The following is a 46,329-nucleotide window of genomic DNA, read 5'->3' on the forward strand; positions in this document are numbered from 1 at the left end:
CTGCCGACCGTTGAGGTTTCCACCATGCCCCAGACGTGCACGACGTCGACGCCGTAATGCTCCTCCCACATCTTGATAAGCTGCGGCGGCACAGGGGAGCCGCCGGCGAAAATTTCCGTCAGCGTCATGCGCTCTGGCGGATTGTGCATGTAGTGCACGAAGAGCTGGATCCAGATGGTGGGCACGCCGTGGGCCACGCGCGGCGACGTGGCTGCAATGACCTTGGCGAGGGTGGGGGCGGAGACATCGGCATCGGGAAGCACGAGCGGGGTGCCCGTCATGAAACACGTAAAGGGAACGCCCCAGCTCAGCACGTGGTAGATGGGAATGCAGCACAGGAAGGTCTCGCCGTGGGTAATGCACAGCGAATCCGAGGAACGCAGCTGCATGGCCTCGAGGTAAAGCGAGCGATGGGAATATAAAACACCCTTCGGTGCGCCGGTGGTGCCGGTGGAATAACACAATGCGGCGGCGGTGCGCTCATCGAGCTCGGGCCAATCGTAGATGGTAGAGCGGCCATCCAGCAGCGCCTCGTAGGAATAAAACTCGATGCCGCGCGGAAAATGGTGGGCAAAGCGCTGCGGCGATTGGGAACCGGTAAAAATCACCGAATGCACAGATCGCGCGCCGTTTAAAACCGTGCCCAACTGCGGGGCGAGCCGGGGATCGCACACGATGACGGAGACCTCGGCGTGGCTGATGATGTGGCGAATCTGGTCATTCATTAGCTGCTTATTCAGCGGGGTGAAAACCGCGCCCTTGCAGGCAGAGCCAAACATGACCTCGAGGTGCTCAGCGCAATTCCACATGAAGCTACCCACGCGCTGATCGCCGGTGATGCCAAGGTCATCGTGTAAAACATGGGCAAAGGCTGCTGCGCGTGCAGCGATATCGCGGAAGGTAACCTTTTCTGCGGGGCCAAACTCGGACCCGGTTCCCTCGCCGTGCCAAGTGGTAACAGTGGTATTGCCGTGCACTGACGCGCCGTATTCCAAAATACGGGTTAAAGACAGGGGAATATCCATCATCGTGGAAAGCATGCTTCCACTGTAGCGGTGTCCAAGTACTCACCGCGAAGCGAATGCGCTATAATTGCCTTCGACTGATAGGAAAGCGGGAAAATCTTCCCAATCCTATGCAATCGGGCCCAGTGACAGGTCCCATCGTTATACATTGCCCACAGTCGTTTCTTGAATTCTTCCGCCCCCGCGTACTGGCTACAAGGGGGATTTCCCTTAAGGTAACCGGAAGAGGCCTCATGCTTATTGCCCCGGCAAGGCGCGTTAGCGCCTTGGCACGAGGGCGAAAAGATAAGAAAAATACACATCGGCTTCCAGTGCACCCGCCCAAGCTTCCCTGAAGTGGGGGAGGGCGGATCCCAACTATGGACCTGGTCAAGCAACGAAAGGATATCCGTGAGCGATACGGACAACACCGCGGCACAGGATCTCGCATCCCTGAAGCTGCCGGAATTGCGCAAAATGGCCGCCGAGCGCGGTCTTCGCGGCGTTTCAGCCCTGCGCAAAGGGGATCTCATCACCGCCATTAAGACCGGTCAGGTTCCCGCAAAGGCGAAGGCAAAAATAGAGCAGGCAGAAAAGGCAGAAAAGGCCGAGAAATCCGCGAAGGATGCGGCGCCTGCCAAGCAGAAAGATAAGCCGTCCAAGAAGGATGACCGCGGCGACAGCGATAACGGCAAGTCCGGCGAACACCAGGACAACCGCGGCAAAGACCGCAAGGACAACGGCGACGACCAGCGCTATGAGTCGCGGTCGCAGGCCCGCCGCGCGCGCCGCAATCGCGCCCGCCGCCAGGAGCGCCAAGAGCAGGGCGACAATAACCGGGGTGATGCGCAGGAGCAGAACCAGAATCGCCACCAGGACCGCCGCGAGGACTCCCAGGATGGCTCCGATAACCAGGGGGACAAGCAGGGCGAGAAGAACGGCGAAAATAATCACCGCAATAATCGCAATGACGATAATAATTTTGACCGCGGTAACCGCCGCGGCCGTCGCAACCGCCGGAATCGCCGGGGTGGCCGGGGCAATAATGATAACCACGGCGGCGGCAATGACCTGCAGGTACGCGAGGGCGATGAGCTGCAGGCTGTCGGCGGCATCTTGGATGTCGTAGACAATAACGTCTCATTCCTGCGCACCACTGGGTACCGCGCGGGCGATGCGGATGTCTTTGTTAATAAGAACATCGTGCGCCGTTTGGGTCTGCGCTCTGGCGATGCCATTACCGGTCAGGTCAAGGTGGCTGGGCCTACCCACACGCACGGCAATGGCCGCAACCGCCGCAAGTACAACCAGTTGGTGCAGGTCGACACCGTCAATGGGATCGATCCCGAAGAGGCAAAGCAGCGCCCGCACTTTAATAAGCTCACGCCGCTGTATCCCAATCAGCGCCTGCGCTTGGAAACGGACCCGAAGATCCTGACCACCCGCGTCATCGACCTGATTATGCCGATTGGTAAGGGTCAACGCGCGCTCATCGTCTCGCCGCCGAAGGCCGGTAAGACCACGATCTTGCAAAACATCGCGAATGCGATTGCTACCAATAACCCCGAGTGCTACCTCATGGTGGTGCTGGTGGATGAGCGCCCTGAAGAGGTCACGGACATGCAGCGCTCCGTGAAGGGTGAGGTCATTTCTTCTACCTTTGATCGCCCGCCATCAGAGCACACCTCCGTCTCCGAGCTGGCCATCGAGCGCGCAAAGCGCCTGGTGGAGCAGGGCAAGGATGTCGTGGTGCTGCTGGATTCCATCACCCGCTTGGGCCGCGCGTACAACAACTCCTCCCCGGCATCGGGCCGCATCCTGTCTGGTGGTGTGGATTCCAATGCGCTCTACCCACCAAAGCGCTTCTTGGGCGCTGCCCGCAATATTGAAGAGGGCGGTTCGCTGACCATCATCGCCACCGCGATGGTGGAGACCGGTTCTACCGGCGATACCGTCATCTTCGAAGAATTCAAGGGGACGGGTAACGCAGAGCTGAAGCTGGACCGCGGGATCTCGGAGCGCCGCGTATTCCCGGCTGTGGACGTCAACCCCTCCGGTACCCGCAAGGACGAGCTCCTGCTAGTGCCTGAAGAGGCGCGCATCATGACCAAACTGCGCCGCATCTTGTCGGCTCTGGATTCCCACCAGGCAATTGACCTGTTGATCAAGCAGCTTAAGAAGACCCGCTCGAATGGCGAGTTCCTCATGCAGGTAGCTTCTTCTGCACCGATGGCTGCGGATAAGGACGAGGAAGACTATGTCTAATCAAGTTTCCATGGTTGATGACATTGTGTCGGAATACCAGGGCATTGAAATGCAGATGGGCGACCCAGAAATCGCCGGCGATCAGCAGGCTTTTCGCAAGCTGTCCAAGCGGTACGCGGAGTTACGCCCCATCATCATGGTCAACGACGAGCTGACCCAGGCGCGCGAGGATCTCGCGGACGCCAAGGAGATGGCTTATGAAGACCACGACTTCCAGGAAGAAGCGGACCGCCTAGCCGAGTCTGTGGAAGAGCTGGAAGAAAAGTTGGCTGACCTGCTCGCCCCGCGCGATGAGCAGGACTCGGAAGACATCATCATGGAGATCAAGGCCGGTGCCGGCGGCGAAGAGGCCGCGCTCTTTGCCGGCGACTTAGCCCGCATGTACGAGCGTTTTGCCGATAAGATCGACTTTAAGTGGGAGGTCTTGGGCCTTAACGAATCCGACTTGGGCGGCGTGAAGGACATGACTATCTCCTTCCGCGCTAAGTCTCCGACGCGCGATGGCGCGTGGTCCGTCTTCAAATTCGAAGGCGGCGTGCACCGCGTGCAGCGCGTGCCGGTTACGGAGTCGCAGGGGCGCATTCAGACTTCTGCCGCCGGTGTGCTGGTGTACCCGGAGCCCGAAGAGGTCGAATCGGTCAATATCGATGACAAGGATATCCGCGTCGACGTGTATCGTTCCTCCGGTAAGGGCGGTCAGGGCGTGAACACCACCGACTCGGCGGTGCGCATTACCCACCTGCCCACGGGGTTGATTGTTACCTGCCAAAAGGAACGCTCGCAGATCCAGAACAAGGCACGTGCCCTGCAGGTGCTGCAGGCACGCCTGGACCAGATGGAACGCGATGCCCGCGAGGCCGAGGCTGGCGAGCAGCGCGCCTCCCAGGTGCGCACCATGGACCGCTCCGAGCGCGTGCGCACCTATAACTGGCCGGAAAACCGCATTACGGATCACCGCATTGGCTACAAGGCCAATAACCTGGATTCCGTATTGAACGGCGATATGCAGGATCTCATCAAGGCTCTGCAGGACCAGGAGCGCGCCGAGCGCCTTGAGGCCGAGGGATAATAGCGGTCGATGGATTCGTACGGTGAGGCGCTGCGCCAAGGGGTGCAGCGCCTTCGCGTTGCTGGAGTAGGAAGCCCCGAATGGGATGCGCGCATCCTCATCTCACACCTCATTCACTGCGGGCATTTGAATATTCCGCTGCATGAGCCACCCATGCCCGGCTTTGACGTGGCCTTTGAAGCGCTTTTGCGTAGACGGGAACAGCGCGAGCCGCTGCAATACGTGCTGGGCACGGCGTGGTTTGGGCCCCTAGACCTAAAGGTGGGGCCAGGCGTGTTCATTCCACGCCCGGAAACGGAGGTGATGGCGGATTGGGCGGTCCACCACGCACCCGGCCCGCGCATGGTGGATTTGTGCTCGGGTTCGGGCGCGCTGGCGCTCTACCTGCAGCATTACGTACCGCAGGCGGAGGTGAGGGCGGTCGAGCTTTCCGATGCCGCCCTCGAGTTCACCCGCGCCAATACCAACGGCACCGGGGTAGAGGTGGTGCAGGCGGACGCGACCGACAGCCAGACTCTGGCGGATTGGAATGGCACGGTCGATCTCGTAGTGACCAACCCGCCTTATGTACCGGAAGATCCGAACCTGCAACCGGAGGTGTATCACGATCCGCACGTGGCTGTCTTCGGTGGCGATGACGGCATGGGAGTAATCCGCGGGTTGACTCCCACCATCGCCAGGCTTTTGCGGCCTGGTGGGGTCATGGCGATTGAACACGACGACACGACTGGCGATGTCGTGCGCGATGCGGTGCGTGACCACGGTGGCTTTTCCCATATCGCGCCGCTTAGGGACTTAACAGGCACGCCGCGCTTTATTACCGCGCAGCGCGCGGTAAACTAAGGCATCACCGTCGGGCAAGAAGGGGATTATTGATGCAAGGAAAAATTTATAATTGCGCCGATGACACCGAGCGTGAGGAAGGCGTGAGTATCGCCACCAAGGCCGCCAAGTCTGGGCGGCTTGTGGTCATGCCCACCGATACGCTTTACGGTTTGGGCTGCGATGCCTTCGATAATGACGCGGTAGCCAATCTGCTTGCCACCAAGCAGCGTGGGCCGGATATGCCGGTTCCCGTGCTCGTCGGCTCCTGGAACACCGTTCGCGGCCTCGTCGCCTCGTACCCCGATTCCACCCGCGACCTCGTCGAAGCCTTTTGGCCAGGCGGACTATCCATCGTCGTGCCTCAGGCCCCGTCCCTGCCGTGGAACTTAGGTGATACCCGCGGTACCGTCATGCTGCGGATGCCCCTTCACCCGATTGCCATCGAGCTTTTGCGCGAGGTGGGGCCGATGGCGGTTTCTTCTGCCAATATTTCTGGCCACCAACCGCCGACGACCGCGCAAATGGCCAAGGCTCAATTGGGCAAGGCCGTCACTGTGTATTTGGACGGGGGAGAAACGGACATCGGCAAGCCCTCGACCATCATCGACCTCTCCGGTGACCATCCATTCCTACTGCGCGAGGGTGCATTATCCGCGGAGGAAATCGGTGAGGTCTTGGGCGTCTCCGCTGACTCGTTGCGTACCCGGCCCCAAGGATAGAAGGAGCATTCCGCGTGAGCGGCACTGGCGTACCGCTGCGCGAGTTGGCCTTGGTCATCCTCGTAGCAGCGACATTTACCTACCTGACCACCGGAGTGGTGCGGTCCTTTTTGGTCCGCACGGGCCGGGTGGCAGAAATTCGCCTGCGCGATTCCCACTCCCAGCCGACGCCCCGCATGGGCGGGCTCGCCATGTTTACCGGCTTTGGGGCGGCGATATTCCTCGCAGCCCAGCTCCCAGCCTTGACTCGCGGGTTTATGCCCGTGACCCCAGAGATGAGTGCGGTGTTGTGGGCGGCGCTGGCCATTGTGCTTTTGGGGATTGCCGATGACTACCTGGAACTCGGGGCCCTCATTAAACTTTTTGGGCAGCTCTTTGCCGCCGCCCTGATGAGTGGTCTGGGCCTAACCTGGACGCTGCTTTTCATTCCCTTCGGCGGCGGCACCACGGTAGTACTCGACCAGATTCAAAGCACCCTCCTTACCGCTTTTTTCACGGTCCTGCTCATCAACGCCATCAACTTCGTTGACGGCCTCGATGGCTTAGCTGCGGGCCTCGGGCTCATCGCGGGCGGCGCCATCTTGGTCTTCTCGCTGACCGTCCTGCATGACCAGGGCGGGGCGGTATCGGCGTATCCACCCGCAATTATTAGCGCCGCTTTGGTGGGGATGTGTGCGGGCTTTTTGCCCCATAACTTTGAGCCCTCCCGAATTTTTATGGGTGATTCCGGCTCCATGCTTATCGGCCTCTTGCTCGCTGCGGCCTCCACCTCCGCCTCCGGCAAGATCAACATGTCCCTCTACGGCACCGTGGACATCGTGGCGCTTTTGTCACCCATCCTCGTGGTGATCGCTGCGGTGTTTATTCCAGTCTTAGACCTTGTCTGGGCGGTAATTCGCCGCCTATCCCAGGGGCGCTCGCCGTTTTCTGCGGATAAGGCACACATCCACCACCGCCTTTTGTCTCTGGGGCATACGCACCGACGCACCGTGCTCGTGTTGTATCTCTGGGTGTCCGCGGTGGCCTTTGGTGCGGTGTCGTTTTCCATGGTGCCAGCGCCAGTTGCAATCGGCCTGTCCATCATGGCGTTGTTGATTGCCTTTGGCGCGACGCTGATTCCACTGCGGCAGGGCAAGATTGGGCTCAGGTCGTCGGATGATTGCGTATTGCGTGACTCGCCGAGTGCGTGAGGTAGGGTGAATGTCCGTGAGTGACACAACGGAAAATCCTAATTTCGATGACCCGCGCCTGCCGCTGCAGCGCGCCGTAAAGAAGGGGTCTACGGCCCTCGGCATCTTTACCATCATTTCTCTCGCCGTCTGGGGTGGGGCACAAGGTGTCGCCGGGCTTTGGGGCGTTCTCGTCGGCGCTGCCCTCGGCGGCGGCTTTGTCCTGTTTACCGCGCTGTCGGTGCTCTTTACCGCCCACTCGACGCCCTCCACCACCATCGCGGTGGTATTGGGCGGTTGGCTTATCAAGTTGATCGTCCTCATCGGAGTTCTGGCCATTATCCGGGACATGGATTTCTATGACACGTGGGCGCTGTTTCTCACCGTCGTCGTAGCACTCATCGTTACCTTAGGCTCTGAGGTCTGGGCCGTGGTCACCTCCAGGATCACCTACGTGTCCTGAGTAGGGCAAAAAGAGTTAAGCCGTCGCGCACCAGGCTTGCGCGGCGGCCTTTTTATGCCTGCATGCTGGCATTAATGGATGCTGGTCACCCCCGAGGAGGTGTGTTGACCTGAGGGTGTGATCAAATGCACGTTTGTGAATTGGGCAGGAATAGCGCGGTTTTGTATGGCAAAAGGTGGAAATGGCGCTATCGGGTGTGGCTTATGGGGCCCCCACGTGCGAAAACTGTTGATCCAGCTGATACGATTTGCAACGGGTTACCGCGGGGTTAAGTGTTGCGCTTGAATCCTGCACGGTAAATCCCTGTCTTGTTCACGCTGATGTGCGACGGAGTCCGTGTTCAAGGCAGAGAGTTTGAGACGTCCATCGCACCACAGAGGCCAGCTATTGGCTGTGTGGCCCGAACACGGGAGAGAACGCTGAGCGTTACAACATTGGCTATGAAAGGGCACTTCCATACGCCCGATCTAGGTGAAGAATTCTTCCCGGGGCAAATTGATGCCGACCATCTGTTTTTCGGCGACTTCGCCGATGGATGGTTCGCGCTTGATCGCCTGATGCTGATTCGCATTTTGATGACGCTAATTGTGGTGATCCTTTTCTGGGCTGCCTTTAAGAACCCTAAGTTGGTTCCTTCTGGCATTCAGAATGTAGGCGAGAATGCGGTCGACTTCGTCCGCGTACATATCGCCGAGGACATTTTGGGTAAGAAGGAGGGAAAGCGATTCCTGCCAATTATCGCTAGCATCTTCTTCGCGGTTCTGTTTATGAACGTCGCGACCGTTATTCCGGGACTTAACGTCTCGCCCAACGGTCGTATTGGTATGCCAATTGTGTTGGCAGCCGTTTCGTACATCGTCATGATTTACGCCGGCGCCAAGCGCTACGGCTTGGGCAAGTTCATTCGCTCCTCCGTAGTGATTCCGAACTTGCCACCGGCACTGCACCTTTTGGTGGTACCGATTGAGTTCTTCTCTACGTTCATTCTGCGACCGGTTACCCTTGCAATTCGTCTCATGGCGAACTTCCTTGCTGGACACATCATCCTGGTTCTTCTCTTCTCTGCTACGAACTTCTTCTTCTGGCAGCTAAATGGTTGGACCGTCCTGTCTGGACTGACCGTGGTCTTGGGCTTGGCTATGAGCCTGTTCGAGATTCTGGTTATCTTCTTGCAGGCGTACATCTTCGCCTTGTTGACGGCGGTGTACATTGAGTTGTCCTTGCACGCTGATTCGCACTAAGGACGAGGTCGACGAGCGCGACCGAGTAATCCACCTAATTACACAACACTGACATTCGGTCCGATACGGACTGAAGATTTTTTACGAAAGGGAACGACTTTCACCATGAACGAAATCATTCTGGCACAGGATGCTGCTACGACGTTCGAAGGCTTCGGCACCATCGGCTACGGCCTGTCTGCTATCGGCCCTGGTATCGGTATCGGCATCGTCGCCGGCAAGACCGTTGAGGCTATGGCTCGCCAGCCGGAGATGGCCGGCCAGCTGCGTACCACCATGTTCCTGGGTATCGCCTTCACCGAGGCCCTGGCCCTTATCGGCCTCGTTGCCGGCTTCCTGTTCTAAAAGTACGAGTTTTCCAAACCGAAACTTTTAAGACGGGAGACCTATGAATAACGTCGTTTATTTCCTTGCAGCAGAGGGCGAGGAGAACCCAGGTTCGGGTAGCTTCTCCGTTCTTCTGCCCAAGAACTATGACATTTTCTGGTCTTTGCTGTGCTTCATCGTAATTCTCTGGTTGTTCTGGAAGTTCGTACTTCCTCGTTACACCAAGTTGCTCGAAGAGCGTGAAGACCGGATTGAGGGCGGCATGAAGCGCGCTGAGGCTCAACAGGCCGAGGCTAAAGCTGCTCTAGAAAAGTACAATGCTCAGCTGGCTGATGCCCGCGCAGAGGCAGCCGAGATCCGCGAGCAGGCGCGCGAGCGCGGCAAGCAGATCGAGGCTGACGCGAAGAGCCAAGCGGAAGAGGAATCCCGCCGCATCGTCGCCAATGGCGAAAAGCAGTTGGAAGCTTCTCGTGCGCAGGTTGTTACTGAGCTGCGTTCCGAAATGGGACAGAACTCCATTAACTTGGCAGAAAAGATTCTGGGCGGCGAGCTTTCTGACGCCTCCAAGAAGTCCTCTACCATCGATGGCTTTTTGTCCGAGCTCGACTCTGTGGCACCGGCCGGAAAGTAGGCAACTATGAAGGCAGCTAGCCGCGAAGCACTCGCGAACTCACAGTCCCGTGTGGATGAAATCCTCGCTGGCGATAAGAACGTCGCTAGTGCAGTCCAAGCGGGCCTAGACATTTTTGAGGTCGTCGACGTTTTGGATGGTGACCGCGAATTGCGCGTGTCCTTCATTGACGTCGCCGCCTCGGCTGAAGCGCGCAAGTCCTTGGCCGAGAATCTCTTTGGCTCCAAGGTTTCTGCCGGTGCCCTGAGCATCCTGCAGGAAGCTGCGGCGAACCAGTGGTCTTCGCCAAAGGACTTCGTCAACGGGCTTGTATCCTTGGGTCGCCGCGCATTGCTGCGCGCCGCCGAGGCGCAGGGCCAGTTGGGCCAGGTCGAAGACGAGCTTTTCCGCTTGGCGCAGATTCTGGACCGCGAGGGCGAGCTTACCCAGCTGCTTTCCGATCGAACTGCTGAATCCGCACGCAAGCGCGGATTGCTGGCAAATGTGCTCTACGGCAAGGTGACGATGTTTACTGAAGCGCTCGCGCTGCAGGCCATCAGCCGCCCAGAGCAGAACCCCATTGATGACGTTGCCGGATTGGCCGATACTGCAGCAGCGCTGCAGGGTCGCACCATCGCGCGCGTAGTCGCTGCGGGTGAATTGAATGAAGGCCAGCAGGCAGTACTCGCTGAGAAGCTGGGCAAAATTTATGGTCGTGCGATGTCCATTCACTCTGAGGTTGACACCAGCCTCCTCGGTGGCATGCGCATCCGCGTCGGCGATGAAATCATTGACGGCTCGACGGCAGGCAAGATTGCCCGCTTCCGTGCCCAGATGGTGTAGCCGAAACGACAGAAACGATTTAAGTAAGTGCTGGAAGATACTACCGAGAGCAGGAAGAACATGGCGGAGCTGACGATCTCCTCCGACGAGATCCGTAGTGCGATTGCGAACTACACCTCGAGCTACTCCGCGGAGGCCTCCCGTGAGGAGGTCGGCGTGGTCATTTCGGCAGCTGACGGTATTGCGCAGGTTTCTGGCCTGCCATCCGTTATGGCGAATGAGCTGCTCGAGTTCCCCGGCGGCGTTATTGGCGTCGCACAGAACCTTGACACTAACTCCATTGGTGTCGTGGTCTTGGGTAACTACGAGTCCCTCAAGGAGGGCGACGAGGTTAAGAGGACCGGTGAGGTCCTTTCCATCCCCGTGGGCGAGGACTTCCTCGGCCGCGTTATTAACCCACTGGGCCAGCCCATCGACGGCTTGGGCCCAATCGAAAGCGAAGAGGAGCGCGTCCTCGAGTTGCAGGCACCTTCCGTGCTGCAGCGCCAGCCGGTTGAAGAGCCAATGCAAACCGGCATCAAGGCTATCGATGCGATGACCCCGATCGGCCGTGGTCAGCGTCAGCTGATCATTGGTGACCGTAAGACCGGTAAGACCGCGGTGACCATCGATACCATTTTGAACCAGAAGGCTAACTGGGAGTCCGGCGACAAGGACAAGCAGGTCCGTTGTATTTACGTCGCCATCGGCCAGAAGGGCTCGACCATCGCCAGCGTGCGCCGCACCCTTGAGGAGCACGGCGCGCTGGATTACACCACCATCGTGGCGGCCCCAGCTTCTGATTCCGCCGGCTACAAGTGGCTGGCACCATTCTCCGGTGCTGCGTTGGGTCAGCAGTGGATGTACCAGGGCAACCACGTCTTGGTCATCTACGATGACTTGACTAAGCAGGCTGAGGCATACCGTGCAATTTCGCTGTTGCTGCGCCGCCCGCCGGGACGCGAGGCCTACCCAGGTGACGTCTTCTACCTGCACTCCCGCTTGCTGGAGCGCGCTGCCAAGCTTTCCGATGACATGGGTGCCGGTTCTATGACCGCACTACCCATCATCGAGACGAAGGCTAATGACGTCAGTGCCTTCATTCCGACCAACGTCATTTCCATTACTGACGGTCAGGTCTTCTTGGAGTCCGACCTCTTCAACCAGGGTGTGCGCCCGGCTATTAACGTCGGTGTGTCCGTCTCCCGTGTTGGTGGTGCGGCACAGACCAAGGGTATGAAGAAGGTTGCCGGTAACCTCCGTCTTGACCTGGCTGCATACCGTGACCTGCAGGCATTCGCTGCTTTCGCATCCGACCTTGACTCTGCGTCCAAGGCGCAGCTGGAGCGCGGTTCCCGCTTGGTTGAGCTGCTGAAGCAGTCCGAGTCCTCGCCACAGCCGGTGGAATACCAGATGGTATCCATTTACCTCGCCGAGGCAGGCGTCTTCGACGTCGTTCCCGTCGAAGACGTTCGCCGCTTCGAGGCCGAGGTGCACGAGTACCTCAACGCCAATACTCCAGAGGTCTTTGAGCAGATCGCCGGCGGCAAGGCGCTTAGCGATGAGTCCAAGGAAGCACTCGAGGCTGCAGCCAAGGAGTTCGCTCCTACGTTCCGCACCTCCGAGGGCACCAACTTGGGCACCGAAGAGCCTGTAGATCCTTTGGACGAAAATGACGTGAAAAGCACCGAGCTCAACGTCTCCCGGAAGACGGCTAAGTAGAGTTCAGCTCTCGTAATTAACCGTCTATATGAAAGAAGGGAGGAGAAACGATGGCTAATCTTCGCGAATTACGCGACCGCATCCGGTCCGTGAACTCGACTAAGAAGATCACTAAAGCCCAGGAGCTCATTGCTACCTCGCGCATTACCAAAGCGCAGGCTCGGGTGGAAGCCTCTCAGCCGTACGCGATTGAGCTGACCAACGTCATGAACAGGTTGGCTGCAGCGTCGACGCTAGAGCACCCTATGCTGCGTGAGCGTGAAGACGGCAATGTCGCCGCGATTCTCGTAATCACCTCTGACCGAGGCATGTGCGGTGGCTACAACAACAACGTCTTCAAGAAGGCAGCCCAGCTCAAGGCCCTCCTCGAAAGCAAGGGCTACGAGGTAGTTCGCTACGTCGCCGGCAGCAAGGGCATCGGCCACTACAACTTCCGTGAGGAAGAGGTAGCGGGCAGCTGGGATGGTTTCTCTCAGGACCCAACCTGGGAGGGCACCCACGATGTGCGTCGCCACATGATCGATGGCTTCGTTGCTGGTTCTAAGGGCACTACCAAGGGCCGCGAGGGCCTGCACGCGGAAGGTGAAGGTGCAGGTGTTACCGGCTTTGACCAGGTGCATGTGGTCTACACCGAGTTTGAGTCCATGCTGACCCAAACCGCGCGTGCACAGCAGCTTTTGCCCGTTGAGCCGGTAGTGCAGGGCGAGGAGTACGAGATGGGTGACTCCGCACTGGAGGATCCGGAGCCAGTGGATAACATTTCCGCGGACTTCGAGTTCGAGCCGGACGCGGATACCCTGATGGACGCGCTGCTTCCGCAGTACGTCTCGCGTATCCTGTTTGCTATGTTCTTGGAGGCTTCGGCTTCCGAGTCCGCTGCACGCCGTACAGCTATGAAATCTGCTACTGACAACGCAACCGAGATGGTCAATGACCTGTCTCGTGTGGCCAACCAGGCCCGTCAGGCGCAGATTACCCAGGAAATTTCAGAGATCGTCGGTGGCGCTGGCGCGCTATCTGACAGCGCAGAAAGTGACTAGATTATGACTACAGCTCTGCAAGAGCAGAATGCACAGTCTTCGGCAGTCGCCGGTCGTGTCGTGCGCGTCATCGGTCCGGTGGTGGACGTGGAATTCCCACGCGAGGCACTTCCGGCCCTGTACAACGCACTCCACGTCGAGATTAAGCTCGAAGCTGTGGCAAAGACCGTCACCCTCGAGGTCGCTCAGCACCTCGGTGACAACCTCGTTCGTACCGTGTCCATGGCACCTACCGACGGCCTTGTCCGTGGCGCCGAGGTAGTCGACTCCGGAGAGCCTATCTCCGTTCCCGTCGGCGACGTCGTCAAGGGCCACGTCTTCAACGCCCTCGGTGACTGCCTCGACGAGCCGGGCCTCGGCCGCGATGGCGAGCAGTGGGGCATCCACCGCGAGCCACCAGCGTTCGACCAGCTCGAGGGCAAGACCGAGATTCTCGAAACCGGTATTAAGGTCATTGACCTGCTGACCCCTTACGTTAAGGGTGGCAAGATTGGCCTCTTCGGTGGTGCAGGTGTGGGTAAGACCGTCCTGATCCAGGAAATGATTACCCGTATTGCCCGCGAGTTCTCCGGTACGTCGGTTTTCGCTGGCGTCGGCGAGCGCACCCGTGAGGGCACCGACCTCTTCCTGGAAATGGAAGAGATGGGCGTTCTGCAAGATACTGCACTTGTCTTCGGCCAGATGGACGAGCCACCAGGAGTCCGTATGCGCGTGGCTCTGTCCGGCCTGACCATGGCGGAGTACTTCCGCGATGTGCAGAACCAGGACGTGCTGCTGTTCATTGACAACATCTTCCGTTTCACCCAGGCCGGCTCCGAGGTATCCACCCTGCTGGGTCGTATGCCTTCCGCCGTGGGTTACCAGCCAACCTTGGCTGATGAGATGGGTGTGTTGCAGGAGCGCATTACCTCCACCAAGGGTCGTTCCATTACCTCTCTGCAGGCCGTTTACGTGCCTGCCGATGACTACACTGACCCGGCCCCAGCTACGACCTTCGCCCACTTGGATGCGACGACCGAGCTGGACCGTGCCATTGCTTCCAAGGGTATTTACCCAGCAGTGAACCCGCTGACCTCTACCTCTCGTATTCTCGAGCCAGGCATTGTGGGCGAGAAGCACTACGAGGTAGCACAGCGCGTCATCGGTATTCTGCAGAAGAACAAGGAACTGCAGGACATCATCGCCATCCTTGGTATGGACGAGCTGTCTGAAGAAGACAAGGTGACCGTGCAGCGTGCCCGCCGTATTGAGCGCTTCTTGGGCCAGAACTTCTTCGTTGCGCAGAAGTTCACTGGCCTGGAGGGTTCTTACGTGCCGCTGCAGGACACCATCGATGCCTTCGAGCGCATCTGCAACGGTGAGTTTGACCACTACCCAGAGCAGGCCTTCAACGGCTTGGGTGGCTTGGACGACGTCGAAGCTGCATACAAGAAGTTGAACGAGAAGTAGGGAGAGGCACATGGCTGACATCACCGCCGAATTGGTTTCCGTCGAGCGCTCATTGTGGTCTGGTCAGGCCTCCATAGTGACGGCTGAGACCACCGAGGGTGAGATCGGCGTGCTTCCCGGTCACGAGCCTGTGATCGGTCAGTTGATCGACAATGGCGTAGTGACCATCCACCCAGTTGATGGCGCGCGGCGCGTTGCCGCCGTCCAGGGTGGCTTCCTCTCCGTTACCCAGGACAAGATTACCGTCCTCGCTGATTGGGCCATCTGGTCCGATGAGGTGGATGAGGCCAAGGCGGAAGAGGATTCCTCTTCGGCTCATGAGCTCACCAAGTCCCGCGGTGAGGCTGCATTGCGTGCACTTCGCCGCGCAGCAAAGGCTGAATAAACCTTGGATTGGTAGGAGAGGGCAGCAATAGCCGCCCTTCCTGCTCTCAGAAAAGCGCACCGGAATTTATCCGGTGCGCTTTTTCACGTTTTCTTTGTCTTTGCCTATTGGCGCAGAAGCGGAATCAGGCGCTACAATCCAAATAAATGTTCTTTCACTAACCAAGGATGGCGTGTGGAGCCCATGAATTCGACGGTTATCTCGGTGGTCCTGTGGGCCTTAGCGTTGGTGGTATTGCTAGTAGTTCTGCTGGCGGCCCTGCGATTTTTTACTCTGCGCTCGCGCGGAACCGCGGTGTTATTGCGCTCAATGCCGGCGAAGGATAGCTTTTCCTGGCGCCATGGCGTGCTGCGCTATACCGGCGAAGTCGTGGAATATTTCAAGCTGCGTTCTGTATTTCCGCGCTATAACTTGTGGTTTAACCGCCTCGACATCACCATTTTGAACTCCCGTTCTTTGGATGATGACGAGGCTTCTTTCATGTCTGATGCCACCGAAGTGGTGCACTTTAGCACCGGGGATGCGGAATACGAGCTGGCTTCCGATTCCCGCGGGATTATGGCTTTCGAAGCTTGGGTCGAGGCGGCGCCGTCCAAGCGGCAACAGCGCTTTGATTACCAGCAGTTGCGAGAGCGAGCCACCCGGCAGTCCAAGCGCCAATAGCGACAGGCTAGGGTAGTAGCCATGCGCTTAGTAATCGCCCGTTGTTCAGTTGATTACGTGGGACGGCTCGACGCCCACCTGCCCTTGGCGGACCGCCTGCTCATTGTCAAGGCAGACGGCTCGGTATCGGTGCATGCCGATGACCGCGCGTACAAGCCCCTGAATTGGATGACGCCGCCGTGTACGGTGCAGGAATCCGTCATTGAGGACGTGGATGGCAATGACACGGGTGAGGTCTTGTGGCTAGTGGAAAACCCTAAGGGTGAACAATTGCGCATTACGATTGCGGAAATCCACGAGGACATCTCCTATGACATGGGCGAAGATCCAGGCCTAGTAAAAGACGGTGTGGAGGCGCACCTGCAGGAGCTATTGGCCGAAAAGATCGACACGCTGGGCTCCAATTTCACCCTCGTGCGCCGCGAGTATCCCACGGCCATTGGCCCAGTAGACATCATGGCTAAAGATGCCGATAACCGGAATGTCGCCGTGGAGGTCAAGCGCCGCGGTGGGATTGACGGGGTCGAGCAATTAACCCGCTATCTGGAACTGCTCAACCGCGATGAGTTAATCGCCCCGGTATCTGGTATCTTTGCGGCGCAAGAAATTAAGCCGCAGGCCCGAACGCTGGCTGAAGACCGCGGGATCCGGTGCGTGGTTCTGGACTATCAGGAGCTGCGCGGACTCGAGTCGAAAGAATTGCGGTTGTTTTAATGCCACGGCGAAATAGGCGAAAACCACAGGAATTCCGGCCACTGCCCAAGGATGGCTCCACCTTCTTTGGTTCGCAGACGGTCGAGGGGCCGAGCTGGACCCACGGGGAGCCTTATATGATGCGGCATATTGGCTCCGCGCGGGCGCAAAAATTCTATATTTGCCCGGGGTGTAATCAAAATATTCCGCCTGGGGTTGCCCACATCGTCGCCTGGCCGCGCGATACCGGCAGGCAGGGCGATGACCGCCGTCATTGGCACCGGCACTGCTGGGAGCGAAGGTAGACTTGCGGGCATGATTGTTGCATTTTCAGTAGCACCCGCAGTGGTGGATAATGATTCCGGCGAGATGGCCGATGCCGTGGCGGAGGCAGTCCGCGTGGTGCGGGAATCAGGTCTGCCTAATGAAACCAACGCCATGTTCACCCTTTTAGAAGGCGAGTGGGACGAGGTTTTCGGCACGATTAAAAAGGCCACCGAAGCGGTGCGTGCGGTATCGCCGCGTACCTCATTGGTTATTAAGGCTGATATCCGCGAAGGCGTGAAGAATCAACTGACAGATAAAGTAGACGCCGTGAATCGGCGTTTAGCTAAGGAGGATTAATGACTTCTGCGAATAATGCTTATGTAGGCGGTGCCCTCGATCTCAGCCAGGTCAAGGCGCGTGCGGAAGCTCGCCAGCAGGCACAAGAGCAGCCGGCGGCTGGGCAGTCTAGTGGAGTCCAGCCATTTTTTACCGTCACCGAGGCGAATTTTGAGACCGAGGTGGTGCGCCGCTCCACTGAGGTACCGGTCGTCGTCCTCATCGGCACCTCGCGCTCTACGCAGTCCGACCAGCTGAAGCAGGACCTGCAGGAACTAGCTACGGCTGGCAACCTTAGCTTCCTCGTAGGCTATGTGGATGCGGATGCTACTCCACAGGTGGCGCAGGCTTTCGGCGTGAAGAACCTACCTACCGTGGTTGCCATTGGCGCCGGTCAACCGCTGACCAATTTCGAGGGAGCCCAGCCAAAGGATGCTCTCAAGCAGTGGCTGGATAGCTTGGTAGAAAACGTCGGACCGCAGCTCAAGGGACTTGAGTCTGCACCGGCCGCAGCGGAAGAGGAAGAAGAGGACGACCCTCGCTTGCAGGAGGCAGAATCCTTCCTGAACTCCGGCGATTTCGATGGTGCGATTAAGGTTTATGAGTCCATCTTGGAAGCGGAACCGGATAATACGCAGATTAAGCAGGCCCGAGACACCACCAAGCTTCTCAAGCGGTTGGATCCAGCAAACCAAACCGAGGACCCGATTGCTGCTGCAGATGGGGATAAGGGGGACATCGATAAGCAAATGCGCGCCGCTGACGCAGAAGTGGTGGCAGGTGCCCCAGAAAAGGCCTTCGACCGCCTCATTGAGACCATGAAGGTCACCGCAGGCGATGAGAAGGCGCAGCTCAGGGAACGCCTGCTCGAGCTCTTCGGCCTTTTTGCCGGCAATGATCCGCGCGTTCTTGAGGCGCGCACGAAGCTGGCGAGCGCGCTGTATTAAAGTCGGCGGAGCTGTGTCAATTACTGCGGGCGGTGAAGAGATCAGTCACAATGGAAGGCGTGAACGACGTAACCCCAACTGATCAAGACTGGCTCATCGACTTCCGTGGCGTGGAGCTTCGCCGCGGTGGCAAGAACTTGGTAGGGCCCGTGGACTGGCAGGTCGAGCTCGATGAACGCTGGGTCATCATCGGGCCGAATGGTGCCGGAAAGACCTCCCTGGTACGCATGGCGGCCGCGGAGGAATTTCCTTCCAAAGGCACGGCCTTTTTGATGGGCGAGCAAATTGGCAGGACCGATATGCGTGACCTGCGCGCACTGATTGGTCTGTCCTCTGCCGCCGTGCAATCGCGCATTCCCGCGGATGAGCGGGTCTACGACCTCGTTATTTCCGCCGGTTATGCGGTTTTGGGTCGGTGGCGCGAAGAGTACCAAGACATGGACTTTTCCCGCGCCGATGACATCTTGGCCCAGGTCGGTGCCAGCCACTTGAAGGATCGCACGTGGACCACGCTTTCGGAAGGCGAGAAGAAGCGCGTCATCCTCGCCCGCGCTTTGATGTCCAATCCGGAGCTGCTCATCCTGGATGAGCCTTCTGCCGGCATGGACCTCGGCGGGCGCGAGGACCTCGTGGGGTACTTGGGCGATCTCGCGATGGATCCGGATGCCCCAGCCATCGTCATGATTACCCACCACGTGGAAGAAATCCCGTATGGCTTTACCCACGCAATGCTTCTGGATGACGGAGAAGTAGTAGCGAAGGGGCTCATTAACTCCGTGCTGACCTCGGAGAACCTGTCCCAGGCCTTCCACCAACCCATCCAAGTGGATCGCATTGGGCAGCGATACTTTGCCCGCCGGACATCTTAATGACCAACGAGATTCATGACCAGCTCGATGCGATCGACGCCAGCGATACCACCGGGTTTAACGGTGGGCGCATGGCGGCGACTGTGCTCTTGCTTCGAGATGGCCCCGGAGGGCTCGAGGTCTGGGTGCAAGAACGCGTAAGCACCATGCGGAACTACCCGGGCCATGCCGTATTTCCTGGCGGTGGGGTAGACCCGCGCGATTTCCCGCCGCGTTCGTGGGATTCCGGTGAGTTGTGGGCCGGAAAGTCTGTCGTATCTATGGCGCGGCGGATGGGTGTGACCAAGTACAAGGCCCACGCCTTGGTCTTTGCCGCGGCCCGCGAGCTCTTTGAGGAATCCGGTACCTTGTTTGCGATCCGGGATGACGGCACGATTTCTAATGCGCGCCGCTATCACCGCGAACGTAGGCTCTTAGAAGACCACACCATTTCTTTTACCGAGTTTCTTAGCAATAACGGGATGCGCGTCGATGCCGATATGCTCCTTCCATGGGCCCGGTGGGTGGGGCAAAGCAAAAACCATTGGTTCGATACCTTTTTCTTCGTCGGTCTGCTACCGAGCGGGCAGGAGCCTGACGGGGACACGCATGAGGCCGATGACGCTGGCTGGTTTTCGCCGCAGCTTATCTTGGAGGGCTGGCGTGCCGGACTCGTCCGTCTCGTAGTTCCCACGTGGGCGCAAATGCAACGGTTATGCAAGTACTCCACCGTCCAAGAGGTGCTTGATGATGCCTCTTCGTCCGACCTTCGCCCCGTTATCGGCGACCTCCGCGACGATCCGCAATACGCGGAATATTTCGCGACCACCCCTACAGAGCGAATATGAGCTTTAACATTGATGAAGTCCGTTTCTTAAGCGAGCATAACGCCGAGCTTGCCAGCTGGGACTTGGAGCTGAGCAAGGCTGCGCAGCTGAAGGATCTGGAAAAGCTGAAAGCGGCCTACGGCGATTATGCGCGCTGCGCCATGGAGCTACTTACTGCCCGGCGGGGCGGAAAGCTGCCTGAGACCTGGCTTATGGATGCCGATTCCGCCCAGCAAGCCACCCCGCTGCCTGTCGCGCGCTATCGCTCAGAATTCCTGCAGCAGAAAGGGATGCGCACCGTCCACGATGTCACGTGTTCCATCGGCACCGAAGGCTACGGGTCGGGCCTTGACTACTTCGGCTCCGATATCGACGCCTCGCGCATTGCCATGGCCCGGCATAATTTGGATTCTGACTCGTTCTTTCAAGCAGATGCACTCACTACGACCACCACGGCGGATGTCATTATCGCCGATCCCGCCCGCAGGAAGGCAGGGCGGCGGATTTCCCGCCCGGAGGATTTGCTGCCACCGCTGCCGGACCTAATCGCTGCGCACAGGGACGCACACCTGGCCATCAAGTGCGCACCCGGTCTCGATTTCAGTGACTGGGACGGATTGGTCACCGTAAGCAGCATCAATGGAGCAGTTAAGGAGGCGTGCCTCTACACACCTGGCCTCGGCACGGGCAGGCACGCGGTGATGATTCAGGGCGAGTCAGTTGACGTCCTCACGGATGAAGAGCACAACCTGCCAGAGGCGGGCGAGATTGGCACGTATCTCATTGACCCCGATGGGGCAGTGGTGCGCGCGGGCCTCGTGCAGCATTATGCGGCGCGCGAAGGATTATGGCAGATCGATCCGCGGATTGCGTACCTAACAGGGGATCGCATCCCGCAGGGAATGTCGGGATTTCCATTCATAGAAAAGGTCCCCCTAAAGCGCCTAAAATCGGTACTAAAATCTTATGATGCAGGCAGCCTAGAAATCCTTGTGCGCGGCGTAGACGTGGACCCTGATCAGCTAAGAAAGCAGATGAAGTTGAAGGGATCGCGGCCATTCGCGGTCATCATTACGCGAATTGGCTCACAGGGTATCGCGTTGCTTTGCCAACCCCGAGTATTATCGTCCGAAGAGAATTACGCAACATAAATCTATCGGAAAGGTGAGTGCCCCCAATGCCAACGATTGTGGCTCTGGTCAAGCATGTACCGGATACGTGGTCCACCAAATCTCTGGAGGATGACCACACCCTGGATCGCACCTCCGTGGACAACATCATTGATGAGATTAATGAATACTCCGTGGAACAGGCGCTACGCCTGCGCGATGATAATCCGGATGAAAACTACCGTGTTGTCGCTTTAACGATGGGCCCCGCACAAGCAGACGAGGCCCTCCGCAAGGCCCTTGCGATGGGTGCAGATGACGCGGTCCTCGTATCTGACGATGCACTGGCCGGCGCCGATGCACTGTCTACCGCGTGGACCCTGAACGCAGCGATTAACACGCTGGAGGAGGTCCAACTGATCACCTTGGGCAATGAGGCTTCCGATGCCTCGACCGGCACGCTGGCTGGATTGCTCGCTGAATACCGCCAACTGCCCGCCTTGACCGAGTTACACCAGGTAGAACTTTCGGGCAGCGCGGTAAAAGGCAGCCGCGAAGACGCCCGCGGAACCTGGGAGCTCGAGGCCGCCCTTCCTGCGATTGTGTCCGTCACCGATAAGTCTGATAAACCGCGCTTCCCAAACTTCAAGGGGCTTATGGCCGCTAAGAAGGCAGAAATCACCACATTGAGCGTGGCCGACCTAGGCATTGATGCCATTGCACCAACCACGACGGTCACTTCTTCTTCTAAGCGCCCACCGCGCACGGCCGGCGAGGTTATCTCGGAGCCACAGCCGCAGGATGCTGCGAAGAAGATTTCTGACTTCCTTGCCGCAAAGAACTTGATTTAGGAGTAGAAATGTCTCACGTTTACGTACTTGTTGAACACGATGCAGACAGCATTCTCCCCGTTACCGGTGAGCTCATTACCGCCGCACGCGAATTGGGGACGGTGTCTGCGGTGGTCGTCGGAAAGCAGGCAGATTCCTTCGATGCCGAGCTAGCCGCCCTCGGTGCCGCCCAGGTAGTGCAGGCAACGGCGGAGGATTATGACCAGCGCCTGGTGACCCCTGAGGTTGATGCTTTGCACGCCCTGGGCGCAGCCAATCCGGCGCCCATCGTTCTGGCCGCCAGCCCGACGAATAACGAGATTGCGGGCCGCTTGTCCGCCCGCCTGGCCTCCGGTGCACTCGTCAATGTGGATTCCATTGCGGCGGATGGGTCTGCAACGATGACCATTTTCGGCGGCACCTACGAGACCACTTCGCAGGCCACTGGCAGCTGCCCGATTTATACCCTGCAGCCGGGTTCCGTTGCGGCGGAGCCCCAGCAGGTGGAAACTCAGGCGGCCCCAATGCCACTGCCTGCGGCAACCGATAAGGATGTCAAGGTTAATTCCTTTACTCCGGCCGAGAAGTCCGCCCGTCCCGAGCTCACCGCAGCCAAGGTTGTGGTTTCCGGCGGCCGCGGCGTCGGCGATAAGTTCGGCGAGATCGTAGAGCCGCTTGCCGATGCCCTCGGTGGCGCCGTCGGTGCCACCCGCGACGCCGTCGATGAAGGCTTCTACGACGCTACTCACCAGGTGGGCCAGACAGGCGTGACCGTGTCGCCAGATCTCTACATTGGTTTGGGCATTTCCGGTGCCATTCAGCACACCTCGGGCATGCAGACCTCCGGCACCATCGTGGTGATTAACCAGGACCAAGATGAACCGTTCTTCCAAATCGCCGATCTCGGCGTCGTCGGAGACCTGCACGAAATCGCCCCAGCTTTAACCGAGGAATTGAAGGCGCGCCAGTAATGTCGCACTATTTCGACTACGCAGCAACCCAGCCGATGCGTCAATCCGCCATCGACGCATGGGTTGCCGCCTCCGGATCGCTCAACTCCAGCGCGCAGTACGCCTCTGGCCGTAGGGCCCGCTCCGTGCTTGACGATGCCCGCGAGAAAGTCGCCTCCCTCCTTGGGTGCGAACCCATCGAGGTCATTTTTACCTCTTCTGGCACCGAGGCGGATAATATTGCTATCCAGGGGCTTTATGCGGCGGGAGATACCAACCGCATCATCTCGACGGATATTGAGCACCCAGCGGTGCGCGATACCGTGAGCAAGCTTGCCCAAGCCGGCGCCACCGTGGATCTGCTCCCTGTGGACCGCAGCGGGCATATTAGTGATGGGGGCGCCTTCGCGGAACCTGCCGATCTTGCCACCTGCATGTGGGCCAATAACGAAACCGGTGCGATTCAGCCCATCGAGGATCTCGCCTCCCTCGCGCAACAATCCGGTATTCCCATGCACGTGGATGCGGTGCAGGTATCGGGCAAGCTGCCCATCAATTTTGCGGAATTGGGCATCACAACGCTTGCCGCCAGCGCCCACAAATTTGGTGGCCCGCGCGGTATTGGCGTGCTTTTGGCCAAGCGCACCCCTGCGCCGCAGCCGATTTCCTACGGAGGCGGGCAAGAACGCGGACTTCGCCCTGGCACGGTAGACGTAGCTAGCGCCTCCGCGCTCGCCGCTGCGTTGGAGGAGTCGATCGCAGAAAGCGCTGCCGAGGGCGAGCGCATCGCTGCACTTCGGAATAAGCTGCGGGATGGGATCCTCTCATCCATCGACAACGTTGTCGTGAATTCCACCGAGCCATGCTTGCCGTCGCACCTACACGTTTCTTTCCCCGGCACCGATGGCGATAGCCTCATCATGTTGCTGGACTCGCTGCAGATTGAGGCATCGACCGGCAGTGCCTGCAGCGCAGGCGTCAACCGCATGTCCCATGTGCTTTCTGCAATGGGTGTCAGCGAGGAAGAAGGAATTGGGTCCCTCCGGTTCACTCTGGGACGCCTTACTTCCGAAGACGATGTGGATTACGTGCTCGCGCATTTACCAGAGGTTGTTGCCCGAGCCCGCACGGTTTAAGTATCAGCCCTTTCTTTGGCAGCATTCCGCCGGGCGGCGATTGCCTGGGCAACAGTTAGCGCCCAGTTCTTGTTTTTCGCCGCTAGCGGTCCCTGCGGTTCGTCGTATGCCCACCGTCCGTCTTGGAAGAGCCAGATGATATCCCCGCTGTGCGGATCCATGATGTAAAAGGCGCTTTTATCCGTCTTTACGTTGTGGTGGTGCTGGCACAGCGAGGCTAAATTTCCAGCCGTCGTCTTTCCTCCCTCTGAGAAATCGATCCGGTGGTCTTTTTGGCACCTGTAGGCTGGGCGGTTGCACCCAGGCCAGCGGCACACACCATCGCGGCCTTCCACATAGGCACCGATGAGCGGCGGCGTGGAGTAGGCCGGGCTTACCCTTGTTGCCGCTTGGTCCATGTCCCAGGTAGTGATCGGTGTTAGACGGTCAGCGGTATCTGGGTGAACCCACCCGTAGCCCTGGATAAATCCTGGAGCCGCTTTTACGTCGCTGGCGCGGTACATATAAAGGTGTACCTGAGATTTATCTTCGATGGTTCCGAGGATCAGCTGGGCCAGTGCATCGGCCTTACTGAGTCCGTGCCCTTCCGAAGTACGCTGAACAACCTCGTCAATGAGGATGAGTGTATCTTCATCGAACTCTACGTTTAACCCTGCTCGTCCGCCCGCGGTGGGGTAGATGAAATAGGAGTCATTTCGCCCGTCTTCTTCCTCAGATTCCTTATCACCTGTGGTGTCTGGGGATTCCATGGTGATAAGCCCATTGAGCTTTCGGCGAAGGGCAGCATTTGATGGAAAGTTTTGACCCGGCTTTGTGGGAGTCAGGTATTTTTCCAATTCGGCGTCTATGCGTTGAAGGACGCCGCTGTCTACCTCGCCAAGTTTGCTTAAGACCGAATCAATGGTGATAAGCCGAGAGAAGTCGAGGAAGTAGTAGGTTTCCTGCAGCAGTTTTGTGCGTGGCAATTCCTCTAAGCGGTATAGCGCCATGGTGATATCCCTCGTGCGCCGTTCGCTTAAGCCGGTGCGACCTGCCAGCGTATGACACGCAATATCGAAATCATCTTCTAAACTTGGTCGAATTTCCTTCCAGAGTAGGTAGTCGGATTTTCTATTACACGTGGCACTAACTGCTATGTCATCGTGTGGATCAGTGATGAGGTAGTAGGGTTCCATGGCGATTATCCCCCGAGTTTCGCACTAAGTTGCTAATGTTCATAGGTTTACCATAAGTTATCCGTTTGACTCCCGCAAGCCGAAAAGCGAATATGTGTTCTAAATGGTACATTTCCGAAAAACTGGATAGGGGAGTGAAAAATTCCCACGCGTGGTACGCGTGTTGTAAATGTGATTAGTGTGAATGATTGTTAGACTCTCGCGCATGACAACTATGAGGGCACTCCGCAAGAGCATCATCGCGGTTATCGCTGCAGTTGCAGTCACGGTGAGCGGGACCGCTGCCGCGCAGGCAGCATTGGGAAACAGCGCACCGAAAGGCATCGATATTGCTGCCCACCAGCACCCCGGTGGCATGCCTATTGACTGGAATAAGGTGAAATCTGACGGCCAGTCCTTCGCCTTTGTTAAGGCCACCGAGGGTGGGGACTGGATTAACCCGCACTACGTTAAAGACATCCAAGCGGCCAATGCGCACGGCCTGAAGACTGGCGCATACCACTATGCGCGCCCAGCTGGCGATGCGAAGACGCAGGCGGCTAACTTTGCGGCGCAGATTGCGTTGGCGCCGAATCAGACGTTGCCGCCGGTGCTTGATATCGAGGTCTCCGAGGGCAAGTCGGCCTCCCAGTTGGAGAGCTGGATCGAGGAATTTACCTCCGAGCTCAAGCGCCTGACCAACCGCACCCCAATGATTTATACCTACAAGTACTTCTGGATGGGCGAGATGAATAACTCCCAGAAGTTCTCCAATATGCCACTGTGGTTGGCGGCATACCAGGATGAAGCCCCGGATCCAGTGGGTGGGTGGAAGAACCTGTCCTTCTGGCAGCGCTCTGGATCGGGCAAGGTCGCTGGTATTCCCACCGATGTGGACTTGAACCTCTTTAATGGCTCGAAGCAGCAGCTAGAGTCTTTTAGCGGCGGCAATTACGTCGATATCGGCGGCGCGCTCGATAGCCTCGTCCTCGACGATGGTGTGGACCTTAGCTCCGATAGCACGCCGGTGATTGGTGCAATCTTCGCCCTTGCGGCTGGCCTCATTGCAATGCCCCAGCTTGCCGATGCCGCCAAAGACGCCGGCCTCGATGCCCAGGCTGCTGAGGGCTTGGCGGCCTTTGTGAAGGCCTTGGAAGAGGAGGACGCTCTACCTCTGAAGCAACTTGGCAAGATGGCGGTCGGTGATTTCACCGTCGGCGACTTGGCACTACTGCTTGACAACGCGGGCCATGTCAATGGCGTCGACAAGGGCGAAGTTTCCGGCAACCAGGTCGAAGAAGCTAAGGATGCGGCGAAGAAGGCCGGTGCTGACGTGCCGGACTTCGATGCCGATCAAGTAGCTGACTTGCTCAATCGCGTGCTGAAGTAGCTCCCGCAAAGAATTTACGGGTCCAGCTTTCATCCTTAAAGTGTGCGGGAACGGCCCCGCCTAAGAGTGCCTTTGCCAGCTGAGCGGCTTGTACCGAGCCCTCAGCTGGCAGTTGTGTATCTGAGGCCAGTAAGATGATGTTTCCATATCGGCGCCCCTTGAGCATGGGCGGGTCAGCGATTACAGCGAGGTGATCGAAGACCTCAGAAAGCCCGGCCAATTCTTTCTTCGCCAATTGGAGGTCCGAGTGATCGCCGCAGTTGGCCACATAAAGGCCGCCGGCAGACAGGGACAATTTGGCCGCTTGGAAAAACTCCGCCGTCGTTAGATTTTTCGGCGTGGTGTCCCCAGAGAAGACATCGCGGATAATGATATCGCGGCTGGCGGGCAGAAAACCTTCGGTTTCCTTGCGGGCATCGCCGGGGCGGATTTTGACGGTGGGAGAACGGGGGACATCGAAAAGCTCGCGGACTAATTCGCCCAGCTTGGCATCAAGCTCGACTACCGTATGGCGGCTGTCCGGCCAAAGGTCGGCGAAGTAGCGCGGGAGTGAGCAGCCGGCCCCGCCGAGGTGGGTAACGCGCAGCTTATTAGGGGAGACCGTATTAAGGTGTTCCACCGCCGCTGCGATCCAGCGCATATATTCAAAGTCGAGTTCCTGCGGCTCGCCCAGCACGATATGGCTGCTAGGAACGCCATTGACGTTAAGGATATAAGCTCCGTCGCGGAATTCATCCGGTACGACCTCGGCGGTGCCGGTGGATATCTCGTAGGTCCCGGTGATGCCTGACCTGTTCGCAGCTCGCTTTCTACCCATGGGATTCAAGCTTAGGGAATGGAATCGATTTAAGCTGCGTTGGGGCAAGGGAGTACACTTTCGGGCCTGTAGTCGAGGTATTTAAAGGGGAATGCAATGCGAGTATTGGTAGCAATGTCTGGTGGCGTGGACTCATCTGTCGCCGCCGCCCGTGCGGTGGAGGCTGGCCACGATGTCGTCGGCGTGCACCTGGCCCTGCATAAGGACGCGCAGCAAACGCGCGAAAAGGCCCGCGGCTGCTGTTCGTTGGAGGATTCCGCCGATGCCCGCCGCATTTGCGATAAGTTGGGCATTCCGTTCTATGTCTGGGACTTTTCGGAGGAATTCAAGGAAGAGGTTATTACGGACTTCGTGGATTCCTATGCCCGCGGTGAAACCCCGAATCCCTGCCTGCGCTGCAATGAGAAGATTAAGTTCCGTGCGCTGCTGCAAAAGGGCATGGCTCTAGGCTTTGATGCCGTTGCGACCGGCCACTACGCCACCCTTGATGATGATGGCTACATGCGCCGCTCCAAGGATGAGAATAAAGACCAGTCTTATGTGCTCGGCGTCATTTCCGCCGAGGAGCTGGAGCACTGCTTTTTCCCCATCGGTGATACCCCCAAGCCGCAAATCCGCGAAGAGGCTGCGGCGCACGGTTTTTCCACAGCGAAGAAGCCGGATTCTTATGACATCTGCTTCATTCCAGACGGAAATACCCAGCAGTTCCTTGGATCGCGGATCGGCCTTCGCCCCGGCATGATCGTGGACCAAGAGGGAACGGAGCTTAAGGAACATGATGGTGCGTGGAACTACACCATCGGCCAGCGCAAGGGCCTGGACATCAAGGCCCCGGCTGCCGATGGCCGCCCGCGTTACGTCACCGATATCGATGCTGCAACGGGCACGGTGACTGTTGGCGCGCGCGAGGACCTGGCGGTTACCGCCATCAGGGCTGACCGCTTGAAGTACCTGCACCCTGGTATGGACGGCGACTTTGAGTGCGAGGTGCAGGTTCGTGCGCACGGTTCCGTAGTGCCGTGCATTGCCCACGTGGACCGCGCCGCTGATTCGATGCGCCTGGAGCTCAAGGAGCCACTGTCTGGCGTTGCCCGCGGACAGGCTGCGGTGCTGTACTTGCCTTCCCCAGATGACTTGGGCGATATCGTCATCGGTTCCGGCACCATCTGCGAGACCGTGTAAATGACCGGATTCGCACTCGGGCCCATGCCCGGCACCTCTATGGCGGAGGCAGCGGACATCATTATGGGCGAGACCGAGCTTCCCGCCATCCCGCAGCTACCGGAACGCGGGCTGGGCTCCGATTCGGTGGGGCGTACCGCAAGCATGCTCGAGGCCATCACCATCGATCGCGGCCCCCGTTCGTGGCGCATGACGGCCCGTCCCCAGCTGCTTACTCGCCGCGCGTGGGACCGACTCGAGCGCGATCTCGATGAGGTGCAGCAGGTGTGGGGAGAGACCGTGCCTCGCATCAAGGTGCAGGCGCTCGGCCCGTGGTCGCTGGCGGCCAGCATTGAGCTTGCCGATGGTCACCGCGTACTCACCGATTCCGGTGCCTTTGCGGAGCTTTCCGATGCCCTGCTGCACGGCATCCGCACCCACGCCACCGATGTTGCACGCCGCTTCCACGGCGAGGTCGTGGTGCAACTGGATGAACCGCTGCTTGCCGATGTCATCGCTGGCCGCATTCCAGGAACCACCGATTTTGATTCGATACCCGCCGTCCCTGACGAGGTGGCACTCGAGACCCTCCTGCGCTTTGAGGCGGATTATCTTTATTGTCCGCCGCTGTGGTCGGTGGCTGGGGCCGCGAAAACATTCCTCGTTGATGCGCAATACCGCGACCGCCTTTCTACCCCTAAGCATTTCGATGGGATGGGCGAGCACCTTTCCGAAGGCCGCCGAGTCGGTGTCGCACTTTCCGGGAAAGACGCGCGGGCAGAGGCGATTTCACTTGCCCGCCACCTGGACCGCATTGGCATGCCGCGTGAGCTGCTCGTGGATCACTTTGATGTGTTTCCGGCTGGGGCATCGGCAAGCTCATTGCGCTCTGTAACCGAGACTGCCGCGATCCTCACCCGCGATGCGGGCGACCTTTAAGCGGCGCGCACGAGGCTATCTGTCTTCGGAGACTTTTCACTGTGATCTGTGTAAATACGCCAGGCGACGGCGCCCATGTGTAGGGAACAAGCGGTTACGAGAGCGTACCACCATCCGTAGTTGACTTCCCTGTACCACGGAACTGCGTTACCAATGAAGGCGATTATGACGATGCTGATAATCGCTGACGCGATAAGCATCCCCGGGGAAGATGGTTTTTTGAGCGCTTTCCACGTGCCCCAGACTTCGGATGCGGTGATGGCGGCAAGGATTAGGGTGGTAATCATTGGAATTCCTTAAATCTCATCGAATAGCGCTTGGGCGAGGTCACTAGTCCACATCGGATTGTCATTATTGGCGAAGGCTGCGCGCTTATTTTCCGGATCTATGATGAACATTGTGGAGTAGCCACCCGTTCCGCCGTCGTGCCAGAAGCTTTGGTTGTCTTCGCTTTTTTGCCAGCCATAGGCCATATCGCCGTTATCCATAATCCACTCAGCGAAAGCTGCCATGTCATGTGCAGTCGATCGTATTGCGCCCGCTGCGGCATTGCTGCCTTCCATCTCCCATGGATCGGCCTCCCGGCCGGTGGCAGTAAGGCCCCGTGGGGCATCATCGGGGACCGCCCCTGGGGTCATGAGGTAGGTCTCCGTCATTCCGGCAGGTTGAAAGATTCTCTCCTGAAGCAGGTCTTCATAGGCTGAATCGGCAGCCGTTTCCAGGAGGTGGCCGAGTAGTCCATACCCCATATTGGAATAAGTCTCTGTTCCACGATCTTTAAGATCCGCTTCGGTGGCGGCATCGAGGATATCTTGGGTGGTCTCACCTGCGTAGGGATTAGCACCAGTGACCGCCGTGATTGCATCAGCGAAAATATTCCCTTGTGCTAGCCGGGGTAATCCTGAGGTGTGGTTGAGCAACTCTTGTACCGTGACCTCGGAAATGGGTGCTTGGCCAACATCCAGGACTTCGCCCACGGTGGTATCAAGGCTTATCTTTCCTTCTTCCATAAGCTGATGAGCTAATTCTCCGGTGAACATCTTGGTTACCGAACCGATTTCTACCTCGGTGTGTTCATCCGCGCCAAGTCCCGCGAAGGTGGCTTTCCCTTCGTGCAGCGTGAAGGCGGTGAGATTATTGAAACCCGGTTCGGTGTGTTTGCGCAGTGTGGCGGATAGAGTGGCGTCGCCTGTTTCAGTGGTGGCCACAGCGATCCGCCGCGGCCCAATCAAGAGTAAGAGGGCCGCTGTCATGATGGTGGCGGTGATGGCTAGCGCCATTTTTCGCTTTCGCATTAGTGATCCTCGCTTGCGGTAATGATTGTGAGCAGGGGGATGACGCGGGCCGCTCGGATTGAGTATTCCCCGTTTGTCTTGGTGGTCCAGCCACCATTAGTAAGCGCACTGAGGTGGTGGTAGGCGGTGCCGGTGGAGGTGACGATTTCCTCTTCCACCAGTTCTGTGGCGGTGGCTGGTGAGCTAAGGAGGCGGCGCAGGATTTCACCGCGCACGGGGTGTGCCAATGCGGCGAGGCGCTCGAGATTATCGGACCAGTCTCCAGCGGTCACTGTGTCTGTTGGGCGTTGCCATTGGTAGACATAGGAGCCTAGGCCGGTGGTGATGTTACCGCCAAAAATGACGGACCCCTCAGGAAGCTGGTCAGAAGGTTCAAGCGCATCCGCAAGCCACATGGTGGACTCGCTTGCGGATGATTCGATGGGGTCAGGGGCGGGGTTTTCGAGTTTGGTGACGCGAGCCTCAAGGTGGGCAATGCGCGATTCTAAAGAATCCATATTTCTAGAATTCCAAAACTCTAGAAATATGGCAAGGGAATTAGGAAATTAGCGGCCACGCCGTCGAGACATCGGAGGCATCGCGGCCCTTGCCTTCTAAGTACTTCTTGAAGGCGACGCGGTCCTCGTACCACTTGACCGCCTGGAACTCCATGAGCTCGTTTTCGTCCATCTGCGCGAGGTTGGGGTAATGCTGGCGAACCTGCTTCCAGGCCACGCGGGCGGCAGCGAGGGCATCGGCAGTGGCCTCGTGCGCATTGCTCAATTCCACGCCGTAGTGCTCACACACCGCGCCAAGGGTGCGCTTGCCCTTGCGCCACTTATCGCTCACGCGATCAATGACGTACGGGTCAAAGACCGGGCCGGTGACCGTGAAATCGCCGGTAAGGCTGCGCAGGACGGTAAGGTCGAAGGCCGCGTTATAGACGATGAGCGTCAGGCCGTCGTCCCACGCGGACTTGATGGCATTAACCGTGTCTTTGAGGACCTCCTCGTGCGGGCGGCCTTCAGCCTGGGCCTTTTCCGTTGTAATCCCATGCACGTCGGTTGCGGCTTGGGGGATCTCGATGCCGGGATCTGCAAGGTGCTCCACCTTCTGGACATCGCGGCCGTCAATGCGGACCAGGGCAGAGGTAACGATACGAGCGTCTTTGGGGTTGGCGGAGGTGGTCTCAAGGTCGAAGGCGAGCATGCGGGAGGCGTCGAAGTTCATGGTCCATACCTTAGTAGCTAGCCCGGACATGGGGGATCGCTAGACTTGGATACCGTGACTAATCCAGCTGATGTGCAACGTGAATGGAACGACCTGGCGCAGGAAGTACGCCGCCACCGCAACCTGTATTACAACGGTGAACCCGCGATTCCCGATGCCGATTTTGATGCGCTTTTCCAGCGCCTGGTGGACCTAGAAAAGCAGCACCCGGAGCTGGCGGTTCCGGATTCGCCTACCCAGCAGGTAGGCGCCGCGCCGAACGCCGGTGAGGATATTGAGCACCTCGAGCGCATGATGAGCCTAGACAATGTCTTTAGCGCCGGTGAGATGCAGGACTGGTTGGATAGGACGCCCGCCAAGACCTACCTAACGGAGCTGAAGATCGATGGCCTCTCTATCGACTTGGTTTACCGCAATGGGCGTTTGGATACCGCTGCCACCCGTGGTGATGGCACCGTGGGCGAGGAGATTACCGCCAATGCGCGGGTCATTTCTGATATCCCGCACGAGCTTACGGGCACCGAAGAGTACCCAGTCCCGGAACTCATTGAAATCCGCGGTGAGGTCTATATGCGCCCCGAGGATTTCGAAGAAATCAATGAGGAGCGCGCGGCGGACGGCAAGGCGCGGTTTGCCAATCCCCGCAACGCTGCGGCCGGCGGACTGCGCATGAAGGATCCCGCAGAGGTGAAAAAGCGCCGCCTGCGCATGGTTTGCCATGGCCTAGGCGCGCGCGAGGGATTTTCCCCCTCCTCCCAGCACGATGCCTATAAGGCCATCGCCGCATGGGGGCTGCCCGTCTCGCCCTATACCAAGCAGGTGCACTCCGCCGCCGAAGTACAAGAGGAAGTATCTTACTGGGCCGAACACCGCCACGATGCGATTTTTGAAATGGATGGGCTCGTGGTCAAGGTGGACGATCTGGGCTCACAGCGCCAGCTCGGGGCGACCTCCCGCGCACCGCGCTGGGCCATTGCCTATAAGTACCCGCCGGAACAGGTAACAACAAAGCTGAAGAACATCGAGGTCGGCGTGGGGCGTACGGGGCGCGTTACCCCCTTTGCCATCATGGAACCGGTCTTTGTCTCCGGCTCCACGGTATCCATGGCCACCCTGCACAACCAGTCTGAGGTCAAGCGCAAGGGCGTGCTCATCGGAGACACCATTATTATCCGCAAGGCGGGCGAAATCATTCCAGAGGTACTAGGTCCCGTGCGCGAACAGCGCGATGGCAGCGAATACGAATGGACCTTTCCCACGCAGTGCCCAGCCTGCGGCACGACGCTCGCCCCGCAAAAGGACGGCGATGCTGACTGGCGATGCCCCAATACCCAATCTTGTCCAGCCCAGCTCTCCGCGCGACTGGAATACCTCGCCTCCCGCAAGGGCCTCGATATCGAGGCACTGGGAGAGAAGGGGGCCATGGACCTCATCGAAAACGGTATCCTCACCGATGAATCCGAGCTCTTTGAGCTAACGGAAGAAAAGCTGCTTGCTTCCGATGTCTATACGGCCAAGCGCGATACGAAGGATAAGCGCAGCAAAAAAGAGGGCAACGCCAAGGTCAATACCGCGGGCAAGAACCTGCTCCAGAACTTAGAAGAGGTTAAAGACCGCGACTTCTGGCGGGTGCTGGTCTCACTTTCTATTCGCCACGTCGGCCCTATTGCCGCCCGCGCCTTGGCAGCGCGCTACGGCTCCATGGAGAAGCTGCGTGCCGCTAAGACCGAGGACCTTGCAGAGGTAGACGGTGTGGGTGCAGTCATTGCTGAGTCCTTCCACGCCTGGTTCGAGGTGGACTGGCACCGCACCATCGTCGAGAAATGGGCAGAAGCCGGCCTAGCCATGGAGGTAGCCGCCGAGGACAGGAAGGAACAGACCCTAGAGGGGCTAACCATCGTTGTCACCGGCAGCCTCGAAGACTTCACGCGCGATTCCGCCAAGGAAGCCATCATCAGCCGCGGCGGAAAGGCAACCGGTTCCGTATCGAAGAAAACTTCCTACCTTGTCGCTGGGGCGAATGCCGGCTCCAAGGAGGATAAGGCCCGCGATCTCGGGGTGCCTATCTTGAACGAAGAGCAGTTCCACACGCTCTTAAACACCGGGGAGGTGTAGCCGCGCCGGGCTGGGCTTATTTGAGGAAGGCACCCAAAATCGTGCCGATGTGGCCGAGGTGCTCGACCTCAGAGGCTAAGTATTCTGGACCGCCGGTGCGGCCCATGGCGATGACCATCCCGGTATCTCCCAGGGGAGCGGCCGCCAGGGCGGAATCGAGCAGTGCCCAGCTTTCTGGCACCCACTCGTCCTTATCGGGGTGCAAGGTGCGTGCGCTGTCGATGTTGAGGTCGACAGGAATCGTATCGTCATCGGCAGGGGCTGCGTTTGAGGAAGCGACGCGGTGAATCGGCTCATTATTGTCAATGACGATGGCCCACGTGGAGGTCGCTGCCTTTGGAATGGCCGCGACGACTTCCTCCATTGCTGCCGTGACGTTTGAGGCATTGGCGGCCACGCGCGCTAATAACTCGATCTGTCCGCGCCGGTCCACGCGGCCGCTGAAGGGCCGAATCGAATCTATTTCCACGCCATGGACGGAGGAGGCGGCGGTGATGAGTGCATCAGCCATCGCGTCTGCGGGAAGCTCAATGACAATGTCATCCATGACGGTGCTATCCGGGAAGGTTTCTACGATGTCAACCGATTGGATATTTCCGTCAACCAGCCCGAAGGCCTCCGAAAGCTGGCCCAAACTACCAGGGGTATCGGGAAGCAGGACACGGATTAGGTAAGACATTAAGTCGCACGCTTTCAGTAGCTTGTAGTCCCATTTACGATACCTGGGTCACAGTGCGGCGTTCAAGGGGCAATAATTCGGGGTGACTCGGCAACTGCGCGGGTTGGTGCAGTATTATGGAGCCTTAGCAATTTACATAGTACGCGCGGGAAAATAATTTTTACCTGCGCGTCGATTATGGAAAAAGGATGGAGTTCGCGTGTCTGAGATTTCGCGTGATGAGGTAGCCCACCTTGCCAAGCTTTCCCGCCTGGCATTAAGCGATGAAGAGCTAGCCCAATTCGCAAGCCAGATTGATGAAATTGTTGATTCCGTTTCCGCAGTAAGGAATGTGGACACTGAAGGCGTGGAACCGATGAGCCACCCGCACTCCGTGGATGCACCGATGCGCGAAGACGTCATCGTGCGCACCCTTACCGCCGAGCAGGCCTTGGATCAGGCGCCGGCCGTGGAAGATGAGCGATTCGTCGTGCCACAGATTTTGGGAGGAGAGTAAATGACCAACGTTGTCGTACCTGCGGAGGGACTGACCTCTTTGACCGCCGCCGAGCTGGCGGAAAAGATTCACTCGCGCGAGGTGACCTCCCGCGAGGTTACCCAGGCCTTTTTGGATCGCATTGCGGAAACCAATCCCGAACTTAACTCCTTCCTGCACGTGGGGCAGGAGGAAGCACTGGCGGCTGCCGATGCCGTGGATAAGGCCCTCGACGCCGGCGAAAAGCCTGCATCGGCATTGGCCGGTGTGCCGCTGGCTTTGAAAGACCTGCTGGTTACTACCGATGCCCCCACCACCGCCGCATCCAAGATGCTTGAAGGCTACATGTCTCCCTACGACGCCACGGTGACCAAGCGTCTGCGCGAGGCCGGTATCCCGATTTTGGGTAAGACGAACCTGGACGAGTTTGCCATGGGTTCGTCCAATGAGAATTCCGCCTTTGGCCCAGTACACAACCCGTATGACACCGATCGCACCCCGGGTGGCTCCGGCGGCGGCACGGCAGCAGCACTTGCTTCGGGGCAGGCTCCTTTAGGTATTGGTACCGATACCGGCGGTTCCATCCGCCAGCCGGCGGCGCTGACCAATACCGTGGGCGTAAAGCCCACCTACGGAACGGTGTCTCGCTACGGCCTAATCGCGGCCGCCTCCTCGCTGGACCAGGCAGGTCCGTGTGGTCGTACGGTGCTCGATACCGCACTTTTGCACGAGGTTATTGCCGGCCACGATGCCTTCGACGCCACGTCTGTGGATAAACCGGTTGCCCCCGTGGTGGAGGCAGCCCGCGAAGGCGCGAATGGCGATCTGAGCGGCGTCAAGGTTGGACTCATCAAGCAATTCGAGCGCGATGGCTGGCAGGACGGCGTGATGGAGAACTACCACGCCGCCGTGGAACAGCTGCGCGAGCAGGGCGCGGAAATCGTCGAGGTGGACTGCCCGCACTTCGATGAGGCATTGGCCGCCTACTACCTGATCATGCCGTGTGAGGTCTCTTCCAACCTGGCCCGCTTTGATGGCATGCGCTATGGCCTGCGCGCTGGCGATGACGGCTCTCACTCTGCGGAGCAGGTCATGTCCCAGTCCCGCGCAGAGGGATTCGGACCCGAGGTCAAGCGCCGCATCATGCTGGGCACGTATGCGCTGTCCGTGGGCTATTACGATGCCTACTACCTGCAGGCGCAGCGCGTGCGCACCCTGGTTGCCCAAGACTTTGCCCGCGCCTTTGAGCAGGCTGACGTGCTGGTTTCGCCAACCACCCCGACCACGGCGTTCAAGCTGGGGGAGAAGGCCGAAGACCCCATGGCTATGTACAACTTCGACCTGTGCACCTTGCCGCTGAACCTGGCCGGCCTGTGTGGCATGTCCGTGCCTTCCGGCATGGCTGCAGATACCAACCTGCCTACCGGTTTGCAGATCATGGCACCGGCTTTCCAGGATGACCGCCTGTACAAGGTGGGCGCAGCCTATGAAGCCAAGCGCCAAAAATAGCCGCGCTATCTAAAATCGTTGTCACTGTGAAATAGCTGCGGATTAGATAACGATTCGTTTACACCCCTGTCGGACGCCCATCCGGCAGGGGTAAATTATTGGGTATGACTTTGAAAAAGATTGCAACCGCGACGTTGTCCGTCTCCGCAGCTGCGCTCATGACCATGGGCGTCGCAAACGCTGAGGAACCCGCAGCAAACCCCGCACCGGCTGAGTCCGGTACCGAGGTAGCAGACACCACCGCCAAGAGCGACTTGGTGGAATCCCTGCCGGCAGACGCTGACAAGCTGGTACCGAATATTGAGGGCCAGACCATCACCGGTGAGCTGCACTCCGTCAAGGAAGACGGCAAGTTCACCGTGCAGTTCGACAAGGATCAGTCCTTGGTCCTCAATGATGGCTGCAATACCTACACCACCTCCTACGATGTGGATAAGGATGGCACCATCCACGTAGGTGACTTCGCCTCCACCTTGGCGGCGTGCGATGACCACACCCAGGCACTTTCTGATTCCCTGCGTGACGTACTCGAGTCCGAGCCTTCCTTCTATGCTCTGCCTGACGGCCAGGCCGCACTGGGCACTGAGGACAACGCCGTTGTCTTCAACGTTGTTGAGTAAATACTCACAAAACCACTCAGCACCATGATCCTCCTTAGTGGGGGACCATGGTGCTGTTGTTTATGTGGCGGGGTGGACTACTTGGCATCGGAAAGCGCGTAGGCGGCTCCGGCAGAGGCGGCCGTCACGGCGAGGACTGCTGGCCAAGAGCCAATCTTCTTTGCCAATGGGTGGGAGGCGCCGAACGCGCCGACATACAGGGCGGATAGGCCCGCGGTCGTGGCTGGATTGGTTTTCTTGGCCCAGGAACGGCCGGCCCACAGGCCCGCTGCGCCGAGGATGACGCCGCCGAGCGGGCGAATGCCGGTCTCGCGGGCGGTGACCCAACCACCGATAAGGCCGAGGGTAACGGTGGTGGCGGTGGATACGTCTTGTGGCTTTTTGATATCAATCATGGACATGGTGGCCAGTCTAGGCCTGATTTGTGTGCCCCGCTAGAATTCCTGCCATGACTGTGGAGACTAACCTGCCATCGGAGCGCCAGGCATGGCTCGCCATGTTCGCCCTATCCCTCGGTTTCTTTGTATCCCTGTTGGACCAGTCGATGGTGGCCATCGCCCTGCCGGATATTCAGGCGGATTTGGGCGCCACGGTCAATGAAATCATGTGGGTTTCGGCAGCCTTTTTGCTTGCCGTGGTGGTGCCGCTACTTTTTACGGGGCGGCTTGGTGATGTCCTAGGCCAGCGCGCCCTGTTTTGTATCGGGGTGGCGCTATTTGGGATCGGCGCAGTGGCCTGTGCGCTGGCGCCGTCGATAGAAGTGCTCATCGTGGCACGCATCGTGCAGGGCCTGGGCGCATCCTTGGAGATGCCACAGACGATGTCCGTTATTAACCGGGTATTCGCCCGCGAGCGGCGCGGGCGTGCGCTCGGGGTGTGGGGGATTATCGGCTCGGTGGCGTCATTGGCCGGGCCGCTAGTCGGCGGGTTCCTCGTGGCTTCTTTTGGCTGGCAGGCGGCCTTTTGGGTGCATATTCCATTTGTTATCGCCGCCATTGTGCTGGCCCTGCTGTGGATACCGAAGCTACCGACGACGGCCCAGGACATCGATAAACCTTCGGCTATAGTCTCGCTCATTGCGCTTGGCTCGATTGTCTTTGGCATCCAACAAGGCCCAGAGCTGGACTGGGATTGGCGGGTGCTGGTGGTGCTTGCCATCGGCATAGTTGCAAGCATCGCGTTCGTGCGCCTGCAGGCTAGTGCGCAGGATCGCGGCTCCACGCCGCTCTTTCCGGTGGAGCTCTTCCACAACCGCAACTATGCGGCCGGCTCCGTAGGTATCTTGACCATGGGCTTTATGGCGGCTTCTGTCATGTTGCCGGTGATGTTGTGGCTGCAATCGGTCAAGGGGCTATCCGCCGGAGAAGCCGGCATCATCGTGGCTCCCATGGCGCTGGTCTCGATGCTGATGTCACCCATCGCGGGCATCCTTACGGACGCGGTGAATCCGCGCTTGATGGGGCTGGTGGGATTTAGCCTCATGATTGCCTCGCTGTGTCTGGCCTGGTGGGTCATGCATGCCGATGCCAATCCGTGGTGGCTGGCATTGCCCATCGCCGCCCTAGGAATTGGCCAGTCCTTTATCTGGGGCTCCAACGCGGCAACGACGCTGCGCGATATTTCACCTCATCACATGGGCGCAGCGTCGGGGGCGTATAACACCTCCCGCCAGGTGGGATCTGTGGTAGGCGTGGCTTTAGTCTCCGCCGTCATGCAAACGGGTAATCCGACCACAGCGATCATCAATTCGATTCTCGTGATTGTTATCGCGCTGGTGGTGGGGCTTATCTCCTCGCTGCGCTACGTGGACACGCTGCATCGATAAAAATCCTGCGCTAAATTGGGGATCATGCGTCTAGCTGTACTGACTTCCGGTGGCGATTGCCCCGGCCTGAATGCTGTAATCCGTGCGGTTGTGCGAACCGCATCCAACGAATTTGGCGATACCGTCGTGGGCTACGAAGACGGGTGGGTTGGCCTTTTAGAAGACCGTCGGCGCGATCTCTACGACGATGCCAGCATCGACCGGATTCTTCTGCGCGGCGGTACCATCTTGGGCACCGGCCGGTTGCACCCCGATAAATTCAAGGCCGGCTTGGAACAGATCAAGACGAATATGCGCGAGGCCGAAGTCGATGCCCTCGTTGCCATCGGCGGCGAAGGTACGCTCAAGGGCGCTAAGTGGCTTAACGATAATGGCATCCCCGTCGTGGGCGTGCCGAAGACCATTGACAATGACGTCAACGCCACGGACTATACCTTCGGCTTTGATACCGCGGTATCGGTGGCAACGGATGCGATCGACCGCCTGCACACGACGGCGGAGTCCCACAATCGCATCCTCATCGTGGAGGTCATGGGCCGCCACGTAGGCTGGATTGCTCTGCATGCCGGCATGGCCGGCGGCGCACACTACACCGTGATCCCAGAAGAGCCCTTCGATATCGCGGAAATTACCAAGGCGATGGAACGCCGCTTCCAGATGGGCGAGAAGTACGGCATCATTTGCGTGGCTGAAGGAGCCCTGCCGAAGGAGGGCACCATGGAATTTGAAGCCGGCGGCGTCGACCAATTTGGCCACCAAACCTTCAACGGAATTGGCCAGGTCATTGGCGATGAAATCAATAAACGCACCGGCTATGACGTCCGCACCACCGTGTTGGGCCACATTCAGCGCGGCGGCACACCCACCGCATATGACCGAGTCCTGGCGACCCGCTACGGCGTGCACGCTGCCCGCGCAGCGCATAACGGGGATTCAGGAATGTGTGTGGCCCTGCACGGCGAAGACATCGAGCTTGTGCCATTGGAAGAGGCCGTGGGCACGTTGAAGACGGTGCCAGATGCCCGCTACCGCAATGCGCAGGCGCTCTTCGGCTAAACCCTTTTCAGTTCCCCGCCGTCTCGAATATTAAGATCGCCCTCTCACATGGTGGGAGGGTACTCTTTTGTATATGAGTACCGATAGCGCTACAGAAAAACAGGAAGAACGGCAAGTGCTCATCGCGGCGCTGGGTTTTCCCATACTCGTAATCATCGGCGGCATTATTGGCTATATCGCCCCTGACACCGCGGCATCCTTTGCCCCGCAGGTAACGCCGCTGTTAGGCATCGTCATGTTCGGCATGGGGCTTACCCTCAAGCCCGTAGATTTTGCGCTCGTGGTGCGCAGGCCGCTGCCGGTGGTGCTCGGCGTGGTGGCGCAGTTCGTCATCATGCCGCTCATCGCGCTCGCCGTGGTGGCAGTCATGGATCTGCCAGAGGCGGTCGCGGCCGGAGTGATTTTGGTTGGCTGCGCCCCAGGTGGCACGAGCTCTAACGTGGTGTCCTACTTAGCGCGCGGCGATGTCGCGCTTTCGGTGACCATGACCTCCATCTCCACTCTCTTGGCGCCCATCCTCACCCCGCTATTGACCTTGTGGTTGGCCGGCGAACACATGCCGGTCTCCGCGGCATCGATGGCGTGGTCCATCGTTAAGGTGGTGCTCGTCCCAGTCATCGCGGGCATCGTCATCGGCATGCTGCTTCCCCGACTCGTGGCAAAGATTCAGGCGGCTTTGCCGTGGATCTCCGTTACCGCGATTGCCTTGATCGTGTGCATCGTGGTCGGCGGCGCGCATGACAATATTGCCACCGCCGGTGCGCTGGTCTTTGCCGCCGTGGTCATTCACAATGCGTGCGGCTACGGGCTGGGCTATCTCGCGGGTCGCTTTACCCGCCAGCCGGTTCCGGTGCGCCGCACCATGGCCGTGGAGGTGGGAATGCAAAATTCCGGGCTAGCTACCAGCCTTGCCTCTTCCTACATGAGCCCACTGGCCGCCTTGCCCGGCGCCGTCTTTTCCGTGTGGCACAACTTGTCCGGCGCGATTTTGGCAGCGCTGTGCCGCTTTAGCGATGCCCGCAGGGCACAGTCAGCTAAAAATTAATGGTGACAGCAGGGAAGTCTTGGTCTACGAACCAGGGCTCTTCCGTAATGGTGAGCGGAGGTTGGCCTTCCTCGAAGGCTAAGGTATCGCCGCCTTTGACGGTGGCGCCTTGCAGGATGTGGTCGGCGATATTTGCCAGCTTGTAATAGAGGTCCGTCGGATCCATCGAGCTGGTGCGCGCCTGGATTTCCGGGTGGCCTGCTTGGACCAGGCCCATGGAGTAGCCGCGGAGCTCGCCGCCAGATTGGGTAATCCACACCGGCGCAATGTGCATGGGCGCGAGGTTATTGCGCACGGCGTCATTAAACATCGCAGGGGAGATGTAGACGTTTCCGCGCGGGTTGTGGATGATGAGGCAATTGGGATGCTCGGCCACTGCGGACGTCGCCTGGGACAGCAGCTCGAGGTGCTCGCGACGCGGCTCGCGAAATTGATGGGAGAGGTCGTGTTCCTTGCTATCAGGAAGGACCGAGACGAGCACCTGGGATCCCGCAGTGTTGAGGTCGCCGGCATCGGCGCTCAAAATGGGGTGGAGGCCGTAACTATCTGGGGTGGGTGCAGAATCAATGGTCTGGTAGTGCAGGAGAAACGCGCCATCGATAGGCACCACGAGGCTACCCGGGTTCTTGCCAGGAGTAATCTCGCCGACGCGCCCCGAAAAGGTGCTGCTGACGGCGTCTTTGATCTCATCGGTAGTAGGGGCGGTGGAAAAGACCGCGATGTTAATCAGTGGGGCATCGACAAGCGAATTGTCTACGGTATGTGGAGTCGTCATGACAGTCACCCTAGGGGCTAGCGCGCGAGAGTGCACGGACGTATTAAGATGGCACGCATGACTGCTGCGATGTATGACCTGATGGACTTCGACGAGGTCCTCGACAAGTATGAACCGGTAATGGGCATGGAAGTCCACGTGGAGCTGGATACGGAAACAAAGATGTTTTCCACTTCTGCCACGAACTTCAGCGCAGCCCCTAACTCCAATACCGATCCGGTATCGCTGGGCCTTCCCGGGGCACTCCCCGTGGTTAACTCCAAGGGCGTGGAGGGTGCAATCAAGATTGGCCTGGCGCTTAATTGCTCCATCGCGGAATCCTCGCGCTTTGCCCGCAAGAATTACTTCTACCCGGACCAGCCAAAGAACTACCAGATTTCCCAGTACGATGAGCCGATTGCCTATGACGGCTACCTCGACGTTGTGCTGGAAGACGGCACGGAATGGCGCGTAGAGATTGAGCGCGCCCACATGGAAGAAGACACCGGCAAGCTGACCCACCTGGGTGGCGCCGATGGTCGCATTCATGGCGCCACCGCATCCCTGGTGGACTGCAACCGCGCGGGCATTCCGCTCATTGAGATCGTCACCAAGCCCATCATCGGTGCTGGCGAGCGCGCCCCCGAAGTGGCTAAGGCCTATGTCTCGGCGCTGCGCGAGCTCGTCGCCGCCTTGGGCGTGTCCGATGCCCGCATGGATCAAGGTTCCATGCGCGTGGACTCCAACCTTTCCTTGCGCCCTATCGGCCAAGAAGAATTCGGTACCCGTACCGAGACGAAAAACATCAACTCCATGCGCTCGGTCGAACAGGCGGTGCGCTTTGAGATGCAGCGCCAGGCGCAGGTCTTGGACGATGGCGGCAGCATCGAGCAGGAGACCCGCCACTACCAAGAGACTGATGGTTCTACCTCTAAGGGCCGCCCGAAGGAGACCGCGGAGGACTACCGCTACTTCAACGACCCGGATTTGCCGCCGGTCATTGCCCCGCGCGAGTGGGTAGAAGAGCTGCGCGCAACCCTTCCGGAGTTGCCGTGGGTCCGCCGCGCCCGCATCCAAAAGGAGTGGGGCATTAAGGACGAGGAGATGCGCGACCTGGTCAACGCGGGCGCGCTGGATCTCATCGTGGAGACGGTCGAAGCCGGTGCGAAGCCGGACGAGGCTCGTTCCTGGTGGGTGTCTTATCTTGCAGGTAAGGCCAATGAGCAGGACAAGACCCTGGCTGAGCTTGATATCACCCCGGCCCACATCGCCCGCGTCATCGCCTTGGTTAAGGAAGGCAAGCTGACCACCAAGCTGGCGCGCCAAGCCGTCGATGGCGTGCTGGCGGGCGAGGGCGATGTTGACGAGGTCGTCGCCAAGCGCGGCCTCGAGGTCGTGCGCGATGACGGGGCCATCGAAAAGGCTGTGGATGATGCCTTGGCCGCGAACCCGGACATCGTGGAGAAGTACCGCGCCGGCAATAAGAAGGTCACCGGCGCGATCGTCGGTGCCGTGATGAAGGCGACGCAGGGCAAGGCGGATCCGGGCCAGGTTAATAAGCTGATCGCGGAGAAGCTGAGCTAAACGCCCACTAATCCAGCCGGTCTTCGGCCCTGCATCCGGCGGGGTCGGAGGCTGGCCTTCGTGGTTTTTAAATTGACTATAGTTTTCATTTGGGCAGGTCAGGGCGGTAAAGCGTAGACTATGTGACATGCCAATTAAATCTAAAGTTCTGCAAAAACGAGCCCGGGTGCACCATTTCGCACCGTAGAAATCGAACGCCGCGATCCCCGCGAAGATGACGTCGTCATCGATATCAAGGCGGCAGGCATTTGCCACTCGGATATTCACACCATTCGCAATGAGTGGGGCGAGGCTCACTTCCCGCTCACGGTGGGCCACGAGATCGCTGGCGTGGTCGAAGCCGTAGGGGACAAGGTCACTAAGTTTAAGGTGGGCGACCGCGTGGGGGTCGGCTGCTTGGTCAACTCCTGTGGGGTGTGCGAGCAGTGCCGCAATGGGCAGGAGCAAAACTGCCTGAACGGCTCGGTGGGAACCTATAACTCTGAAGACGTTGATGGAACCATTACCCAGGGCGGCTATGCGCAAAAGGTCGTGGTCAATGAGAATTTCGTGTTGACGATTCCAGAAGGCCTCGACTTTGATGTTGCCGCCCCGCTCTTGTGCGCCGGTATTACCACCTACTCGCCCTTGGCCCGGTGGCAGGTCAAGGAAGGCGATAAGGTAGCCATCGTTGGCCTTGGCGGACTGGGCCACATGGGTGTGCAGATCGCCGCCGCCAAGGGGGCTGAGGTCACCGTCATTTCCCGGTCCCTGCGCAAGGAACAAGAAGCCTATGGGCTCGGCGCGAAGCGGGTACTGGCATCGGGTGAGGACCCCGATTTCTTTGCTAACCACAAGGGCGAGTTCGATCTGATTTTGTCCACCATTTCCGCCTCCTATTCCCTCAATGACTACCTGCAGCTGTTGAAGCCCCGGGGGATCATGTCTGTGGTCGGCCTGCCCCCAGAGGAATTGGGAATCACCATGGGCAACCTCGTCGGTGGCGGCAAGGTATTGACCGGAAACAATATTGGCGGCATTGCCGAAACCCAAGAGATGCTGGACTTCTGTGCAGAACACGGTATTGGCGCGGTCATCGAAAAGGTGGGCGTTGATGACGTTGACGCAGCCTATGAGCGGGTTGTCGCCGGTGATGTAAAGTTCCGCTTCGTCATTGATACAGAAACTTTCGCGGATTAAGTATGTAAGCTACTTCATCAACAAAAGATGTTGTATTGTATTTCACGCACGTGCAAGTAGGATTTCGTTATTGGCTTACGTACCATGTGCACAGGAGCACACTCCTGCGCCGCGCCTCCCTGCATGCGTCGGGGGATAAGGAGGGGGCCTGGAACGCGCGCACTGGTGTGTGAAAATTATCCGCTACAAAAGTTAGGCAACTGTGTCTTATAAAAATATTCTCGCCATGGCCATGTCCTTCGTGGGCCTGCTGGTAGGCGCAGGCTTTGCTACGGGCCAAGAGGTCGTGCAATATTTCACCGCCTTCGGCTCCTGGGGTATTGCCGGCATTATTGTCGCAGCGGCCATTATGACGCTGGCGGGCACCGTGTTCTTGCAATTGGGCAGCTATTTCCACGCCACTGAGCACAACACGGTCTTCCGCAAAGTCACCCATCCCATCGTGTCCAAGCTATTGGACGTGGCCGTTATCATCACGCTCTTTGCCATCGGCTTCGTGATGCTGGCCGGTGCAGGTTCCAATATGGAGCAGCAATTTGGTTGGTCGGCTTGGATCGGCTCGACGCTGATGCTGGGGCTCGTGATTGCCGTCGGCATGATGGACGTCAATAAGGTGTCCAAGGTCATCGGTATGCTCACCCCGTCCATCATCATCGCCGTCATTGGCGTGGCCATCTACACCATGTTCCATATGCCAGACGATATTGGAGCGGCGATGGAAGCTTCCAGCCAAATCGATACCCCGATTGGCAACTGGCTGGTCTCCGCGCTGAACTACAACGGTCTGGCTTTGATGCTGGCGGTATCCATGTCGCTGGTCATCGGCGGCGATAATATTAGCCCGCGCGAGGCCGGCTGGGGCGGCATCTTCGGTGGCATCGTCTACTCCGTCATGATGGGCCTGGCAGGTTTTGCGCTGTTGATGAACGCCGAGGAGATCGAGGGCTCCGATATTCCGATGCTGTCCTTGGTCGATAGCGTCAACCCAGTCTTGGGTGGGATCATGGCCATCGTTATTTACCTGATGATTTTCAATACCGCCATTGGTATGTTCTACGCATTGGGTAAGCGCCTTTCCGCGGGCAACGAGGCAAAGTTCCGCGTTATCTTCATCGCCGGCTGTTTCGCAGGCTTCGGCGTCTCCTTCTTCGGTTTCAAGACCTTGATGCAGTACGTCTACCCGGTCATCGGTTATATGGGTATCGCGATGGTGGCCGTCTTGGTCTTTGCGTGGTTCCGCAGCCAGTCCAAGATTCAGGACGAGGCGCTGCGCCGCGAGCGCGTGCGTTCGCTGATGCACCTTAAGCTGAATCCGAACAAAGAATACGACGCAGATCGCTACGACGACGAGATTGGCCAGCACCTCGAGGATTCCAATATGGATAGCGAGTCCCTCTATGAAGAGCTCGTGACCGAGGTGACGGAAAAGCTCGACGGTGATGACGATGTGGACTTTGATAAGGAAGAATTTGAGAAGCAAAACCAGGACGATCACACCTACTACATCGAACGCGAGGGCGTAGAGCACGACCGCTCGCCGGAAGAGATTGAAAAGTGGATCGAAGAAACCGGTGCTATCGGTGACCCAGAGGAAGACGATGAGTCTTCCGAAGCGGAAAGCTCCCAGAAGTAATCTCGCCTTAGAGCAATAAATTTCCCTCCCCTGGATTTTGAACTGGCCCCCGAAAGTTGGACTGGTTTAATTCTAGGTGATGAGGGGTTCAAGGGTCTGATTCCGATATTGCATCGGGGTCAGGCCCTTGAGTCGTTGTTGGATGCGTTCGGTGTTGTACCACTGGATGTGTTG

General features: G+C 58.7%; 48 protein-coding genes and 1 pseudogene. 38 read left to right on the forward strand and 11 right to left on the reverse strand.

The annotated features are described in order from the left end of the window. Positions 1-1,040: AMP-binding protein (locus tag ABRP95_RS08905; protein ID WP_349839254.1), on the reverse strand; the 1,040-nt coding region annotated here is incomplete at its 3' end. A 375-nt stretch (positions 1,041-1,415) separates the two neighbouring features. On the opposite strand from ABRP95_RS08905, the gene rho reads away from it, so the two are divergent. The 25 genes from rho to ABRP95_RS09030 all read left to right on the forward strand — a co-directional run bounded on the left by rho (position 1,416) and on the right by ABRP95_RS09030 (position 23,716). Further along, on the forward strand, positions 1,416-3,269 hold the full coding sequence (gene rho / locus ABRP95_RS08910) for a transcription termination factor Rho (protein ID WP_349839255.1): 1,854 nt from the start codon (positions 1,416-1,418) through the stop codon (positions 3,267-3,269). Further along, entirely contained in the window at positions 3,262-4,338 is a 1,077-nt protein-coding gene (prfA, locus tag ABRP95_RS08915) for a peptide chain release factor 1 (protein ID WP_284769840.1), read from the forward strand. Before rho ends, prfA begins: the two co-directional genes overlap by 8 nt. Before the next feature lie 9 nt (positions 4,339-4,347). Beyond that, positions 4,348-5,181: a peptide chain release factor N(5)-glutamine methyltransferase gene (prmC, locus tag ABRP95_RS08920; RefSeq protein WP_284853521.1), complete on the forward strand. Its 834-nt coding sequence runs from the start codon at positions 4,348-4,350 to the stop codon at positions 5,179-5,181. 32 nt (positions 5,182-5,213) lie between these two features. Beyond that, a complete protein-coding gene (locus ABRP95_RS08925) occupies positions 5,214-5,882 on the forward strand; it encodes an L-threonylcarbamoyladenylate synthase (RefSeq protein WP_023026353.1) in 669 nt (222 codons plus the stop codon). A gap of 14 nt (positions 5,883-5,896) precedes the next feature. Beyond that, positions 5,897-7,072, forward strand: a complete 1,176-nt coding sequence (locus tag ABRP95_RS08930; RefSeq protein WP_284850267.1) for an MraY family glycosyltransferase — start codon at positions 5,897-5,899, stop codon at positions 7,070-7,072. A 10-nt stretch (positions 7,073-7,082) separates the two neighbouring features. After that, positions 7,083-7,514 (forward strand): Cg1360 family ATP-synthase-associated protein, encoded by a 432-nt coding sequence (locus tag ABRP95_RS08935; RefSeq protein ID WP_284769837.1) that lies wholly within the window; start codon positions 7,083-7,085, stop codon positions 7,512-7,514. 440 nt (positions 7,515-7,954) lie between these two features. Further along, a complete protein-coding gene (atpB, locus tag ABRP95_RS08940) occupies positions 7,955-8,755 on the forward strand; it encodes a F0F1 ATP synthase subunit A (protein ID WP_023026356.1) in 801 nt (266 codons plus the stop codon). Positions 8,756-8,860: 105 nt separating this feature from the next. Continuing rightward, positions 8,861-9,100 carry an ATP synthase F0 subunit C gene (locus tag ABRP95_RS08945; RefSeq protein WP_349839256.1) on the forward strand — a complete coding sequence of 80 codons (240 nt, stop codon included), beginning with the start codon at positions 8,861-8,863 and terminating at the stop codon, positions 9,098-9,100. A 43-nt stretch (positions 9,101-9,143) separates the two neighbouring features. After that, a complete protein-coding gene (locus ABRP95_RS08950) occupies positions 9,144-9,713 on the forward strand; it encodes a F0F1 ATP synthase subunit B (protein ID WP_296089559.1) in 570 nt (189 codons plus the stop codon). Between the two features lie 6 nt (positions 9,714-9,719). After that, complete coding sequence (locus tag ABRP95_RS08955) at positions 9,720-10,535, forward strand: F0F1 ATP synthase subunit delta (RefSeq protein ID WP_296089561.1); 816 nt, start codon at positions 9,720-9,722, stop codon at positions 10,533-10,535. 60 nt (positions 10,536-10,595) lie between these two features. Beyond that, positions 10,596-12,236: a F0F1 ATP synthase subunit alpha gene (atpA, locus tag ABRP95_RS08960; RefSeq protein WP_349839269.1), complete on the forward strand. Its 1,641-nt coding sequence runs from the start codon at positions 10,596-10,598 to the stop codon at positions 12,234-12,236. Between the two features lie 50 nt (positions 12,237-12,286). Next, entirely contained in the window at positions 12,287-13,276 is a 990-nt protein-coding gene (locus ABRP95_RS08965; RefSeq protein ID WP_284782567.1) for a F0F1 ATP synthase subunit gamma, read from the forward strand. 3 nt (positions 13,277-13,279) lie between these two features. Beyond that, entirely contained in the window at positions 13,280-14,725 is a 1,446-nt protein-coding gene (atpD, locus tag ABRP95_RS08970; protein WP_005280201.1) for a F0F1 ATP synthase subunit beta, read from the forward strand. 10 nt (positions 14,726-14,735) lie between these two features. Then, positions 14,736-15,110, forward strand: coding sequence for a F0F1 ATP synthase subunit epsilon (locus tag ABRP95_RS08975; protein ID WP_023026361.1), 375 nt, complete (start codon positions 14,736-14,738; stop codon positions 15,108-15,110). Positions 15,111-15,293: 183 nt separating this feature from the next. Further along, positions 15,294-15,773: a DUF2550 domain-containing protein gene (locus tag ABRP95_RS08980; RefSeq protein WP_284796330.1), complete on the forward strand. Its 480-nt coding sequence runs from the start codon at positions 15,294-15,296 to the stop codon at positions 15,771-15,773. A gap of 21 nt (positions 15,774-15,794) precedes the next feature. Beyond that, positions 15,795-16,487 (forward strand): endonuclease NucS, encoded by a 693-nt coding sequence (gene nucS, locus ABRP95_RS08985; RefSeq protein WP_284632021.1) that lies wholly within the window; start codon positions 15,795-15,797, stop codon positions 16,485-16,487. Then, positions 16,487-16,771, forward strand: a complete 285-nt coding sequence (locus ABRP95_RS08990; RefSeq protein ID WP_284784716.1) for an Rv1322 family protein — start codon at positions 16,487-16,489, stop codon at positions 16,769-16,771. Before nucS ends, ABRP95_RS08990 begins: the two co-directional genes overlap by 1 nt. Before the next feature lie 10 nt (positions 16,772-16,781). Next, positions 16,782-17,090: a thiamine-binding protein gene (locus ABRP95_RS08995; protein WP_284784719.1), complete on the forward strand. Its 309-nt coding sequence runs from the start codon at positions 16,782-16,784 to the stop codon at positions 17,088-17,090. After that, positions 17,090-18,016: a tetratricopeptide repeat protein gene (locus ABRP95_RS09000; protein WP_349839257.1), complete on the forward strand. Its 927-nt coding sequence runs from the start codon at positions 17,090-17,092 to the stop codon at positions 18,014-18,016. Before ABRP95_RS08995 ends, ABRP95_RS09000 begins: the two co-directional genes overlap by 1 nt. A 50-nt stretch (positions 18,017-18,066) precedes the next feature. Next, positions 18,067-18,885: an ABC transporter ATP-binding protein gene (locus ABRP95_RS09005; RefSeq protein WP_349839258.1), complete on the forward strand. Its 819-nt coding sequence runs from the start codon at positions 18,067-18,069 to the stop codon at positions 18,883-18,885. Continuing rightward, positions 18,885-19,712: an NUDIX hydrolase gene (locus tag ABRP95_RS09010; protein WP_284796332.1), complete on the forward strand. Its 828-nt coding sequence runs from the start codon at positions 18,885-18,887 to the stop codon at positions 19,710-19,712. Before ABRP95_RS09005 ends, ABRP95_RS09010 begins: the two co-directional genes overlap by 1 nt. Next, positions 19,709-20,842: a THUMP-like domain-containing protein gene (locus ABRP95_RS09015; RefSeq protein ID WP_284796333.1), complete on the forward strand. Its 1,134-nt coding sequence runs from the start codon at positions 19,709-19,711 to the stop codon at positions 20,840-20,842. The genes ABRP95_RS09010 and ABRP95_RS09015 overlap by 4 nt, the downstream gene beginning before the upstream one ends. Positions 20,843-20,868: 26 nt before the next feature. Then, a complete protein-coding gene (locus ABRP95_RS09020; protein WP_284796334.1) occupies positions 20,869-21,651 on the forward strand; it encodes an electron transfer flavoprotein subunit beta/FixA family protein in 783 nt (260 codons plus the stop codon). 8 nt (positions 21,652-21,659) lie between these two features. After that, positions 21,660-22,601: an electron transfer flavoprotein subunit alpha/FixB family protein gene (locus tag ABRP95_RS09025; protein WP_284782575.1), complete on the forward strand. Its 942-nt coding sequence runs from the start codon at positions 21,660-21,662 to the stop codon at positions 22,599-22,601. Next, positions 22,601-23,716 carry a cysteine desulfurase family protein gene (locus ABRP95_RS09030; RefSeq protein WP_349839259.1) on the forward strand — a complete coding sequence of 372 codons (1,116 nt, stop codon included), beginning with the start codon at positions 22,601-22,603 and terminating at the stop codon, positions 23,714-23,716. Before ABRP95_RS09025 ends, ABRP95_RS09030 begins: the two co-directional genes overlap by 1 nt. Here ABRP95_RS09030 and ABRP95_RS09035 read toward each other — a convergent pair. After that, positions 23,713-24,891, reverse strand: a complete 1,179-nt coding sequence (locus ABRP95_RS09035; protein WP_349839260.1) for an HNH endonuclease signature motif containing protein — start codon at positions 24,889-24,891, stop codon at positions 23,713-23,715. The two genes, ABRP95_RS09030 and ABRP95_RS09035, sit on opposite strands and share 4 nt — an antisense overlap. Before the next feature lie 205 nt (positions 24,892-25,096). Here ABRP95_RS09035 and ABRP95_RS09040 point away from each other — a divergent pair, with 205 nt between their 5' ends. Further along, on the forward strand, positions 25,097-26,260 hold the full coding sequence (locus ABRP95_RS09040) for a glycoside hydrolase family 25 protein (protein ID WP_284782580.1): 1,164 nt from the start codon (positions 25,097-25,099) through the stop codon (positions 26,258-26,260). Here the strand turns inward: ABRP95_RS09040 and ABRP95_RS09045 are convergent. Next, positions 26,241-27,077 (reverse strand): spermidine synthase, encoded by an 837-nt coding sequence (locus ABRP95_RS09045; RefSeq protein ID WP_349839261.1) that lies wholly within the window; start codon positions 27,075-27,077, stop codon positions 26,241-26,243. The genes ABRP95_RS09040 and ABRP95_RS09045 overlap by 20 nt on opposite strands. 96 nt (positions 27,078-27,173) lie before the next feature. On the opposite strand from ABRP95_RS09045, the gene mnmA reads away from it, so the two are divergent. Together mnmA and ABRP95_RS09055 are read left to right on the forward strand one after the other, a co-directional pair. Continuing rightward, the gene (mnmA, locus tag ABRP95_RS09050) at positions 27,174-28,259 is read left to right on the forward strand and encodes a tRNA 2-thiouridine(34) synthase MnmA (RefSeq protein ID WP_284643707.1); all 1,086 of its coding nucleotides are present in this window, start codon (positions 27,174-27,176) and stop codon (positions 28,257-28,259) included. Then, positions 28,260-29,177, forward strand: coding sequence for a uroporphyrinogen decarboxylase/cobalamine-independent methonine synthase family protein (locus ABRP95_RS09055; RefSeq protein WP_349839262.1), 918 nt, complete (start codon positions 28,260-28,262; stop codon positions 29,175-29,177). Here ABRP95_RS09055 and ABRP95_RS09060 read toward each other — a convergent pair. From ABRP95_RS09060 to ABRP95_RS09075, 4 genes are read right to left on the reverse strand one after another with little or no spacing between them, the layout of a single operon-like run. Continuing rightward, on the reverse strand, positions 29,174-29,464 hold the full coding sequence (locus ABRP95_RS09060; protein WP_284784731.1) for a hypothetical protein: 291 nt from the start codon (positions 29,462-29,464) through the stop codon (positions 29,174-29,176). The genes ABRP95_RS09055 and ABRP95_RS09060 overlap by 4 nt on opposite strands. Positions 29,465-29,473: 9 nt before the next feature. After that, complete coding sequence (locus ABRP95_RS09065) at positions 29,474-30,472, reverse strand: serine hydrolase domain-containing protein (RefSeq protein ID WP_349839263.1); 999 nt, start codon at positions 30,470-30,472, stop codon at positions 29,474-29,476. After that, positions 30,472-30,969 carry an ArsR/SmtB family transcription factor gene (locus ABRP95_RS09070; protein ID WP_284852139.1) on the reverse strand — a complete coding sequence of 166 codons (498 nt, stop codon included), beginning with the start codon at positions 30,967-30,969 and terminating at the stop codon, positions 30,472-30,474. The genes ABRP95_RS09065 and ABRP95_RS09070 overlap by 1 nt, the downstream gene beginning before the upstream one ends. Positions 30,970-31,009: 40 nt before the next feature. Further along, a complete protein-coding gene (locus tag ABRP95_RS09075; RefSeq protein WP_284852210.1) occupies positions 31,010-31,681 on the reverse strand; it encodes a 3'-5' exonuclease in 672 nt (223 codons plus the stop codon). 45 nt (positions 31,682-31,726) lie between these two features. Here ABRP95_RS09075 and ligA point away from each other — a divergent pair, with 45 nt between their 5' ends. Then, positions 31,727-33,796 (forward strand): NAD-dependent DNA ligase LigA, encoded by a 2,070-nt coding sequence (gene ligA / locus ABRP95_RS09080; RefSeq protein WP_502880369.1) that lies wholly within the window; start codon positions 31,727-31,729, stop codon positions 33,794-33,796. Positions 33,797-33,812: 16 nt separating this feature from the next. Here the strand turns inward: ligA and ABRP95_RS09085 are convergent, their stop codons facing one another. Then, the gene (locus tag ABRP95_RS09085; RefSeq protein WP_349839265.1) at positions 33,813-34,475 is read right to left on the reverse strand and encodes an ACT domain-containing protein; all 663 of its coding nucleotides are present in this window, start codon (positions 34,473-34,475) and stop codon (positions 33,813-33,815) included. 199 nt (positions 34,476-34,674) lie between these two features. Between ABRP95_RS09085 and gatC the strand changes: the two genes are divergently transcribed. The 3 genes from gatC to ABRP95_RS09100 all read left to right on the forward strand — a co-directional run bounded on the left by gatC (position 34,675) and on the right by ABRP95_RS09100 (position 37,079). Beyond that, a complete protein-coding gene (gene gatC, locus ABRP95_RS09090; RefSeq protein WP_005280231.1) occupies positions 34,675-34,971 on the forward strand; it encodes an Asp-tRNA(Asn)/Glu-tRNA(Gln) amidotransferase subunit GatC in 297 nt (98 codons plus the stop codon). Further along, complete coding sequence (gene gatA / locus ABRP95_RS09095) at positions 34,972-36,459, forward strand: Asp-tRNA(Asn)/Glu-tRNA(Gln) amidotransferase subunit GatA (RefSeq protein WP_284853538.1); 1,488 nt, start codon at positions 34,972-34,974, stop codon at positions 36,457-36,459. Between the two features lie 104 nt (positions 36,460-36,563). Next, entirely contained in the window at positions 36,564-37,079 is a 516-nt protein-coding gene (locus ABRP95_RS09100; RefSeq protein ID WP_349839266.1) for an META domain-containing protein, read from the forward strand. Positions 37,080-37,156: 77 nt separating this feature from the next. Here ABRP95_RS09100 and ABRP95_RS09105 read toward each other — a convergent pair whose 3' ends face one another. Then, the gene (locus tag ABRP95_RS09105) at positions 37,157-37,480 is read right to left on the reverse strand and encodes a membrane protein (protein ID WP_005282483.1); all 324 of its coding nucleotides are present in this window, start codon (positions 37,478-37,480) and stop codon (positions 37,157-37,159) included. Positions 37,481-37,527: 47 nt separating this feature from the next. On the opposite strand from ABRP95_RS09105, the gene ABRP95_RS09110 reads away from it, so the two are divergent. The 3 genes from ABRP95_RS09110 (at position 37,528) to ABRP95_RS09120 (ending at position 41,005) form a co-directional block, all read left to right on the forward strand. Next, a complete protein-coding gene (locus ABRP95_RS09110; protein ID WP_349839267.1) occupies positions 37,528-38,904 on the forward strand; it encodes a DHA2 family efflux MFS transporter permease subunit in 1,377 nt (458 codons plus the stop codon). A 24-nt stretch (positions 38,905-38,928) separates the two neighbouring features. Next, positions 38,929-39,960, forward strand: a complete 1,032-nt coding sequence (locus ABRP95_RS09115; RefSeq protein ID WP_284609250.1) for an ATP-dependent 6-phosphofructokinase — start codon at positions 38,929-38,931, stop codon at positions 39,958-39,960. A gap of 73 nt (positions 39,961-40,033) precedes the next feature. Further along, positions 40,034-41,005 (forward strand): bile acid:sodium symporter family protein, encoded by a 972-nt coding sequence (locus tag ABRP95_RS09120; RefSeq protein WP_349839268.1) that lies wholly within the window; start codon positions 40,034-40,036, stop codon positions 41,003-41,005. On the opposite strand, the gene ABRP95_RS09125 is transcribed toward ABRP95_RS09120, so the two are convergent. Next, positions 40,995-41,780 (reverse strand): DUF4261 domain-containing protein, encoded by a 786-nt coding sequence (locus tag ABRP95_RS09125; protein ID WP_284796344.1) that lies wholly within the window; start codon positions 41,778-41,780, stop codon positions 40,995-40,997. The two genes, ABRP95_RS09120 and ABRP95_RS09125, sit on opposite strands and share 11 nt — an antisense overlap. A 57-nt stretch (positions 41,781-41,837) precedes the next feature. On the opposite strand from ABRP95_RS09125, the gene gatB reads away from it, so the two are divergent. The 3 genes and pseudogenes from gatB (at position 41,838) to ABRP95_RS09140 (ending at position 46,155) form a co-directional block, all read left to right on the forward strand. Further along, on the forward strand, positions 41,838-43,343 hold the full coding sequence (gene gatB / locus ABRP95_RS09130; protein ID WP_284796345.1) for an Asp-tRNA(Asn)/Glu-tRNA(Gln) amidotransferase subunit GatB: 1,506 nt from the start codon (positions 41,838-41,840) through the stop codon (positions 43,341-43,343). Between the two features lie 127 nt (positions 43,344-43,470). Continuing rightward, positions 43,471-44,522: pseudogene (locus ABRP95_RS09135) on the forward strand (NAD(P)-dependent alcohol dehydrogenase). A 202-nt stretch (positions 44,523-44,724) separates the two neighbouring features. Continuing rightward, a complete protein-coding gene (locus ABRP95_RS09140) occupies positions 44,725-46,155 on the forward strand; it encodes a YkvI family membrane protein (RefSeq protein WP_005282500.1) in 1,431 nt (476 codons plus the stop codon). Between the two features lie 72 nt (positions 46,156-46,227). Here ABRP95_RS09140 and ABRP95_RS09145 read toward each other — a convergent pair. Then, positions 46,228-46,329, reverse strand: a 102-nt coding sequence (locus ABRP95_RS09145; RefSeq protein ID WP_349839270.1) for an IS3 family transposase, incomplete at its 5' end; no start/stop codon positions are given.

It is taken from the genome of Corynebacterium sp. KPL2895 (assembly GCF_040225815.1).
Lineage (GTDB): Bacteria > Actinomycetota > Actinomycetes > Mycobacteriales > Mycobacteriaceae > Corynebacterium > Corynebacterium rhinophilum.

What these genes read in the sequence shown, in the direction of transcription:
- prfA (WP_284769840.1), top strand. Translation starts at nt 3,262, where the DNA reads ATGTCTAATCAAGTTTCCATGGTTGATGACATTGTGTCGGAATACCAG.
- prmC (WP_284853521.1), top strand. Translation starts at nt 4,348, where the DNA reads ATGGATTCGTACGGTGAGGCGCTGCGCCAAGGGGTGCAGCGCCTTCGC.
- ABRP95_RS08925 (WP_023026353.1), top strand. Translation starts at nt 5,214, where the DNA reads ATGCAAGGAAAAATTTATAATTGCGCCGATGACACCGAGCGTGAGGAA.
- ABRP95_RS08935 (WP_284769837.1), top strand. Translation starts at nt 7,083, where the DNA reads ATGTCCGTGAGTGACACAACGGAAAATCCTAATTTCGATGACCCGCGC.
- atpB (WP_023026356.1), top strand. Translation starts at nt 7,955, where the DNA reads ATGAAAGGGCACTTCCATACGCCCGATCTAGGTGAAGAATTCTTCCCG.
- ABRP95_RS08945 (WP_349839256.1), top strand. Translation starts at nt 8,861, where the DNA reads ATGAACGAAATCATTCTGGCACAGGATGCTGCTACGACGTTCGAAGGC.
- ABRP95_RS08950 (WP_296089559.1), top strand. Translation starts at nt 9,144, where the DNA reads ATGAATAACGTCGTTTATTTCCTTGCAGCAGAGGGCGAGGAGAACCCA.
- ABRP95_RS08955 (WP_296089561.1), top strand. Translation starts at nt 9,720, where the DNA reads ATGAAGGCAGCTAGCCGCGAAGCACTCGCGAACTCACAGTCCCGTGTG.
- atpA (WP_349839269.1), top strand. Translation starts at nt 10,596, where the DNA reads ATGGCGGAGCTGACGATCTCCTCCGACGAGATCCGTAGTGCGATTGCG.
- ABRP95_RS08965 (WP_284782567.1), top strand. Translation starts at nt 12,287, where the DNA reads ATGGCTAATCTTCGCGAATTACGCGACCGCATCCGGTCCGTGAACTCG.
- atpD (WP_005280201.1), top strand. Translation starts at nt 13,280, where the DNA reads ATGACTACAGCTCTGCAAGAGCAGAATGCACAGTCTTCGGCAGTCGCC.
- ABRP95_RS08975 (WP_023026361.1), top strand. Translation starts at nt 14,736, where the DNA reads ATGGCTGACATCACCGCCGAATTGGTTTCCGTCGAGCGCTCATTGTGG.
- ABRP95_RS08980 (WP_284796330.1), top strand. Translation starts at nt 15,294, where the DNA reads ATGAATTCGACGGTTATCTCGGTGGTCCTGTGGGCCTTAGCGTTGGTG.
- nucS (WP_284632021.1), top strand. Translation starts at nt 15,795, where the DNA reads ATGCGCTTAGTAATCGCCCGTTGTTCAGTTGATTACGTGGGACGGCTC.
- ABRP95_RS08990 (WP_284784716.1), top strand. Translation starts at nt 16,487, where the DNA reads ATGCCACGGCGAAATAGGCGAAAACCACAGGAATTCCGGCCACTGCCC.
- ABRP95_RS08995 (WP_284784719.1), top strand. Translation starts at nt 16,782, where the DNA reads ATGATTGTTGCATTTTCAGTAGCACCCGCAGTGGTGGATAATGATTCC.
- ABRP95_RS09000 (WP_349839257.1), top strand. Translation starts at nt 17,090, where the DNA reads ATGACTTCTGCGAATAATGCTTATGTAGGCGGTGCCCTCGATCTCAGC.
- ABRP95_RS09005 (WP_349839258.1), top strand. Translation starts at nt 18,067, where the DNA reads ATGGAAGGCGTGAACGACGTAACCCCAACTGATCAAGACTGGCTCATC.
- ABRP95_RS09010 (WP_284796332.1), top strand. Translation starts at nt 18,885, where the DNA reads ATGACCAACGAGATTCATGACCAGCTCGATGCGATCGACGCCAGCGAT.
- ABRP95_RS09015 (WP_284796333.1), top strand. Translation starts at nt 19,709, where the DNA reads ATGAGCTTTAACATTGATGAAGTCCGTTTCTTAAGCGAGCATAACGCC.
- ABRP95_RS09020 (WP_284796334.1), top strand. Translation starts at nt 20,869, where the DNA reads ATGCCAACGATTGTGGCTCTGGTCAAGCATGTACCGGATACGTGGTCC.
- ABRP95_RS09025 (WP_284782575.1), top strand. Translation starts at nt 21,660, where the DNA reads ATGTCTCACGTTTACGTACTTGTTGAACACGATGCAGACAGCATTCTC.
- ABRP95_RS09030 (WP_349839259.1), top strand. Translation starts at nt 22,601, where the DNA reads ATGTCGCACTATTTCGACTACGCAGCAACCCAGCCGATGCGTCAATCC.
- ABRP95_RS09035 (WP_349839260.1), bottom strand. Translation starts at nt 24,891, where the DNA reads ATGGAACCCTACTACCTCATCACTGATCCACACGATGACATAGCAGTT.
- ABRP95_RS09040 (WP_284782580.1), top strand. Translation starts at nt 25,097, where the DNA reads ATGACAACTATGAGGGCACTCCGCAAGAGCATCATCGCGGTTATCGCT.
- ABRP95_RS09045 (WP_349839261.1), bottom strand. Translation starts at nt 27,077, where the DNA reads ATGGGTAGAAAGCGAGCTGCGAACAGGTCAGGCATCACCGGGACCTAC.
- mnmA (WP_284643707.1), top strand. Translation starts at nt 27,174, where the DNA reads ATGCGAGTATTGGTAGCAATGTCTGGTGGCGTGGACTCATCTGTCGCC.
- ABRP95_RS09055 (WP_349839262.1), top strand. Translation starts at nt 28,260, where the DNA reads ATGACCGGATTCGCACTCGGGCCCATGCCCGGCACCTCTATGGCGGAG.
- ABRP95_RS09060 (WP_284784731.1), bottom strand. Translation starts at nt 29,464, where the DNA reads ATGATTACCACCCTAATCCTTGCCGCCATCACCGCATCCGAAGTCTGG.
- ABRP95_RS09065 (WP_349839263.1), bottom strand. Translation starts at nt 30,472, where the DNA reads ATGCGAAAGCGAAAAATGGCGCTAGCCATCACCGCCACCATCATGACA.
- ABRP95_RS09070 (WP_284852139.1), bottom strand. Translation starts at nt 30,969, where the DNA reads ATGGATTCTTTAGAATCGCGCATTGCCCACCTTGAGGCTCGCGTCACC.
- ABRP95_RS09075 (WP_284852210.1), bottom strand. Translation starts at nt 31,681, where the DNA reads ATGAACTTCGACGCCTCCCGCATGCTCGCCTTCGACCTTGAGACCACC.
- ABRP95_RS09085 (WP_349839265.1), bottom strand. Translation starts at nt 34,475, where the DNA reads ATGTCTTACCTAATCCGTGTCCTGCTTCCCGATACCCCTGGTAGTTTG.
- gatA (WP_284853538.1), top strand. Translation starts at nt 34,972, where the DNA reads ATGACCAACGTTGTCGTACCTGCGGAGGGACTGACCTCTTTGACCGCC.
- ABRP95_RS09100 (WP_349839266.1), top strand. Translation starts at nt 36,564, where the DNA reads ATGACTTTGAAAAAGATTGCAACCGCGACGTTGTCCGTCTCCGCAGCT.
- ABRP95_RS09105 (WP_005282483.1), bottom strand. Translation starts at nt 37,480, where the DNA reads ATGTCCATGATTGATATCAAAAAGCCACAAGACGTATCCACCGCCACC.
- ABRP95_RS09110 (WP_349839267.1), top strand. Translation starts at nt 37,528, where the DNA reads ATGACTGTGGAGACTAACCTGCCATCGGAGCGCCAGGCATGGCTCGCC.
- ABRP95_RS09115 (WP_284609250.1), top strand. Translation starts at nt 38,929, where the DNA reads ATGCGTCTAGCTGTACTGACTTCCGGTGGCGATTGCCCCGGCCTGAAT.
- ABRP95_RS09120 (WP_349839268.1), top strand. Translation starts at nt 40,034, where the DNA reads ATGAGTACCGATAGCGCTACAGAAAAACAGGAAGAACGGCAAGTGCTC.
- ABRP95_RS09125 (WP_284796344.1), bottom strand. Translation starts at nt 41,780, where the DNA reads ATGACGACTCCACATACCGTAGACAATTCGCTTGTCGATGCCCCACTG.
- gatB (WP_284796345.1), top strand. Translation starts at nt 41,838, where the DNA reads ATGACTGCTGCGATGTATGACCTGATGGACTTCGACGAGGTCCTCGAC.